Here is a 57,671-nt window from a genome sequence, read left to right on the forward strand (position 1 = left end):
TATAGGAAAAAATTTTCATGAGGATCCACAAATTTTACATTATGAAGCATATGATTATGGAATTTTATTAAAACCTGGGATGGTATTTACTATTGAACCTATGATAAATATAGGACATCATGATGTATATTTAGCTAACGATAATTGGACCGTTAGAACTAAAGATAAAACTAATTCAGCCCAATATGAGCATACTATACTTATTACTAATATAGGAAAAAAAATTTTAACTCTGCGTAAAGAAGAAAAAAGTATATTTAAAAATATATAAATTTGATATAGTTAAGTAATTATAAACTTATAGTTGCTTAACTATATCAAAATTTATTTTATTATTTTTTAATTATCTAAAAAACTTTTTAATATTTCGGATCGGCTAGGATGACGTAATTTTCTTAATGCTTTTGCTTCTATTTGTCTAATTCTTTCTCTAGTTACATCAAATTGTTTACCAACTTCTTCTAAAGTATGATCAGAATTCATATCAATCCCAAACCTCATTCTTAATACCTTAGCTTCTCTAGGTGTGAGACTAGATAAAATATTATATGTTGCTGTTTTTAAACTTTCTGAAGTTGCTGAATCTAATGGTAATTCTAAACTATTATCTTCAATAAAATCGCTTAAATGTGATTCATCATCATCACCTATAGGTGTTTCCATTGAAATTGGTTCTTTAGCTATTTTTAATACTTTTCTAATTTTATCTTCAGGAATAAGCATATATTCAGATAATTCTTCAGGAGTAGGTTCTCTTCCTAACTCTTGTAAAATTTTTCTAGAAACTCTATTAAGTTTATTTATAGTTTCAATCATGTGTACAGGAATTCTTATTGTTCTAGCTTGATCAGCAATAGATCTTGTTATAGCTTGTCTAATCCACCATGTGGCATATGTAGAAAATTTATACCCTCTTCTATATTCAAATTTATCAACTGCTTTCATTAAGCCTATATTACCTTCTTGAATTAAATCAAGAAATTGTAAACCTCTATTTGTATATTTTTTAGCAATAGAAATAACTAATCTTAAATTAGCTTCTATCATTTCTTTTTTTGCTCTTTGTGCTTTTAATTCTCCCCTAGAAATTTTTTTATTAATATCTCTAATTTCTCTAATTGTTAATCCTGTTTTTTTTTCAATATTAATTAATTTTATAATACTTTTATTTATTTTATTAAAAAAATTGGTTTCATTATGTAAATAAAATTGATTTTTTAATTTAAAATTTTTCAATTTTTTAAAAAAAAAATCTTTATTAGTTTCATTATTACGAAATATATGTACAAATTTTTTTTTTGATATATTATATTTTTTAAGGCATATTTTTATAATATTACATTCTTCTATACGTATATGAAACATTATAGAACGTATTTTAGATACTAAATAATTAAATTCTTTTGATACTAAACGAAATTTTTTAAAAATTTCTGCAAGATTTTTTAATTCAATTAATGATTGATGATGATTTCTACCTTTTTTTTTAATAAAAATTAATGTGATATAATATTGTTTTTCTAATTCTAAAAATTTTTCTTTAGCTAAATTAAAATCTATAATATTTTCATTATTTTCTGTTTGGATATTATTAGATAATTCTTGATGATTAGAAGAAGATATAATTTTTTCTTTAATATCATAATTAATAAAACCATGTATTATATCTGTTAAACGAATATCACCAGATTTAACTTTATTATATTTATTTAATAAATATTCAATCGTATAAGGATATCCTGCTATAGAATATTGTATTTGATTAATACCTTCTTCTATCCGTTTAGCTATATTTATTTCTCCTTCTCTTGTTAGGAGTTCAACAGTTCCCATTTCTCGCATATATATACGCACTGGATCTGTAGTTTTCCCCATTTCTGATTCTACATTAGATAATACTTGTACCGCATCTTCTGATGCTGTTAAATTATTTGTACTATTATTTAATATTAAATCATCATTATCAGGAGCTTCTTCCATTACCTGGATCCCCATGTCATTTATCATTTGAATAATATTTTTTATTTGATCAGAATTAATAATATTATCAGGTAAATGATCATTAACTTCAGAATAAGTTAAATAACCTTTTTCTTTCCCAAGTGTTATAAGAATTTTAAGCTGTGATTTTGAGTTATGATCCATAAATAGTTCCATACTTTTATTTACTAATATTTAAATAAATTTTATTAAATAAAATTAAAACAAATTATTTCATTAATAAATAAAATTTTATTTATTATTAATAATATTTTAATTATATTTTATTAAATTTTTCAAATTATTTTTTTTTAATTAATATTTGATTTAAAGACCATAATTCTTTTTTTTTTTTATAATTTAATCCCTTTCTTCTATCTAAAGATATTAAATAATCAATCCTATCTTCTAAAATATTTATTTTTAATTTGTTTATTAAATTTATAAAAAATTTTTCTATTTTATTATCAGGAATCATATGGTTCCATGTTACTAAAATTTCAAGAATTTTTTTTAATTTTGTTCCTCTATATTGTTCTAATATATTAACTGTTGTTATATCTTTGTTTTTATAAAAATTTACAAATTTTATTAAAAAAACTAATCCATTAATATTTGAACTTTTAAAAAATTTTAATTTTGGGACAAATTTAATTAATTTAGGATTCTGTATTAATACACTTAATAATATACGAATAGTAGTTTTTTTAAAATTATTATGTATAACTATTTTTTTTTTTAATTTTAATGAATTATATATGTCTACAAGATTTAAAATGCCTGTTTTTTCTCCTAATTTTTTAATTAAATTTATTTGAAAAAAATAATCAGGAATTAATTTAATAAATGATAAAGCTTTATAAATAAAATTTGTTTTTTCTTCACAAGAAGAAAATAAATTTTTTGAAAGTAATTGTTTAAAAAAAAATTTTGAAAATGATAAATTATTTTTAATTCTCTTCTCAAAGAGAATTTGTCCTTCTTTTCTAATTAAACTATCAGGATCTTCTCCATTAGGTAAAATTATAAATTTTATTTCTTTCCCATTAACTAAATGGGGTAAACTAATTTTTAAAGATTTCCATTGTGCTGCTATACCCGCTTTATCTCCATCAAAACAAAAAATAATTTTATTTGTTATACTAAATAATTTTTTTATATGAATATTAGTAATAGTAGTTCCTAATATAGCTACTGCATATTTTATATTAAATTGAAATAAACTGATAACATCAATATATCCTTCTACTATTAATATTTTTTTTATAATATTATTTTCTTTTTTAGTTTCATATAACCCATATAATTCTTTACTTTTATGAAAAATATTATTTTCTGAAGAATTTAAATATTTAGGATTAATATTATTAAAAACTCTCCCCCCAAATCCAATAATAAATCCTTTTATATTTTTAATTGGAAATATAATTCGATTATAAAAAATATCATAAAAATTATTACTTCTAGTATTTTTTTTTAAAATACCTAATTTTTCATATAAAATTTTTATAACTTTTTTATTATTTAAAATTTTTTTTTGCCAATGTAAAGGAGAAAATCCAATAGAAAAATATTTTATAATATATAAATTTAATCCTCTATTTAACAAATATGAATATGCTTCTTTACCTAATGAAGTTAATAAAGAATTATTATAAAAAATACTTAAATTATAAATTAATTTATAATAAATTCTATTTTTTTGAAATATTTTTTGTAAAATATTAGATTGATTATTATAAATAATAGGAATATTAAATGTGTTTGCTATTGATTCTATACTTTCAAGAAAAGATAAATTATCATATTTCATAACAAAATCAATAATATTACCATGCAAACCACATCCAAAACAATGATATAACTGTTTTATAGAATTAACTACAAATGAAGGATTTTTTTCTAAATGAAAAGGACAAATACCAAAAAAATTTTTTCCTTTTTTTTTTAATTTAATTTTATTTTTAATTAAATATACAATATCAACTTGATCTAATAAATTATTAATAAATAAACGAGGTATATATCTAACCATAAAATAATTTTTCGTAATTTATTATTTTTTATAAAAAATAACAATCCTAATATAAACGTACCCTTTTAGCATTTTCTCTAGATATTTTTTTTGCATGTCTTTTAATTGCAGAAGCTTTAGCTCTTTTTCTTTCAGTTGTTGGTTTTTCATAAAATTCTCTACGTCTTACTTCAGCTAAAATACCTGCTTTTTCACATGAACGTTTAAAACGTCTTAAAGCTAAATCAAATGGTTCATTATCACGTACTTTTATAATTGGCATATATGAAACCTTATTCTATATTTATTTATTTTTTATAATAATAAATCATTATAGTATATAATAAAAAATATATAAATAATTTTTTTATATTATTTAAATTTAAGAATAATTAATTAACTAATTAATAGAAGATTAAAAATGATTATAATGGGTATAGAAACCTCATGTGATGATACAGCAGTAGCAATTTATACTAAAAGTATAGGGATATTATGTAATAATATTTATACGCAAAAAATCCATTCTAAATATGGAGGTGTTGTACCTGAATTAGCGGCAAGAAATCATTTAAAAAAAATTATTCCTTTAATTAAAAAATCATTAATAAAAATAAAAAAAAAATTAAATGATATTAATGCAATTGCTTATACTTCAGGACCAGGACAAATAAATTCTTTAATAATAGGAGCAATTATTTCCCATACTTTAGCTTTTTCTTTAAATATTCCTGTTATTCCAGTAAATCATATGGAAGGACATCTATTTTCAATTATGTTACAAAAAAAAAAACCAATTTTACCTTTTATAGGGTTATTAATATCAGGTGGGCATACTCAATTAATTTATACATATAAATTTGGAAAATATAAAATATTAGGAACAAATATAGATGATGCAGTAGGAGAAACTTTAGATAAAATATCTAAATTATTAGGATTAGATTATCCTGGAGGTAAAAATTTGTTTAAATTATCAAAATATGGAACTAAAAAAAAATTTTTTTTTCCCAGACCTATGACGTTAAAAAAAAATAATTTAAATTTTAGTTTTTCTGGATTAAAAACTTTTGTAACAAATTTTATAAAAAAACAAAATTTAAATAATTTTAAAATTAAAGCAGATATTGCTTGCGGATTAGAAGATGCTGTCATAGAAACTCTTTATATTAAAAGTTTATGGGCTTTAAAAAAATATAATATTAATCAATTGGTAATTGCAGGTGGAGTTAGTTCAAATCAAAAATTAAGAAAATTTTTTTATAAAAATTTAAAAAAAAATAATATAAAATTATTTTATAGTAATAAAAAATTATGTACTGATAATGCAGCGATGATTGCTTATGTTGGAGCAAAAAAATTTTTTTCAAAAAAAAATAAATATGTACTAAATGATATTAGTATAAATTCTAAATTATCTTTAGAAGATAAAATTTAAGTTTTATAAAAAGATTTTATAAAAATATAATAATTAAAATATTTTTTTTTGATTTATTTGAGAATAATAATAATGTTATTAAATTATTTTTCTTGTATAATACTTAGTATTATACAAGGTTTAACAGAATTTCTACCGATATCTTCAAATGCTCATATTATTATTTTTTCTAAAATATTAAATATTATAGAAAATAATAATTTTAAATTTTTTAAAATTATTATCCAATTAGGATCTTCATTAGCAATATTAATATTTTTTTGGCATAAAATTATAAAAATTATATCTAATACAATAAAATATAATTTTTTTTTTAAAAAAAAAACAAATATTTTCCATATATTTATATCTATGTTACCAATAATATTTATTGGATTAATTTTTTATAAAAATATTAAAATGATAAATAATATTAATTATATTATTTATGGATTATTAATTGGTAGTATATTACTATATATTTCTGAAAAGTTTAAGCCAATAAAATATAAAATTAACAGTATTGATTATATATCATATATAAATAATTTTTTTATTGGATGTTTTCAATGTTTAGCTTTATTACCAGGAGTTTCAAGATTAGGAGCAACATTATCAATTAGTTTATTGCTTGGGATAAAACGTACTGTTGCAACTAAATTTTGTTTTATTATATCAATTCCTATTATTTTTGGAGCTAATTTATTAGAATTATATAAAAATTATACAATAATAAATTTTTATAATATAAAAATATTTTTTATTGGTTTTTTAATTTCATTTTTTATTAGTTTAATTATTATTAAAAAATTTATTTATATTATAAATAACATTGCTTTTAAATGGTTTATTTTATATCGTTTATTTTTAATAATAATATTATTATTATTTTTAAACTAATTATTTTTTATAAAAATATTTTTAATTTTCCATTTTTAGAAAATATTTTATTAATTTTATCCTTTCAGATTGAATTTTTTTATTTATATTATATCCTTTTAAATTATTATTATTTAATATATTTTTTATATTTAATTTAGAAATATATTTATACATATTAATAAAATATTTTCCTTGTTTATATTCAATAGACTCTAATGTTAATCTACCCCTTGCATCTGCTTCACTAATAAAAGCCATTTGTTGTACTCTTTCAGGTTTTCTCCAAGCATCAATTATATTATATATATTTAATATATCTTCAGGTTTTTGATTATATATATTATGAATAATATCATGTATTCTAGCAGCTAATATAGATATTTTTTTAAAATTACTAGGAATTTTTAATCTATCACATAATTTTTTAATTAGAGGTATTCCAGCTTCTCCATGTCCAGGATGTCTTGGCCATAATTTTTTAGGAGTTAATCCTTTTCCTATATCATGACATAATGTTGCAAATCTGGTTGATACATTATTTGTAAGTTTAGATATTATTTTTAATGTTAACATAGTATGTATACCTGTATCTATTTCTGGATGCCATTTTAATGGAGCTGGGATACCATATAATGCATTTATTTCTGGGAAAATAATAGATAACGCATTACATTTTTTTAAGACTTTAAAAAATACTTGAGGGTGTGTTGATTGTAAAGCATTATATGTTTCTTTCCAAATTCTTTCTGGTTTTAAATAAGATAATTCTCCTGAATGACTCATAATTTTCATTAATTTTAATGTATTATCATCAATACGAAAATTTAAATATTTTAATTTTGCAGCAAATCTAGCTACACGTAATACTCTTAATGGATCATCTTGAAAAGATGAGGAAACATGTTTTAATAAACGATTTTTAATATCTTGTAATCCATTATATGGATCATAAAAATTTCCTAATTCGTCTTTTGCAATAGCATTAATAGTAAGATCTCTACGTAGTAAATCTTCTTTAAGAGTAACTTTAGAAGATGCACAATATTTAAATCCTTTATACCCATGTCCAAATTTATATTCTGTTCTAGCCAATGCATATTCTTCATGAGTTTTTGGATGTAAAAAAACAGGAAAATCTTTACCAACTAACTTAAAACCTAATTTTAACATTAAATTAATATTTGATCCGACAACAACCCAGTCTTTATCAGTTACTTTTATATTTAAAAGATCATCACGTATAGCTCCACCTACTAAATAAATTTTCAATTTATTACTCCTTAAAATGATATTTTATTTTATTACCAATATAATAAATTATCGTACTACTATTATTATAGTATTTGTATTTTTTTAAAGAAAATTTATTTATTAAAAATAATATATAATACTATTAAATTACAAAAAAAAATATTATTTATGAATATACTTGATACAGAGTTTGGTAATTATAAAATACGTATTAAAAATGCTATTTCTTCTTTAAAAAAAGGATGTGGTATTTTAATTTTAGATGATAAAAAAAGAGAAAATGAAAGTGATATAGTATTTGCAGCAGAAAATATTTCTGTATCAAATATAGCTTTTTCTATTAGATATGGTAGTGGAATTATTTGTTTATGTATTACAGAAAATTTACGTAAAAAATTAAAATTACCTATGATGGTAAAAAAAAATACCAGTATTTATAAAACAGGATTTACAGTTTCAATTGAAGCAGCAAAAGGTATTTCTACTGGAGTATCGGCAAAGGATAGATATACAACTATTAAAACAGCTATTTCAAATAATGTTGTTCCTGAAGATTTAAATAAACCTGGGCATGTTTTTCCCCTAATGGCTGTGAATGGGGGATTATTAAACAGAGAGGGACATACTGAAGCTACAATAGATTTATTAAAGATTGCTAAAATGAAACCTACTGGAGTATTATGTGAATTAACAAATAGAGATGGATCTATGGCAAAAATATTTGATACCATATCTTTTGCAAAAAAAAATAAAATGATATTAATTACTATTAATGATATAAAAAAATATGTTATGAAAAATAATATTATTATTTAATTTCTAAATTATAAAAAAATATCGGCGAGAGAGGATTTGAACCTCCGACCCACTGGTCCCAAACCAGTTGCGCTACCAAGCTGCGCTACTCGCCGTATAAATATTTATTTTGGGTGGTTAATGGGAATCGAACCCATGACAACCGGAACCACAATCCAGTGCTCTACCAACTGAGCTATAACCACCATTAAAATTAATTTAAAATTGTAATAATAAATCCTATAATTTTGCACCCGACAGGAATTGAACCTGAGACCTCTGTTTTCGGAAAACAGTACTCTATCCTACTGAGCTACGGGTGCAGTATATTATTATACTAATAATACAAATTCATTTCTTTAATGTCTAGTTTTTTTATAAAAAATTTTTAATAATTTTTATATTTATAAATAATAACATATATTAATTAATTTAATTTAATATAATTTTTGATAAAAAATATAAATATAATAATATTAAGATCTTTTCATCATATCAAAAAAATCATTATTAGTTTTTGTCATTGATAATTTATTTATTAAAAATTCCATTGCATCTATTTCATTCATAGGATGAATTATTTTTCTTAAAATCCACATTCTTTGTAATTCTTCTTGAGAACTTAATAATTCCTCTTTTCTAGTTCCAGATCTATTATAATCTATAGCTGGGAAAACTCTTTTTTCTGCAATTTTACGTGATAAATGTAATTCCATATTTCCGGTTCCTTTAAATTCTTCATAAATAACATCGTCCATTTTTGATCCTGTATCAATTAATGCTGTAGCTATAATTGTTAAACTACCTCCTTCTTCAACATTTCTTGCCGCTCCAAAAAAACGTTTAGGACGATGTAATGCATTTGCATCAACCCCTCCAGTTAAAACTTTTCCAGATGCTGGAGCAACTGTATTATATGCTCTAGCTAAACGTGTCATAGAATCTAATAAAATAATAACATCTTTTTTATGTTCTACTAATCTTTTAGCCTTTTCAATAACCATTTCAGATACTTGAACGTGTCTAGATGGAGGTTCATCAAAAGTTGAAGCTATTACTTCTCCTTTAACTAATCTTTGCATTTCAGTAACTTCTTCCGGGCGTTCATCAATGAGTAAAACTATTAATACACAATCAGGATGATTATATGCTATACTTTGGGCTATATTTTGTAATAACATAGTTTTTCCTGCTTTAGGGGGAGCTACTATTAAACCTCTCTGCCCTCTACCTATGGGTGAAGCTAAATCTAAAACACGTGCTGTTAAATCTTCAGTTGAACCATTACCTCTTTCCATGCTTAATCTAGAATTTGCATGTAATGGGGTTAAATTTTCAAAAAGAATTTTACTCCTAGCATTTTCTGGTTTATCAAAATTTACTTGATTTACCTTTAATAATGCAAAATACCTTTCTCCTTCTTTAGGAGGACGTATTTTACCAGAAATAGTATCACCTGTACGTAAATTAAAACGTCTAATTTGACTTGGAGATACATAAATATCATCAGGACCTGCTAAGTAAGAACTATCAGAAGAACGTAAAAATCCAAATCCATCTTGTAATATTTCTAATACTCCATCACCAAAAATATCTTCTCCACTTTTGGAATGTTGTTTTAATATAGTAAAAATAATATCTTGTTTCCGCATTCTAGCTAAATTTTCTAGATAAATATTTTCACCTAAATCTATTAATTCAGATATTGGTTTATTTTTTAATTCGGTAAGATTCATAATGGTGAGGTCTTAAACTTTGAATAATTCTTAAATATTTATATAAAATTTAAAAAATATAATAATTTTATTATTTATTAATAAAATACGAATAATTATATCTTTTTTCTTTTTTTAAAAAGGTAAATATATAAATACATTTATTTTAAATGTTTATTTAAAAAATTTTCTAATTGTGTTAGATTTATGGATCCAATTATTTTATCAATAACTTCCCCGTTTTTAAATAATAAAACTGTTGGTATACTACGAATATTATATTGTTCTGCAATATTCTTATATTTTTCAATATTTAATTTAGTAAAAATTATATTTTCATATTTATAACATACTTTTTCTAAAACTTCAGAAAATATTTTACATGGATTACACCATTCTGCCCAAAAATCAACCAAAACTAATTTTTTTTTTTTTATTTCAGATTGAAAATTTTTATCATTTAAATGTATTAAAACATTAGTCTTATGTTGCATGAATTTAATATTCCTGTATGGATATTATATTTAATTATTTTTTTATAAAATAATTAAAATATTTTGATTGTATAATAGGTTAATTTTAATTAAATTAAAATTTTATTTTATTATATATTAATAATAATTATATTACAAGATTATAAATAATATATATTAAAAATATAAAAAATTAGTATAAATATATATAATATTATTATAAAATATTATTATTTATGTATTAATAATAAATTTTAAAAAAAAATTTATATTTTTTTTAATAATTAAAATTTTAATTTTTTCTTATCTAAAAAATATTTTTTATTTAATAAATAATTGGAGAATATATGAAAAAAAGTAATAATTTTTTATCATCTTTAAATATTTTATCTCTTGCAGGAGTATCACCATATCAATTAAAACCTAATGAAAAATATATGAATAAAAAACAATTATCACATTTTAAAAAGATTTTAGAATCATGGAAAAATAAAATAAATGATAAATTTAATAATACAGTATCCTATATAAAAGATGAAACATCTAATTTTCCAGATCCCATAGATAGAGCTTCTCAAGAAGAGGAATTTAGTTTAGAACTACGAAATAGAGATAGAGAAAGAAAATTAATCAAAAAAATAGAAATAACATTAAAAAAATTTAATACCAAAAATTTTGGTTATTGTGATTGTTGTGAAATTGAAATTGGATTAAAAAGATTAGAAGCACATCCAACTGCTAATTTATGTATTGATTGTAAAACATTAGCAGAAATACGTGCTAAACAAATAGCTGAATAAAATTTTTATATTAAAAATACTTAAATATAAAATCTTTATTTTTTAATTATGTAATTCACATCTTTTTTTAGTTAAAAAAAATAAATATAAAATAATAATAAAAAATAAAATATTTATAGTCAAAATTAATAATATTATTTTTATAATTAAAAAATTACAACAAAATTATTAAATAATATAATATATTAGATATATTATAAATATTTTTAGTTTTAATATAAATAAAATTAAAGATTTATAAAATATGTAACATAAGTATGTTAAAGACGTTAATATATATATGATTAAAATTAATATCATAAAAATTTTTAATAAAAATAACACTTAATACTTAACTAAAAAAAAATAAAATATATGTTAAAACTATAATGATTATAAAAAATATTATTTAATTTTTTATTATCTAATATAAAAATTTTGCTTTTTATATATAAAAAGTTATCAAATAATTGTAATTTTTTATCAATATCTAAATTTTTACTTTTAAAAAAAATATATATATGTAAAAATCTTATTTAAAGTTAACACCTAAGATAATTAATAATTATTTATGTAAATTTTAAATAAATTTTTAATTTCTAATCTAGAAAATATAATATTTTTAATTTAATAACAGATATTTAATTATATAAATTTTAAAAAAATTTATTTTTTTTTAAAAATGATGTATTTTATAGAAAAATAAAATACATCATAAATAATTATTTATCTAATAATAATTGTGTAATTTTATCCCAATTTAAAACATTCCAAAAAGCTTTAAGATATAAATTTTTTTGATTTTGATATTTTAAATAATATGCATGTTCCCATAAATCTAATCCTATAATAGGTATATCTATGGAAATATCATTATTATTCATTAATGGATTATCTTGATTTATTGTTGTAATTATTTTTAATATATTTTTTTTTTTAACTAACCAAATCCATCCAGATCCAAAAAAATTTAAGGCTTTTTTTTCGAACCTTTTTTTAAAATTTTCTAAATTACTAAATTCTTTTTTTAAAATATTTAAAATAATATTATTTGGTTGAGTATTTTTTTTTAATATTTTCCAAAAAAAACTATGATTAGCATGACCTCCAGCATTATTACGTAAAAAATTTTTTTGTGAAGAAGGAATTGATAATTTATCTAAATTAGCTATTAATTTATTAATTTTAATATCTTTTATATTATTTTTATTAAGTATTAAATTTGTATTATTAATATAATTTTGATGATGTTTTTGATGATGTATTTCCATTGTTTTTGTATCAAAAAATGGTTCTAAATCAGAATATTCATACAATAAACTAGGTAATTTATAAGACATTCAAAATCCTTTAATATAAAATATATTTATTAAATATATTTTTTATATTTTTTAATTATTATTTTAGTATTTGGCATAATACCATGCCATAAATAAAAAGAATATGCTGCTTGTTCAATTAACATCCCAATACCGTCTGATATCTTTTTTGCTCCATGAATAAGACACCATTTTAAAAATGGTGTCTTATTAAAATTATAAAAAAGATCATAACAAAAAATATCAGGATTGATAATTGAAGAAGGAATATTCGGAATATTTCCTTTCATACTGCTAGATGTAGCATTAATAATTAAATGATATTTAAATTTATTATGGAATAAAAATAAATCTTCTAATTTAAAAGAATTAATCTTTTTTACATTTTTAAAAAATTTAATAATTTTTTTAGTATTTTCGTAAGTACGATTAATAATTGTGATATTACAACCAAATTTAATTAATGGATATATAATTCCTTGAGCTGCTCCTCCAGCACCTATTAATAAAATATTACTTTTAGGATTAATAAATTTTAAATTTTGTAAATCTTTTAATAAACCAATACCATCAGTATTATCACCTAAAATTGTTTTTGAATTAATAATTTTTACTGTATTTATAACACCAGAATATTTAGCTCTTTCTGTTAAAATATCACATAATTTATATGCCTTTTTTTTAAAAGGGATTGTAATATTTGCTCCTATTCCTCCATTTTTAAAAAAAGAAAAAAAAATTTTATAAAAACCATTTATTGGTACACAAATTTTTTTATAATTTTGTAATACTCCTGTTTGTTTTGCAAATAATTGATGAATAATTGGAGATTTACTATGTTTTATCGGGTTACCAAATACTGCAAATATTTTCATATTTATCCTTTACGTATAACTAAATTTGTAAAACTATCTCTAATTTCTGATGGTTTTAAATAACCTCCTGTTTTTCCATTTAAAATTAAAATATGTTCTTTAATATCATAAAAATGATATAATACATCTTGATATGTTAAACAAGGTTTTTTACCTGTAATATTAGCACTAGTAGAAACAATAGGTTTTCCAAAAGCATTACATAATTGACTTGTTAAATAATGATTAGTTACACGAACTGCTATAGAATTAAAATTTCCAGTTAACCAATAAGGAGTATTTGTTGTAATAGGCATAATCCAGGTAATAATACCAGGCCAGGTAGATAAAATTTTTTTTTTTTGATTTTTAAGAATTTTTTTTTCATTTATATATTTTAACAATTGATTATACTGTGATGCAATTAAAATTAATCCCTTTTTGATACTACGTTTTTTTATTTTTAATAATTTATTTACTGCTTTTTCATTATCTGGATCACATCCTAAACCAAAAACAGATTCAGTTGGATAAGCTATTATTTTACCCATTTTTAATGCATTAATAAAAATTTTTATATTCATAATTTTTTTATAAATTATTTGATAAAGTTGTAAATGAATTATATATTAATAATATAAATATATTAAAAATTAAAAATTCTATTAGTTTATAAAAATTATTTTTAAAAAAAGATATAAAATATGTCTATACTTAAATTATTATATTTTCCTAATAAAAAATTAAGAAATATAGCTGAATCAATTAAAAATATTAATAATGATATTAAATTATTAGGCAATAGTATGCTTAAAACTATGTATTATTATAACGGTATTGGTTTAGCAGCTACACAAATAGGAATAAATAAAAGAATTATAGTAATTGATATAACTAAAAAAAAAAATAATCCTATTATTCTTATTAATCCTAAAATAATAGAATTTAATAAATCAAAAATTCATAGTAAAGAAGGATGTTTATCTATACCTATAAAACAAAAATATTTTGTTTTAAGATCTAAAACAATAAAAGTTCAAGCTAAAAATTTAATGAATGAAATTATTGAAATAGAAGCAAGTAATTTATTATCTTTTTGTATACAACATGAAATTGATCATTTAAATGGAATTTTATTTATTGATTATTTATCAAATTTAAAATATCAAAGAATTTATGATAAAATTATTAAAATTAATCATAAAATAATGTTTTTAAAAAAACAGAATTATATAAAATGAAAAAAAAAATAAAAATTATTTTTATAGGTACTTCAAAATTTGCTGCTTATCATTTAAAAGGTTTAATAAATAATATTTATACAATATCTTGTGTTATTACTAAACCAGATACTTATGCTAATAGAGGATATAAATTAACTTTTAATTCTGTAAAAAAATTAGCAATAAAATATAAAATTAATATATTACAACCAGAATCTTTAAATTCTTTAAAATTAATTAAAAATCTTATTAATTATGATTGTGATATTATAATAGTGGTAGATTATGGTTTATTAATACCTAATAAAATACTAGATATACCTAAATTATTTTGTATGAATATACATGCTTCATTATTACCTAGATGGAGAGGCGCAGCTCCTATACAAAGGGCATTATTAGCTAACGATTTAAAAACAGGTATAAGTATTATAAAAATAAATAATTTTTTAGATGAAGGTGATATTATCTATCAAATAGAATATAATATTTTGCTTTATGATACATACGGATCATTATATAAAAAACTAGCTGTATTAGGATTACAAGGTTTATTATTTATTTTAAAAAAAATTTCAAAAGGAGAACAAATAAAATTTAAATCTCAAAACATAAATATGATAAAACCTACATATGCAAAAAAAATATCTAAAATAGAATGTAAATTAAATTGGAATTTACCTGCTAAAAAATTAGAATGTATGGTTCGTGCTTTTAATCCTAAACCAGGTACTTTTTTTATGATAAAAAATCAAAGATTTAAAGTATGGCAAGCAGAAGTTATTAATAGTTTTAATAGTAATTATGCAACTAAAGTACCTGGTACAATATTATTAATTAATAGATATGGTATACAAATAAATACTATAAATGGAATTTTAAATATTCAAATTATTCAACCTAACGGGAAAAAACAAATGAATATTCAAAATTTTTTAAATCTTAATCAGTATAAAAATCTTTTTAAAAGAGATACTATTATTATTTAATATTTTTATTTTTTAGAATTATTTTTCTTTCTATTAATTCTATATATGCCATAGGTGCTTTATCTCCATTACGAAAACCACATTTTATTATACGTGTATATCCACCTAATCTATTTTTAAATTTAGGAGCAATAATATTAAAAAGTTTAATAATATTAATTTTATTACTTATTTTAGATCTTATTAATCTTTTATTAGAAATGGTATTTTTTTTAGCAATGGTAATCATAGGTTCTATTATTTTTCTAAGTTCTTTAGCTTTCATTAAAGTAGTTTTAATAATTTCATTATTAATTAATGAATTAACCATATTAAATAACATTGCACTACGGTGTGAGCTATTTTTATTAAAATAACGGCCTGTTTTACGATGACGCATTTTTTTTCCTTAATTAAAAAATTAATTATTTATGATTGTTCTTGTTTATTATTTTTTATAATTGGAGGCCAATTATCTAATCTCATGCCTAACGATAAACCTCTAGATGCTAAAATATCTTTTATTTCTGTTAAAGATTTTTTTCCTAGATTTGGAGTTTTTAATAATTCTACTTCAGTTCGTTGTACTAAATCACCAATCAAATGAATTGATTCAGTTTTTAAACAATTTGCAGAACGAACAGTTAATTCTAAATCATCGACAGAATGTAATAAAATAGGATCAAATTCTGGTTTTTCCTCTTTAATTTCTGTTTCTTGTTGAATATCTTTTAAATTTACAAATGATTCTAATTGTTCTACTAAAATAGTTGCTGCTTTCCGAATAGCTTGTTCCGGATCAATTGTTCCATTAGTTTCCATTTCTATTATTAATTTATCTAAATCTGTTCTTTGGTCTACTCTAGCTGATTCTACATTATATATTATTTTTTTTATAGGACTATAAGATGCATCTAGTAATAACCTTCCTATTTTATGATCTTTTTGAAAATTATTATTATTAATTTTTGTATGTGCTGCTACATATCCCCGACCTAATTCTATCTTTATTTTCATATCAATTGATGTATTTATATTAGTAATGTGACAAATAATATGTTCCTTATTTACAATTTCTATATCATTTCCATGAATAATATCAGAAGCTTTTACAATTCCAATTCCTGTTTTTTTTAAAATTAAAATAACCTCTTTTTTATTATTTTCTATTTTTATAGCTAATTCTTTTAAATTTAAAAGTATTTCAATAATATCCTCTTTAATTCCTTCTTTAGTACTATACTCATGTAATATTCCTTCTATTTCTACCTCTGTTACTGCGTAACCAGGAATTGAAGATAATAAAATACGTCTTAATGAATTTCCTAAAGTATGACCAAAACCACGTTCTAAAGGTTCTAAAGTTACTTTTATAGTATTATTACTAATATGTTCTATATCTACTAATTTAGGTTTTAAAAATTCTGTAACAGAATTTTGATCCATTTATATGCTCTCTTATAAAAAATTATTTTGAATATAATTCAATAATTAAATGTTCATTAATATCTGCAGGTAAATCAGAACGTTCAGGAAGCCTTTTAAAAATACCCTCCATTTTTTTATTATTTACTTCTAACCAGTTAGGTTTCTCTCTTTGAGAATATAAATCTATTGAAGCATTAATTCTTAGTTGTTTTTTAGATTTTTCACATACAGAAATTTTATCATTTAAAGATACTTGATAAGAAGCTATGTTAACAATATAGTTATTAACTTTTATAGATTTATGAGAAATTAATTGTCTGGCTTCTGCTCTTGTAACTCCAAAACCCATTCTATAAACAATATTATCCAATCTTTTTTCTAATAAACATAATAAATTAAATCCAGTATTTCCTTTTATATGTGAGGCTTTTTTATAATAATTATGAAATTGTCGTTCTAATATACCATATAATCTACGTATTTTTTGTTTTTCTCTCAATTGAATACCATAATCAGATAATCTAGATTTTTTTATACCATGTTGCCCTGGAGCTTGTTCTAATTTACATTTAGTATCAATAGCACGTACATTAGATTTTAAAAATAAATCAGTGCCCTCTCTTCGAGATAATTTTAATTTTGGGCCTAAATATCTTGCCATTATATTTTTCCTAAAATATTTTAATTAATTATAAATAATTATTTATACTCTTCTTTTTTTTGGTGGTCTACATCCATTATGAGGAATAGGAGTAATATCAGTAATATTAGTTATTTTAAAACCAGAATTATTTAATGCTCTAATAGTAGACTCTCTTCCAGGTCCTGGTCCTTTTACCATAATCTCTAAATTTTTAATACCATAATGTTTCACAATTTCAGCACATTTTTCTGCAGCTACTTGTGCTGCAAACGGAGTTGATTTTCTTGATCCTCTAAAACCAGAACCTCCTGCTGTTGCACATCCTAGAGAATTACCTTGTCTATCTGTAATAGTAACAATGGTATTGTTAAAAGAAGCATGTATATGTGCAATACCATCTATAATTTGTTTTTTAATTTTTTTTTTTGAATTTAAAGATTTTTTTTTCATTATATATACTCATTATAATATTATTTTTTAAAATATTTATATAGTTTTTTTATAGTATGTGCATTAGTTTTAGTACGTTGTCCTCTAACTGGTAATCCTTTTTTATGACGTAACCCTCTATAACAATTAAGATCAACTAATCTTTTAATATGTAAATTAATACTTCTTCTTAAATCTCCTTCTACTTTAAATTTTAATATAATATTTCTTAATAAATCTATTTTTTTTTCGGTAAGTTGATTAATTTTAATATTTTGAGAAATATTAGTTATTTTACATATACGAGCTGCATGAGATTTTCCTATACCATAAATATATTTTAATGCTATTATTGTACGTTTATTATCAGGAATATTTACTCCAGCTATACGAACCATTTTAAATCCTTTATTTAATTTTTATAATTTTTTTTTTTAAAATAGAAAATAATTATCCTTGACGTTGTTTATGCTTAGGATCTGTTTTACAGACTACATATATTACCCTATTTCTACGAATAATTTTACAATTACGACATATTTTTTTTATTGAAGCTCGAACTTTCATTATATTATATCTCCAAAAATATATAATAAATATTATCCTTTTAAATTAATTTTTTTAAGTATAGACTCATATTGAGTAGACATAATTAATGTTTGAATTTGTGTAATAAAATCAATAATCACAACTATTACTATAAGTAATGAAGTACCACTTAAATAGAATGGGACATTAATTATATTTCTTAAAAATTCTGGTATAAGACAAATAAAAGTAATATATAAACTACCAGTTAATGTAAGTCTCATAATTATTTTTTTTATATATTTAGCTGTTTGTTCTCCTGGTCTAATACCAGAAATATATGCACCAGATTTTTTTAAGTTGTCGGCTGTTTCCTGAGGATTAAAGACTAAAATAGTATAAAAAAAACAAAAAAATATAATTGCTAAAATATATAAACCAATATATATTGGTTGTCTAGGTTGTAAAGATATAGCAATATTTTTAATTAAATTACAATTAGTGATATTACTAAACCATGAAAACATAGTAGAAATAAATAAAATAATACTAGAAGAAAATATTGCAGGGATAACTCCAGACATATTAATTTTTAATGGTAAATGAGTACTTTGTTGTGTATTATAAATTTGTTTCCCAAAATATCTTCTAGCATATTGTACATTAATTTTTCTTTGTCCTTTTTCAATAAAAACAATAAATAAAATTATTAAAAATAATAAAATTAATAAGATAAAAATAACAAAAAAATTTAAATTACCATATCTTATTTGTTCCATAATTTGTTTTATATTTAATGGTAAAGTAGTAATTATACCAATTACTATAATAATAGAAACTCCATTTCCAATTCCTCTTTTTGTTATTTGTCTTCCTAACCACATTAAAAATATGGTACCTGTAATTAAACTTAAGTTAGAAATTATAAAAAAATTAATACCAGGATTAATAACTAAATTATTCATCCCAGGTAATTTTGGTAATCCAGTTGTTATTCCTATAGCTTGAATAAAAGCTAAAATTAATGTAGTATATTTCGTATATTTATTAATTTTTTTTTTACCTTCTTCTCCTTCTTTTTTTAAAATAATAAAATATGGATGAACTACTGTTAAAAGTTGCATAATAATAGATGAAGATATATAAGGCATAACTCCTAAAGCAAAAATTGAGGCTCTGCTAAGAGCACCTCCAGAGAACATATTAAACATATCAATAATAGTACCATGTTGCTTAATAATTAAAGAATGTAAAATACTAATATTAATACCTGGAATCGGTATAAATGAACCTATACGAAAAATAATTATAGATATTATTAAAAATATAAATCTTTCTTTTAATTCAATAAAACCCTTTTTAGTACTTTGAAAATTTAATTTTTTAAATGATTTAATCATTTATTATCTATTCCTCAATTATACCACCTAATTTTTTTATAATTATTTTAACACTTTTTGTACAATTTAATTTAATAATTTTTTTTGGAGATTTAATACCTCCTTTATTAATAATTTTTACATATTTAATTTTTTTACTAATTATTTTAGTAGATTTTAAAATATCTAAATTAATATAATTACTATGGATTTTTTCTAAATCTCCTAATCTAATTTCTTTAAAAAAAATATTCTTTTTTGATTTAAATCCAAATTTGGGTAATCTTCTATGTAAAGGACTTTGTCCACCTTCAAATATTTTATTAATATTATAACCAGATCTAGCTTTTTGTCCTTTATGACCTCTACCACTTGTTTTACCTTTTCCTGATCCAATACCTCTTCCTAATCTTTTTTTATTATCTTTAATTTTAGAAAATAAACTATTTAAATTCATATTAATATAAAACCTTTAGCATATAAGATATTTTTTTAATCATGCCTAAAATACTAGGTGTATTTTTTTTTATAACAGTATGTCCAATATGTTTTAATCCTAAACTAATTAAAATTGCTCTATGTTTAGGTAATCTACCTATAGAACTTTTAATTTGTGTAATTTTAATATTTTTTAACACTATTCATATTCCTTTTTATTTCTTCTATAGTTTTATTTCTTTTCGCAGCAATCATTTTTAATGAATGTATATTTAATAAACCCTTAATAGTTGCTTTAACTATATTAATTGGATTAGTAGAACCGTAAGCTTTAGCTAAAACATTATATATTCCTACAACTTCTAATACAGCTCTCATAGCTCCACCTGCAATAATACCTGTACCTTCATAAGCTGGTTGTATAAATACAAAAGATCCAGTATGATGACCTTTAACAGGATATTGAATTGTATTATTATTAAGAATAATGTTAATCATTTTTTTTCTAGCTTTTTCCATTGCTTTTTGTATGGCATTAGGAACTTCTTTTGCTTTTCCATATCCAAACCCAATTCTTCCTTTTCCATTACCGACTACAGTTAAAGCTGTAAAAGAGAAAATTCTTCCACCTTTAACCGTTTTAGATACTCTATTAACCGAAATTAATTTTTCTTTTAGCTCATGATGTTGATTTTTATTATCATAAATATTCATATTTTCTTCTTTTAAAAGAATGTTAAAATTTTAAACCTGTTTGACGTGCTGCATTTGCTAATGCTTTAATACGCCCATGATATTTAAATCCTGAACGATCAAATGATAAATTTAAAATACCGTGTTTAATGGCTCTAGTAGCTATTTTTTCTCCTATAAAAATAGCAGATTTTATATTTCCAGTATATATTAATTTTTTTTTTATTTTTTTTTCTAAAGTTGAAGCAGTAATTAAAATTTTATTATTTACAGAAATTATTTGTGCATATATATGACGAGAGGTACGATGTATTGATAATCGTATCATTTTTAATTTTTGTAAATTTTTACGTAATTTAGTAGCTCGACGTATACGAGCAATTTTTTTAATATTCATAATGTTAAACTTTTTTTGCATTTATTTTATTTTTTTTTTGTTTCTTTAATTTTGATGATTTCGTTATTATAACGAATACCTTTACCTTTATAAGGTTCTGGAGTACGATAAGATCTTATATTTGCAGCTACTTGGCCTAAAAGCTGTTTATCAGCACCTGTTAAAAGTATTTCATTTTGGTTTAAACATTTTCCAATAATACCTTTGGGTAAGGTAAAATTTATTGGATGAGAAAAACCTAAAATTAAGTTAAGTATATTATTTTTAATTGAAAATTTATAACCAACACCAAATAATATCAATTTTTTTGAAAAACCTATTGTAACTCCAATAATCATAGAATTCATAAGAGAACTAGCAGTTCCAGCTTGTGCCCAACCTTTTTTACATTTTTTTTTAGGTTTAAATAATAATTTATTTTTGTTTAAAATTATTTTAATTGTTTTATGAAAAGTATTTTCTAATATTCCATTATTACCTTGAATATTGATATGTTGTCCATTAATAGTAATTTTAATGTTATTTGGGATAATAATCAATTTTTTAGCGATTCTAGACATTATTCATATACCTTTTTTAGGATACATAACATATAATTTCTCCACCTATTCCATGATAACGTGCAGTATAATCTGTCATTATTCCCTTAGATGTAGAAATAATAGCGATACCTAATCCTGCCATAACTTTAGGTAAAAACTTTTTTTTTTTATAAATTCTTAATCCAGGACGACTAATACAATGTATTTTTTCTATAACACCTTTTCCTTTAAAATATTTTAAAGTAATTTCTAATAAAAAATTTTTTTCTTTAATAATATTAAAATTTTTAATATATCCTTCATTTTTTAAAATTTGCGTAATAGATTTTTTTAATTTTGAATATTGCATAACAATTTTAGATTTATTTGATAATTGTCCATTACGTATACGTGTTAACATATCTGCAATGGGATTTTGTATACTCATATTTAAACGATCCTATATTAATTTATAATAAAATTACCAACTAGATTTTTTTAATCCAGGTATATCTCCTTTCATTGCAGCTTCTCTTAATTTAATTCGACTTAATCCAAATTTTCTTAAAAATGCATGTGGACGCCCAGTTATTTTACATCTATTTCTTTGTCTTGATAAACTAGAATCTCTTGGTAAAGATTGTAATTTAAATATAGCATCCCAACGATCTTTATCATTAGTATTTATACTTGAAATAATTTTTTTTAATTTTTTTCTTTTTAAAAAAAATTTTTTCCCTAAATTTATTCTTTTTAGTTCACGTGCTTTAATAGATTCTTTAGCCATTATATAAACCTTTTTTATGATCTAAATGGAAATTTAAATTCTTTAAATAAAGAATAACTTTCTTTTATTGAAATATTATTAGTTGTTATCGTTATATTTAATCCACGAATGTGATCTATTTTATCAAAATTAATTTCTGGAAAAATTATTTGTTCTTTTATCCCGATACTATAATTACCATTATGATCAAAAGATTTTTTTGATAAACCTCTAAAATCTCTCATTCTAGGTATTACTACCCATAATAAACGTTCAAAAAAATTCCACATTCTTTTTTTTCTTAAAGTAACTTTACATCCTATTGGATATCCTTTTCTTATTTTAAAAGCTGCGATTGATTTATGTGATTTAGTTGTTAGTGGTTTTTGTCCACTAATAATAGTTAAATCATTTATAGCATTATCTAAATATTTTTTATCAGATATTACTTTTCCTACTCCCATATTTAAAGTAATTTTTTTTATACAAGGAACTTGCATAATAGATTTATATTGAAATTTTAACATTAATTTTTTTATTACTTTATGTTTATAATAATTATATAATTTTGACATTAAATATTATCTCTAATTTATTTTATATTTTTATCATTAGATTTAAAAAATCTTTTTTTAATTCCTTTATTATTTTTAATTTTAACACGGTCAGCTTTACCTGTATCTTTATTAAAAAGAGCAACATTAGAAATATGAATTCCTGCTTCTTTCTCTAAAATACCTCCTGTATGTGATACTGTAGGGTTAGGTTTACTGTGTTTTTTAACAATATTAATTCCTTTAATGATTACCAATTTTTTTTTTATAAAATATTTAATTTTTCCTTTCTTTCCTTTATCTTTTCCTGTTAAAATTATTACTTCATCATTACAACGTAATTTATGTATCATAATTTCCTATCTCTTTATTGAATTAAATAACTTCAGGAGCTAATGAAATAATTTTCATAAATTTTTCATGCCTTAATTCTCTAGTAATAGGACCAAAAATTCTTGTTCCTATTAATTGTTCATTACTATCGTTTAATAATACACATGAATTATGGTCAAATCTTATTATAGATCCATCGGAACGTCTTATCCCTTTTTTAGTTCTAACAATTACTGCTTTTAATACATCCCCTTTTTTAACTTTTCCTCTAGGAATAGCATCCTTTACAGTAACTTTAATTATATCTCCAATATTGGCATAACGACGTCGTGATCCTCCTAGGACTTTTATACACATAACACTTCTAGCACCAGAATTATCTGCTATATTTAGCATAGTATGTTCTTGTATCATATATTAATATCTCTATTTTTTAAAAAAATTAAAATTTTAAATTTTATTTATATTAATAAATATAGATTTTTTATTAAATTATTGATTTTTTTATTATATTAACTAGAATCCAAGATTTAGTTTTGGATAATGGGCGACATTCTTTAATTTCAACAAAATCACCAATATTACATATATTTTTTTCATCATGAACATGTAATTTTGTTGTACGATTAACATATTTCCCATATATAGGATGTTTTATTAATCTATTAATATTTACAATTATTGATTTTTGCATTTTATTACTTATTACTTTTCCTTTTAAAATTTTTATTTTTTTTTGCATAATTTTATAATCTTTCTTTTTCTTTGTGATAAAATTGTTTTTATTTTTGCAATATTTCTTCTAGATTTTTTAAGTAAATGAGTCTGTTTTAAATTACCTGATGTTAATTGTATTTTTAAATTAAATTGTTCTCTAGATAAACTTAATAATTCATTGTGTAAATCTTTATTATTTTTTTTTATAATATCATGTATTTTCATATAAGATTTATTTTACTTTATTAGAAAAATAGTTTTAATTGGTAATTTTGCGGCACCTAATTTAAGTGCTTTACGTGCTATTATTTCAGAAACTCCATCTATTTCATATAAAATTCTACCAGGTTGTATTAAAGCAACCCAATATTCTACATTTCCTTTTCCTTTTCCCATTCTAACTTCTAAGGGTTTTTCTGTTATAGGTTTATCTGGAAAAATTCTAATCCATATCTTTCCTTGTCTTTTCATCGAATGACTAATAGCTCTTCTTGCTGATTCTATTTGTTTAGAAGTAATTCTCCCTCTATTTATTGCTTTAATAGCATAGATTCCAAAATTAATATTCATTCCTACAATAATACCCCGATTTCTCCCTTTATGCATTTTTTTAAATTTTGTACGTTTTGGTTGTAACATTATTTCAAACCCCTTTTTTATTTACGTCCTTTATTACGTTGCAATCTATAAGATTGAGGATGATGTGTAATAGGTTTTGTAAAGATTAATTTTTTTTTAAAATTATTTTTTAATATTTCTCCTTTAAAAATCCAAACTTTTACTCCTATTATCCCATAAGTAGTATTTGCTTCTGATAAACTAAAATCAATATCTGCTCTTAAAGTATGTAACGGGACTCTACCTTCTCTATACCATTCTTTTCGTGCAATTTCTGCTCCACCTAAACGACCACTTACTTCTACCTTAACTCCTTTAGCACCTAATCTCATAGCATTTTGTACTGCTCTTTTCATAGCTCTTCTAAACATTATTCTTTTTTCTAATTGTGATGCTATTATATCAGCTACTAATTTTGCTTCTAATTCTGGTTTTCTAACTTCTGTTATATTTACTTGAGCAGGAACACCTGTAATTTTAGAAATTATTTTTCTAAGTTTTTCAACATCTTCTCCTTTTTTACCAATTACAATACCAGGACGTGCAGTATGTATATTAACCCTAATACTTTTTGATGGTCTTTCAATAGTTATCTTGGATACAGAAGCTTTTATCAATTTTTTATTTAAAAATTTTCTTACTTGTAAATCACTATATAAATAATTTGCATAATTTTTAGTATTTGCAAACCAAATAGAATTCCATATTTTTGTAATTCCTAATCTTAATCCATTTGGATGTGTTTTTTGGCCCATTAATTTTTTTCTCCAATTATATTATCTGATAATATAATAGTAATATGACTCGTATATTTTAAAATACGATCTGAACGTCCTTTTGCACGAGGCATAATACGTTTTATATTTGTGCCTAAATCTATAAAAATTTTAAATACAAATAGACTATCAATATCTAATCCATAATTATGTTCAGCATTAGCTATTGCTGAATTTAATACTTTTTTAATTAAAAAAGCTGATTTTTTATTAGAAAAATTTAAAATATCTAAAGCTTTAGAAATTTTATTACCCCTAATAATATTAGCTACTAATCTTAATTTTTGTGCAGATGAAGGGGCATATTTATGTTTTGCAATAATTTCCATTTTTTCCCTTAAGTAAATATATGTAATATATACATATTGTATTTATTTTTTTAAAGTTTTTTTAATTTTTTTATCTGCTGTATGCCCTCTATATGTACGTGTTGGTGCAAATTCTCCTAATTTATGTCCAACCATTTCATCTAATATATATATTGGAATATGTTGTCTTCCATTATGTACAGCAATAGTTAATCCAATCATATTAGGGAAAATTGTTGAACGTCTAGACCAAGTACGTAATGGTTTTTTATCTTTATTTTTTATTGATTTTTCAACTTTTTTTAATAAATGTTGATCAATAAAAGGACCTTTTTTTAAAGACCGTGGCATATTTTTTTTACCTTTTATTAATATTATTTATTACGATGTTTAATAATATATTTTTCTGTTCTTTTATTCTTTCTTGTTTTTTTACCCTTAGTTTGTACTCCCCATGGAGTCACAGGATGTTTACCAAAATTCTTGCCTTCTCCTCCACCATGAGGATGGTCTATAGGATTCATTGCTGTTCCTCTAACTGTAGGTCTGATTCCTTTCCATCTTTTGGCTCCTGCTTTACCAAAAGATTTTAACATATGTTCATTATTTCCAATTTCTCCTAATGTAGCTTTACAATTAGATAAAATTTTACGAATTTCTCCTGATTTTAATCTTAAAGTTATATATGAACCTTCTTTTGCAATTAATTGTACATATGTACCAGCTGCTCTAGCTATTTGTCCACCTTTACCTGGTTTCATTTCAACATTATGTAAAATAGTTCCAACAGGGATATTACTTAAAGGTAACGTATTTCCGATTTTAATATTAACATTTTTTCCTGATTCTACAATATCACCAATTTTAAGATTTTTAGGAGATAAAATATATTTTTTTACTCCATCTTTATATTTAACTAATGCAATATTAGCAGAACGATTTGGATCATATTCAATACGCTCTACTATAGCAGGAATATTATCTTTATTTCTTTTAAAATCTATAATACGATATAATTTTTTATGCCCCCCACCAATATGACGAGTTGTAATACGACCGTTATTATTTCTCCCTCCTGATTTATTTTTTTTTTCTATTTTAGAAGGAAGAGGTTTTCCTTTATATAAAGAATGATTAATAACTTTAATCATATGACGTCTACCAGGAGAAGTCGGTTTATATTTTTTTATTGTCATATTTTATAAATTTAATCCTTATAAATTTTTATTTACATTAAAATCAATTTTTTGATTTTTGTCTAAAATTATATATGCTTTTTTCCAATTATTACGTTGATAATTATATTTTTTATTTTTTTTTTTTTTACCTTTCACAATTAAAGTATTAACACTTTTAACTTTTATATTAAAAATTTTTTTTATTGCTTTTTTAATATCTATTTTTGTTGCTTTTTTTAAAACTTTTATAATTAAAGTATTTGTTTTTTCTGCAACAAAGGAAGATTTTTCAGAAATATGTGGTCCTTTTATGATTTGAAAATCATATTCTTTAAAAATCATTTTAATATCTCTTCTATATGTTTAATAGCATTAACAGTTATAATGGTCTTATTAGCATTTATTAAATAAATAGGATTTATATTAATAGAATTTTTAATTTTTACATTATATAAATTCCGGGATGCTAAAAATAAATTTTGATCAATAAATGTTGTAATAATCATTATTTTGGTTGATAAATATTTTTTTAATTTTTCAATTAATATTTTAGTTTTTGGTTTACTTATAGTAAATTCTTTTACTAAAATTAATCTTTTTTCTTTAATTAATTTTGAAAAAATACTTTTTAATGCATTACGAAACATTTTTTTATTAATTTTTTTATTATATATTTTATTTTTTGCAGCAAAGGTAATACCTCCAGAACGCCAAATAGGGCTTTTAAAAGACCCTGCTCTAGCTTTTCCTGTACCTTTTTGTTTCCATGGTTTTTTACCCGATCCTTTTACTTCTCCTCTTGTTTTTTGAGCTTTAGTCCCCTGTCTACCTATTGTTCTATAGGATTCTATTAATTGATGTATTAATGATTTGTTATAATTCCTATTAAAAATAATATCTGAAACTATAACTATATCTTTAGTATCTTCTGTTATAATTTCCATTATGAATTGCCTAATTAATATATTTGTTTTATTAAATTAAATTTTTTATTGCTGGTTTAACAATAACATTACTTCCAGTATATCCAGGAACCGCTCCTTTTATAAGTAGTAAATTTTTTATAGTATCTAATTTTATAATATCTAAATTTTGAATAGTAATTTTTTTATTACCTAATTGTCCAGCCATTTTTTTTCCTTTAAATACTTTTCCAGGAGTTTGATTTTGTCCAATAGAACCTGGAACCCTATGTGAAAGTGAGTTCCCATGACTAGCATCTTGAGTTTTAAAATTCCATCTTTTTACAGTTCCTGAAAATCCTTTTCCTTTAGATATGCCTGTAATATCTACTTTTATTATTTGTTTGAAAATATTAATATCTATTTTTTGTCCTACATAAAATTTTTTAGGATTATGTTGTTTAAAACGATATTCCCATAAAATATATCCTGCTTTTGTTTTTGCTTTTGCAAAATGTCCTATTTCAGCTTTATTCATACGACTTGTTTTTTTAAATCCTGTAGTCATTTGAATTGCATTATATCCATCATTTAAAATTGTTTTAATTTGTGTAATACGAATTGTTTCAAAATGTATAACAGTTATTGGTATGGATAAACCTTCTTCAGTAAAAAATCTAGTCATACCCATTTTTTTACCTATTAATCCAATCATATATTATATATACTCTATTTATATGTTAAAAAATTATAATAAATTTTATTAACCTAAACTTATTTGTACATCAACTCCTGCTGCTAAATCTAATCTCATTAATGCATCTACAGTTTTTTCTGTAGGTTCTATAATATCAACTAAACGTTTATGAGTTCTAATTTCATATTGATCTCTTGCATCTTTATCAACATGAGGTGAAATTAAGATTGTAAACTTTTCTTTGCGAGTCGGTAAAGGTATTGGGCCACGAACTTGAGCTCCAGTACGTTTAGCTGTTTCAACAATTTCAGCTGTTGATTGATCAATCAAGCGATGATCAAAAGCTTTTAGACGAATACGGATTCTTTGGTTCTTCTGCATTAGACCAGCGCCTCTTATTTAAAAATTAAAATAACTCTCTATAAAATATATCTTGAGAGACCTATTTGATTTTATAAAAAATAAAAATCATATTATTATGACTTATAAAGTATAAATAAATCAATATATTTCATTTATAAAATTTAAAAAACTATATAATATTAATTATTAACTATAATTTAGAATATTTATACTTAATATGAATAAAAAACATAATAATATAACATTATTAGCTTTTGATTATGGAATTAAAAATATAGGAGTTGCTGTTGGACATAGTTTAATTAGGATAGCACATAAATTACAAGTTATTAAAAATAAAAAAATAGGAAATATTAATTGGATTAAATTTGATTATTTAATTAATCAATGGAAACCTAAAAAAATTATAGTTGGGTTACCATTAAAAATGGATGGTAGTCAACAATATATTACTATTTTAGCTAAAAATTTTGCTTTTAACATAAAAAAAAAATTTAACATAGAAATAATTTTTCATGATGAAAGATTAAGTACAGTTGAAGCTAAATATATTTTATTTTCAAAAGGAGGTTGGAAAAAATTACAAAAAAGTGATATTAATTCCTTATCAGCATGTATTATCTTACAAAGTTGGTTTGATAATAATCAATTAAAATGATTTTAATAAAAAATATTTTATATAATTTGAGGTTATTATGATAACAATCATATGTCTTTATAAACATCTAACAGAAATTATTATTTCTATATTTTTATTAAGATTATGGATATATTATTCCATTAATAATTATTATAATTTTTTTGTAAAATATATTATTTTATTAACAAATTTTATTTTAAAATATTTGAAAAAGTTTTTTTTTCAAAAAAATAAAGATGAATTTTTATCATTTATGATAATTATATTATTAATATTTTTAAAATATCCAATATTAATTTTAATACAAGATAAAAATTTATTTTTTTATAATTTAAATACATATTTATTTGTTAGTATTTTAACTTTATTAAAATTTTTAGGATATTTATTTTTTTGGTTAATTACAATATATTTAATTTCTAATATTTTTAATATAAGACATAATGATTTTAATGATCTTTTAGAAATATTTATAAATCAAATTTATAATATTAAAAAAAATTATTTTTTGAACATTTATAATATAAATATAATTTTATTAATTACTAATATAATTTTATATTTTTTAAATAATTTATTAATGGATTTATTTCCCCAATTTTGGTTTTTAATATAAATATAATATTATGATTAATTTTAATAAGTATTACAGTTTATATATTCATATTCCTTGGTGTCTAAAAAAATGTCCATATTGTGATTTTTATTCAACTATTTTTATAAAAAAAAATACAAAAATACAAGAACAATATATAAATAGTTTATTACTAGATTTAGAAAAAACTTTATTTTTTATAAAAAAAAAAATTTATATTAAAAGTATTTTTTTAGGAGGAGGTACTCCAAGTTTATTAAATGAAAAATTAATATTATTACTTTTAAATAAAATAAAAAAAAAAATACATGTTTTAAAATCAGTAGAAATTACAATTGAAATAAATCCATCTTCTATTTCTGAAAAAAAAATTCAAAGTTATATTAATAGTGGTATTAATCGTTTTTCAATTGGGATTCAGAGCTTTAATAATCAAAGTTTGAAAATTTTAGGAAGATTACATAATAATGAAGATGCTATTAATGCTATTAATATTTTAATTAAAAATAATATATCAAATTTTAATTTAGATATAATTTATGGGATACCTGGTCAATCATTAAAAAATTCTTATGATGATTTATATCAAGCAATTTCATTTAACCCTAGTCATATTTCATGGTATCAGTTGACTTTTGAAAAAAATACAATTTTTGATAAATTTAAACCTAAAAATATATTAAATGATGATTTATTATGGAAAATGTTTTTACAAGGTAAAAAAACACTTTTTAAACATAAATATCTACAATATGAAATTTCTTCTTTTGTAAAAAAAAAAAAATTTATATGTAAACATAATTTAAATTATTGGTACTTTGGAAATTATTTAGGTATTGGTTGTAATTCTCATAGTAAAATTACTTTATTAGATAATAAAATTATCAGAATTATTAAAAATAAAAATATTAGACAATATATAAATGGTGATTTTTTTTATTCTATAAAAACAATTACACATAAAGAAATAATATTTGAATTTTTTTTAAATCGTTTAAGATTATATAAAAAAATTAGTAAAAAAGAATTTATAAAAATTACTGGGATAAATACAATAAGTATTATATTTTTAATAAAAAAAGCATTAAAATTAGATTATTTAAAAGAAAATAATGATTATTGGTTTATAACTAATAAAGGACATTTATATTTAAATAATTTACTAGAAATTTTTATTTAAGAAATAAAATTTTTTTATATTCTAAATAATAAATATTTCTTTTTTTTTTTTTTGCTTTATTAAAAAACTTAGTTTTTAATAAAAAAAAATTTAAATTTTTATAAATATTCTTATGTTGATTAGATTTTAAAATAATAAATTTTTTATTATTAAAATTAATATTTTTTATATTTGAATTAATATCATCTCTATAATCTAAACAATCAGTTATTATATATAATAACCCATTATTTTTTAATTTTAAAAAAATAATTTTTAAAAAATCTATTTTTAATAATCTTCTTTTTTTATGTTTTATTTTTGGCCAAGGATCAGGAAAATATAATTGAATTAATTTAATTGAATCATCTGGGATCATGTTTTTAAAGACAAAAAAAGCATCATAATAAATTAATTTTAAATTTTTAATTTTATTTTTTTTTATTTTTTGGATGCAATTTATAATTCCTGGTAAATAAACTTCTATTCCAATAAAATTATAATGTATATGATGTCTAGCAAAATTAATAATATTATTATCTATACCAAAACCAATATCAATTATAATTGGTAATTTATTATTAAAAATATTTATAAAATTTAATTTTTTTTTTTTATAAGAAATATTAAAAAGATGAAAATATTTATTAAAAATTATTTGTTTCGATTTTTTTAATTTTCTATAACGACAAACAAAACTTTTTATATTATTCATATTTTTTAAAATAAGTGATTATTTTGAAAAAAATAAATTATATATTATATTAATATAATAATAAAATATAGAAGAAAATTTATGTCAAAAAAAATTTTTTGTGTATATTTTCAATGTAAAATGAAAAAATTAAATTATAAAGTATATCCAGGTAATATAGGAAAAATAATTTATAATCATATTTCTAAAAATGCTTGGAGTAAATGGTTATTATATCAAACTAAATTAATTAATGAAAAAAAATTAAATATGACAAAAGAAAAAGATATTTCTTTTTTAGAAAAAGAAATGATAAATTTTTTATTCAAAAATAATAAAACTTAATTATATTAAAAATAATGGAGCTAAGCGGGATCGAACCGCTGACCCTCTGCGTGCAAAGCAGATGCTCTACCAAACTGAGCTATAGCCCCAATCTTTTGTAGGCTTGAGTGGATTTGAACCACCGACCTCACCCTTATCAGGGGTGTGCTCTAACCATCTGAGCTACAAGCCTATTTATAGTAAATATATTTTAATTAATTCATATTTCTAAATAAATGTCAACTATAATATAGCTATTATTTTAAATAAAAAACTTTATTTTTTAAAGAATAAAAATAATAATAATATTTTTTATATAAGGTTATAAATTTAATGTTTTTTTACAAAAATTTTATTTATTTTTTTATACATTTTTTATTAATTACTATTATATTTTTTTATTTAAAAAAAAAAAAACAAATTTCTAAAAATTATTTGATAAAAAAAATAAAAGAAAATAAAAAATTGGAAATTGAATTAATTAAAAAAACAGAAAAAATAGAGTTTTTACAAAAAATAAAAATAGAAAATAAATCTTTAAATAATCTAATTTCTAATCAGATTGAAATTATTTTAAATTTAAAAATAAAAGTTAAAGAACTTCAAACAAAATTAGATGACACTATCTTTTTTTTTAATAAAAAAGAAAAATTAATTATTAATAATAATCATTATTTAAATATAGAATTACAAAATTTAGCTAATAAAATTTTAAAAAAAAGTGAAAAAAGAATTGATGAATATAGTACTAAAAATATAAAAAATATTATTTATCCTTTAAATATAAAATTAGAATCTTTAACAGACCAATTACAAAAAAATTTAAATCAAGAATCATTAGAAAGAAACATATTAACTAATGAAATTAAAAATTTAAAAAAATTAAATATACATATCTCTCAAGAAGCGATTAATCTTACTAATGCTTTAAAAGGAAATAATAAAATTCAAGGTATTTGGGGCGAATTAGTATTAAATAAAATTTTAGAATCTTCTGGATTAAGAAATGGATATGAATATGAAACACAAAAAAAAATAAAATTAGAAAATAAAGAAATTATACAACCAGATGTAATTATAAATTTACCTTATAATAAAAAGGTAATTATAGATTCAAAAATGACTTTAATAGCATATGAACGTTATTTCAATACTAATGATAAAAATAAACAAAAAAAAGCATTAAATGAACATATATTAGCTATTCGTAATCATTTACACTTACTAAGTAATAAAAAATATCAATGTTTATTAAAACTAAAACTATTAGATTATATAATAATGTTTATTCCAATAGAATCTGCATTTTCATTAGCAATTAATTATAAACCTAATTTATTATACGAAGCTTTAAAATTAAATATTATGTTAGTTAGTCCTACAACTTTAATGATTTCTTTAAGAACAATAGAAAATTTATGGCGTTTTGATAAACAAAATAAAAATTCTTTAGTTATTGCAAGTAAAGCTACAAAATTATATGATAAAATCAGATTATTTGTAGATGATATACTTATTTTGGAAAGAAGTATTAATAAATTACAAATAAATTATAATTTAGCTACTAAAAAATTATTTAAAGGAAAAGGAAATATAGTTTCCAAAGCGGAAAATTTTCGTAATTTAGGGATAAAGGTAATAAATAAAATTAATAAAAACTTTATAGAAAAAAAATGAAATAATTTTTAAAAAATATATAAAGAGTATATTTATGTTTGATATCAGTGTTAATTTAACAAATAAACAATTTGAAAAAGATATAGATGGTATTATAAATAGAGCTATTCAAAACAAAGTAAATGGTATGCTAATCATAGGATGTGATCTAAAAGATAGTTTAAATGCTTATAATATTACTAAAAAATATCAAAATTATTGTTGGTCTACAGTAGGGATACATCCTCATTATGCTAATTTATGGGAAAACAATATTATTAATAAAATAGAAAAATTTTTAAAATATAAAAATATTGTAGCAATAGGAGAATGTGGATTAGATTTTTATAGAAATTATTCATCTAAAAAAGAACAATTATTAACTTTTAATACTCAACTTGAATTAGCTGCATCTTATGCGATGCCTATATATTTACATTGTCGTAATGCTTTTAATCTTTTTTTTCATGTATTAAAATTTTGGATCCATAAAATTTCTAAAATTATAATACATTGTTTTTCTGGTAATAAATATGAATTAGAAAAATGTTTAGATATGAATATGTCAATAGGATTAAGTGAATCATTTTTTAATAAAAAATATAGAATAGGTTCTATAAAAGATGTTAAGTTAATTCCTAAAGAAAAGTTATTAATTGGAACTGATTCTCCATTTTTATTATTTAAAAGTATGTATGATAAAATATATAAAAAATTAAAAGGTAGAAATGAACCTTCATTATTACCTAATCTTTTAAAGAAAATTGTCTTTTTAAGAAAAGAAAAATATTCGATTTTAGATATTCAAACAGAAAAAAATGCATTTAATATTTTAAATTTAAGTACAAATAATTGAAATTATAATTTTCATAAACTTAAATTTATTTAATAATAAAAATAATATTAATCTTTAAATTTAAAAAACTAATTAAGAGAAAATAATAATGTATTTAATTTCTAGTATATCTCAATTAATAACTGGAAAAATAAAAATTAATAGTAAAATATTTATAGGAGGTTGGGTCCGTAATAGAAGACATTCTAAATTAGGTATTTCTTTTATTAATTTATATGACGGATCATGTATCCATGATATACAAATTATTGCTAATAATAAATTAAAGAATTATGAAAAAGAAATTTTAAATATTACTAGTGGATGTTCTTTAAAAGTAAAAGGTATTTTAAAATATTCTCCTAAAAATTTACAAAAATATGAAGTACATGCATTACAAATAGAAATTTTAGGATGGGTACATAATCCTGGAAAATATCCTATTTCTCCTAAAAAACATAGTTTAAAATATTTAAGAGAAGTATCTCATTTAAGATCTCGAACCAAAATAATTAGTTGTATTACAAGAATAAAACATAGTATAGCTTTATATATACATAATTTTTTAAATAAAGAAAATTTTTTTTGGGTTAATACTCCCTTAATTACTACTTTAGATACTGAAGGATCAGGCAAAATGTTTAGAGTATCTACTCTAGATTTATCAAATATAAAATATAGAAAAAATAAAAATATTTTTAAAAAAGATTTTTTTGGTAAAGAAGCATTTTTAACTGTTTCAGGACAATTAAATTTAGAAACATATGCCTGTTCTATGTCTAAAGTTTATACATTTGGTCCTACCTTTAGAGCTGAAAACTCAAATACTAAACGTCATCTAGCAGAATTTTGGATGCTAGAAATAGAAATAGCATTTTCTAATTTAGAATATATTATTAATTTTATAGAAAAAATGTTAAAAAATATTTTCAAGTATTTTTTAACTTTTCATGAAAATGAAATTTCTTTTTTATCTCAAAGAGATAATAATAATTTGTTTAATAAAATAAATAAAATTTTATTAAATAAATTTAATGTTATTGAATATAATGAAGCTATAAATATTTTAACAAATTGTAAAAAAAATTTTTCTCATTTAATTACTTGGGGTGAAGATCTTTTAATAGAACATGAAAAATATTTAACAAATAAATATTTTAATAATATAGTAATAATATATAATTATCCTAAAAATATTAAAGCATTTTATATGTATTTAAATAATGATAAAAAAACTGTAGCATCTATAGATGTTTTATTCCCTGATATTGGAGAAATTATAGGAGGTTCTCAACGAGAAAGTAGAATAGATATTCTAGATCAAAGATTAAAAGAATTAAAACTTAATAAAAATAATTATTGGTGGTATCGAGATTTAAGAAAATATGGTACCATTCCTCATTCTGGATTTGGTTTAGGTTTTGAAAGATTAATATCATATATTACTGGGATATATAATGTTAAAGATATAATACCATTTCCAAGAACTCCTTATAATGCAAGATTTTAAAAAAAATTTATAAATATAAAAAAATTTTTTTTTTATAAATTTTATTTTAAATTTAATATAAATTATTATTATTAATAAGGATAAAGGTTATGAAATATAATATATTAAAATTTTTAATAACTTTTTTATTAACAATTAGTAGTATTACTACTGTTAGTGCTAGTGAAATTTATAATAAAAATGGACAAAAAATAGATTTATATGGATTTTTAGATATTAAAAAAGCTTATTCTAATAAAGACCCAGAAGATATACCAAAAAAATATGAAAATACTATATCAAATATGATTTTTGGTTTTAAAAGTAATACAAATATTTTTAATAATATTTCTGGTTATTCTCAGTTTGAATATAGTTTACCAATAAATCAATCTGAAATAGATAAAAGTGTTTTTCCTTCAATTCGTTTAGGATTTATAGGTTTAAATTTTAATAATGGGAGCAGTTCTATAGATTTTGGAAGAAATTATGGAATTTTATATGACACAACTTCCCTTATTAAAAAGAAATCTTTTTTTATAGATGATTTAATGTATAATTATAATGATAAATTTATGTTTGGAAGAACAAATAATCTTATAACATATAGAAATAAAAATTTTTTTGGTTTAATTAAAGGATTAGATATTGCTTTACAATATAAGAGTCCTCATTTTTATACTGAAAATGATGTTTTTTATAATGGAAGTAACAATAAAGATCATGATATTTTTATAGAAAAAGAAAAAAATAAAAAAGGATGGGGAGCTTCAATTAAATATAAAATAGGAAATTCAGGAGTAAGTATAACAGGATCTTATTTTAATTCTTCTAAAATTATTGACAAAAATGATGAATTAAAAAAAATTTTTTTTATAAAAAATCATAATGATAAAAATAATGATATAAATGCTTTTTCAATCGGAGCAAAATACGAAAAAAATAACATTTATTTAGCTACTGTTTTTAGTAAAACAAAAAATTCATTAACATATTTAGATCGAAATAATTTTTATTTTGCTAATAAAATTAAAAATTTAGAAATTATTGGACAATATAAATTTAATAATAATTTAAAAGCTACTATTTCTTATGTTCAATCAGAAGGTAATAATATCCCAGCAGGATATCATTATGCTAGTGGAAATATAAGTTTTTTAAAATATGTAACAATTAATACAATTTATAAATTTAATAAAAATTTATCTGCTTATCTTGATTATCGGATTAATTTATTAAATAAAAATGATAGATATATAAAATCAAATCATATTTTTACAGATAATCTTTTTGGAATAGGTATTGTTTATAACTTTTAAAATATTTAAATAAAACATTTATCAAATTACTAGCTATTTCTTAAATTTAAGAATTTTATAAAAAATAAATTTTAGAAGTAGTTAGTTTTATAATTTATTAACCAAGGATTATTCATTAATTCATAATAAATATTAGTTTTTTTACCATGACCGGGTAACACTGATGTATTCATTCCTAATAAAATGATTTTTTTTTTTATAGAATTCATCAAAATATTAAAATTACTTTTTGGTAAATCTGTTCTACCTATACTGTTCCTGAATATAATATCTCCAGATATTAAAATACTATTTAATTTATTAAAAAAAATAACATGGCCTGGAGTATGACCAGGACAATGATATGTTTTTAAAATAATTTTTCCTATATAAATATTTTGATTATTTTTTAACCATATATTTTTTTTAAAAATACAACGTGGTATTTGAAAAAGGGTACTTTGTAATTTTATATTTTTTATCCAAAAAATATCTTTTTTATGTGGACCTAATATAGGAACATTTAAAATCTTTGATAAAATATAAGCTGCACCAATATGGTCTAAATGACAATGAGTTATTAAAATTTTGACTATATTTAACTTATATTTATTTAAAATTTTTAGAATTTTTAAATATTCACCTCCTGGATCAATAAGAGCAGCATTCAATGTTTTTTTACACCATATTACATAACAATTCTGATTCAACTTTGTAACGGGGATCACTATATAATTCATAATTATTAATATTAATTATTCATATTTTTTTGCAGCTTTAAAAGCTTCTGTCATTACATTAGAAAAATCATTTTTTTTATTTTTTTTCATAATTTTATTTTCTATATTTTTTAAATTAATAATTATATTAACAATTCTAGTTTTACGATCAATATTATTTATTTTACCTTCTATATTTTGTCCTACTTTAAAATATTTTAAAATATTTTCAATTTTATTATTTTTATAATCGGATAATTTAATATTACCTAATATGCCATCATGAAATTTTAATTTAATGTTTTTATTATCTATATTAGATATAATACCTATTACTGTATTATTTTGTTTTTGTTCTATTAAATATTTATTTAAAGGATCTTCTTTTAATTGCTTAATTCCTAAAGAAATTCTTTCTCTTTCTGGATCTACTTGTAACACTATAGTGGTAATATCATTACCCTTTTTATACTTATGTACTTCATCCTCACCGTTATTTATCCATGATAAATCAGATAAATGGACTAATCCGTCTATACCTCCATTTAAACCAATAAAAATACCAAAATCTGTTATTGATTTTATTTTACCTTTAACATGATCACCTTTTTTATAATTTTTGGAAAATTCTAACCAAGGATTAATTGTACATTGTTTAATTCCTAAAGAAATTCTTCTTCTTTCTTCATCAATATCTAATACCATAACTTTAACTTTATCATTAACATTTACTATTTTAGTAGGATGTATATTTTTATTAGTCCAATCCATTTCTGATATATGAACTAATCCTTCTACCCCCTCTTCAATTTCCACAAAACAGCCATAATCTGTTAAATTTGTAACTCTTCCTAATAATTTACTATTTTCAGGATAACGTTTAGAAATAGATTTCCATGGATCTTCTCCTAATTGTTTTAATCCTAATGAAACACGAGTTTTATCTTTATCAAATTTTAATATTTTAATTTTAATTTCTTCTCCAATATTTACAATTTCACTTGGATGTTTTACCCTTTTCCATGCCATATCCGTAATATGTAATAATCCATCAACACCTCCTAAATCAACAAATGCTCCATAATCGGTAAGATTTTTTACTAAACCTTTAATTTCCATACCTTCATAAATAGTATTTAATAAATAATTTCTTTCTGCACTATTTTCTAATTCTATAACTGCTTTTCTAGATACAACCACATTATTTCTTTTTTGATCTAATTTAATAACTTTAAAATCTAATTCTTTACCTTCTAAATGAGAAGTATCTCTAATTGGTCTAATATCTACTAAAGAACCAGGTAAAAATGCTCTGATACTGTTAATCTCAACAGTAAAACCTCCTTTTACTTTCCCAGTAATTATACCTTTTATATTATTATTATCTATATTAGCTTTTTCTAAAACTAACCAAGATTCATGTCTTTTAGCTTTCTCTCTAGATAAAATAGTTTCACCAAATCCATCCTCTATTGAATCTAATGATACATCTACAATATCTCCTATTTTAATTTCAAGCTCCCCTTGAGAATTTTGAAATTGTGCAATAGGAATACAGGATTCAGATTTTAATCCAGCATCTACTAAAACAATATCTTTTTCGATAGAAATAATAGTTCCAGAAATTATTGATCCTAAATTAATGATTTTATTTTTTAATGATTTTTCAAATAATTCTTCGAAACATTCATTCATATTCGTAACTTTTAAATGTTTGTGATAAATATACACTTAAATCATATTAAGTTTTATTTTTGAAAAAACTCATATATTCCTTTTATGAGAGGTATTTAAATATAATTTAATATTATAAATATATTTATATATATAAATAATATTTTTTATATATTTATATAACGTTAACATTAAAATTTTTTTTCTGCAACTATATATATTTATAATAAAGATACTATTATTAATGTTTTAAAATATTAATTAAATTAATATTTATAATTTAATTAATTAATGTTTTAAAATATTAATTAATTAAATTAATATTTATAATTTAATTATAAAAACTTATTTTTTTAAATTCTTTAAAAAAATTTGGATATGTTTTACTAGTACAACTAGGATTAATAATACTTACTGAATTATTAGATAATGCTAATAATGAAAAGCACATAGCTATACGATGATCATTATATGTTTCAATTATAACTTTATTTATAAATTTAGGAGGAGTAATAATAATATAATCATTACCTGTAATAATTTTTGCACCAGTTTTTTTTAATTCATTAGACATTGCTTGTAACCGATCAGTTTCTTTAACTCGCCAATTATATATGTTTTTTATAGTTGTAACTCCCCGAGCAAATAAACTAGTAACAGCTAAAGTCATAGCTACATCTGGAATATCATTTAAATCCATATTTATGGATTTTAGCGTATTTTTTGTGCAACTAATATAGTTTTTACCATAATTTATAGTTGCTCCCATACTCTGTAATATATTAATATATTTAATATCTCCTTGAATACTATGTTTATTGATATTTTCTAATTTTACTGTACCGCCTTTAATAGCTGCAGCAGATAAAAAATATGAAGCAGAAGAAGCATCTCCTTCTATAATATATTCTCCTGGAGAGATATAACTCTGTTGTCCATAAATTTTAAATTGTTTATAATTATTATTTTCTACATATATACCAAAAATTTTCATTAATTTAATAGTTATATCAATATATGGTTTAGATACTAAATTATGATTAATATTAATAATAGTATTACCTTTTATTAAAGGACTAATAATTAATAATGATGTTAAGAACTGACTAGAAATAGAACCATTAATTTTAATAACTTTATTACCCTTAAAGCCACCTTGTATCTGTATAGGGGGAAAATTTTTTTTTTCTAAATATTTAATAATGGCCCCCCCATTTTTTAAAGAATCGACAAGATGTTTTATAGGTCTTTCTTTCATTCTGGGTTCTCCAGTTAAAATAACATCACATTTATCATTCAATGATAATAAAGCTGTTAATGGTCTAATCACAGTTCCTGCATTTCCAAGAAATAATTTCAATTTTTTTTTAGGACTAAAAATACCATTATTTCCCATAATTAGACATTCTTTTTTATTTTTAGATAAAATAAAATTAATGCCTAATTTTTTTAATGCATTTAACATATGATTAATATCATCACTATTAAGTAAATTTATTAATTTAGTAGTACCTTTAGCTAATGCTGATAATAATAGAACTCTATTAGAAATACTTTTAGAACCAGGCAAAAATATAGAACCTTGAATTTTATTAATAGGTTGGAGTGTTAAAATATTTTTCATATTATATAATACTTTAAATTAAATTTAAAATAATCATATCATTTATATATATTTTTTTTCAAAATCATTCATAAAATTTATTAATTTTTTAATTCCTTCTATAGGCATAGCATTATATATTGAAGCTCTTATTCCTCCTATTTTTTTATGTCCTTTAAGATAATATAATCCATTTTCTTGTGATTTTTGTAAAAATAAATTTTCTTTTTTAGGATTTTTTAAATGAAAAACAATATTTGTTATTGATCTATTACGATTTTTAATTTTATTTATATAAAATTTACTTTTATCTATAGTAGAATATAGTAATTCTGCTTTTTTTTTATTTATTTTACTAATATATTTTATACCTCCCTTTTTTTTTAACCATTTTAAAACTAAACCTGATAAATATAAAGAAAAAGTAGCAGGTGTATTAAACATTGAATTATATTTAGATATAATTTTATAATCTAATACTGAAGGTAATTCTTTTCTTTTTTTATTATTATTTAAAATTAATTTTTTTTTTATAATTAAAATAGTTAACCCAGCAGGACCAATATTTTTTTGTGCACTTGCATATATCATACCATAATGTTTAATATTAATTTCTTTCGCAAGAATAGCAGATGATAAATCTGCTATAATAGTTTTGTTTTGTAATTTAGGTTCTTCATTAATTGCAATACCTTCTATTGTTTCATTAGGACAATAATGTATATATTTTGAATTATTATTCATATTCCAATATTTCATTTTTTCAATATAATATAATCCATTTTTTTTTTTTAATGGATTAATAATATTTGGATTACAATATTTTGTAGCTTCTTTTATTGCTTCATTTGACCAATGTCCAATGTTTGCGTAATCAGCTGTTTCATTATAATCTAATAAATTCATTGGTATAGCTGCAAATTGTGTTCTAGCACCTCCTTGACAAAATAATATTTCATATTCTAATGGAATATTCATTAGTTCTCTTAAATCTTTTCTTATTTCTTTAATTAAATTCATAAAATCATCAGTACGATGACTAATTTCCATAACAGAAACATGTAAATTATTCCAATTTATTAATTCATTCTGTGCTTTTTTTAAAACTTCATAAGGCAATGAAGCCGGTCCCGGACTAAAATTAAATATTTTTTGCATGATAATAATCCTATTAAATATATTATAAATAAAATGATATATAATATTTTTTTTTAAAATTAAAATATTAAATAATACTATTGTGCGTATACATAGACATTATAATGCCAAAATTAGCCATAATCACAACAAGAGATGTACCTCCATAACTTATTAATGGTAAAGGAATCCCTACAATAGGTAATAAACCACTTACCATACTTATATTAATAAATATACATAAAAAAAATATTAATATTATTCCACTAATTATGATTTTATTAAAAATATCTCGACATTGAAATGATAAAAATAAACTTCTTCCTATTAATAATAAATATAAAGTGATTAATAATAATACTCCGATAAAACCAAATTCTTCTGCAAATACAGAAAATGCAAAATCAGTATGTTTTTCTGGTAAAAAATCTAATTGTGATTGTGTTCCATGTTTCCAACCTTTTCCAAATAATCCTCCAGAACTAATGGCAATTTTAGATTGAAAAATATGATATCCTTTACCTAATAAATCATAATGTGTTTTTAATAACATTAATATTCTTTCTCTTTGATAATCATGTAATAAAAATACCCATGCAAAAGGGAGAAATATTATAAATAAAATAATACTATTGAAAATCCTTTTCCAAGATAATCCAGCTAAAAATAATATAATAGCCCCAGATAAACCAATTAATATAGCAGTACCTAAATCTGGTTGTTTAGCAACTAATATAGTAGGTATTAATATTAAAATTATTGTTCTGAAAAATATTTTTTTATTAATATAATAATTATTTTTATTAATAATATAAGATACAATTAAAGGTACTGATATTTTAGCTATTTCAGATGGTTGGAATGTAATAAAATTAATATGTAACCATCTTTGTGCACCTTTTATTGTACAACCAACAAATTTTACTGCAATTAATAAACATATAGTAAAACAATAAAATAAAAAAGAATATTTTTTATAAACATTTGGAGGTATTTGAGCTGCTACTAACATAGTAATAAAACCTATACAAATTTGTATTATTTTATGTTTTAAAAAAATATAATTTTGAGTACCTGTTGAACTCCATGTTATAAATAAACTAATTATTAAAATTATTATAATTAATAATAGTAATATTACATCTATATGTAATACAGAATGTATAAATTTATTAAAGTTTTTTTTTTTCATAATAAAATCACATAATTAAATTTTTTATATTAAAATTTTTTTTTTGTTTTCAAAAATATAATCTAAAATTTTTCTAGCAATATCACCAATAAATATATTTTTATTACTATTTTCTATAATAATAGTCATAGCTATTTTAGGATGGTTAAAAGGAGCAAAAGCTATTATAAGTTTATGATCTCTTAATTTTTCTTCTATTGTATTAATATTATATTTTTTTTTATTTTTTAAATTAAAAACTTGTGCCGTTCCTGTTTTTGCGGCTATATTATAATTTTTTACATTAAAAAAATATTTATATAAAGTGCCATTTTTTTTATTTACTACATTAAACATTCCTTTTTTAATTATATTCCAATAGTATATAGAAAAATTTACTACTTTTTTATATTTTTTATGAGTATAATAAGTAAAAATATTATTTAATTTTTCTTTTTTATAAAGATGAAGAGGTTTACTAATACCATTATTAACTAAAATAGTTAATGCATTATGTATTTGGATCGGAGTCGCATTCCAATAACTTTGTCCTATACCTACAGAGATAGTATCTCCAATATACCAAGGTGTATCTATATTTTGTAATTTCCATTGTTTTGTTGGCATATTACCTAATTTTTCATTAAAAAGATCAATATTTGTTAATTTCCCATAACCAAATTTATTCATCCATTTATAGATTTTATTAATACCGATATTATAGGCTAATCTATAAAAAAAAGAATCAGATGATTCTTGTATTGCTTTATTAATATTTAAATAACCATGACCATTTTTTTTCCAATCTTTATATATTTTATTAAATTTAGGAATTCTCCACCATCCTGGGTCAAATAATATTGTATATTCATTTATTAAATTCAAATTTAATGCTAATAAAGCAATATATGGTTTAATAGTAGAAGCAGGAGGATAAATACCTTGAATAGCACGATTAACTAAAGGATTATTAGTAATAATATTATTTTTTAATAAAAAATGTAAATTAGTTTTTTCTTTATTATTATTAAGAAATAGATTTGGATCAAAACTAGGAGTAGACACCATAGCTAAAATTTCACCATTTCTTGTATCACTAATAATTACAGCACCTTTTTTATCTTTCATTAAAGAATAAATATATTTTTGTAAATTATAATCAACAGTTAAATAAATATCACTCCCTGTATATGCATCTTTTTTACATATTTTATATTTATAAAGACCTATATTATTTACAGCAATTTTTTGATAACCATTAGTTCCATATATTTTCTTTTGGTAATATTTTTCAATACCATTTATTCCTACTGAAGAGTTATCAGTATAATTTTTTATTGTTTTTTTTTTCTTAAAAATAATTTTTTTTTTATTATTACTAGAATGTATATAACCTATTATATGTGCAAATAATTTTTTTTCTGGATAAAAACGTTTTTGATAAATTTTAATAGACATTCTAGGAAATTGATATTTATTTACTAAAAATTTTGATACTTGAGTATTATTTAGATTTATTTTTAAAATTATTTCTTTTGATGGATTTTTTTTTATTTTTGATTTTATTAAATTTATAATATTAAATTTATTAATTTTTAATTTTAAAAATTTTTGTAAAAAAATAACATTTTGGAAAAAATTATTAGTATTATCAGGTTTTATTTTAATGTGGTAAAAACTTTTATTTTTAGCTAGAATTATACCATTTCTATCATAAATTAAACCTCTATTTGGTTTTAAAAAAAAAAAACCAACGTAATTTTGTTCAGATTGTAATTTATATTTTTTAAAAGATTTAATTTGTAAATAATACAAATTATATATTAAAATACTTAATAAAATTAAAAATATTTTAATTAATAATTTTGTTCTTTGTAAAAAGTTTTTTGATTTTATTTTATAATTTTGTAAAAAAGTATATTTACTATACATTATTATTTTATACCTATAAAATTTAATATATTTTATGAAACAAATAAAATTAATCTTTCTATATCAATCCAAAAATATTTTTCTGTATAATTATTTATTATAAAACTTTTAAGATTTATTTCAATTTCTAATAATAGTTTAATAATTAAATATATTTTTTTATTATTAATTTTTTTTAAAATTTTTATAAAAAAATTTTGTTTATCTGGTAGTATTAAAAATTTTTTAAAAATTATATTTAAAGGATATTTTTTTAAATTTCTATATATTTTAAAGATTAAAAAAATATTTTTTTGTAATTTATTAAAAATAATAAAAATATTTTGTTTATTTTTTTTCATTTGGTTAATTAGTATTAAACTATCTTTAATAGTACCTTCTAAAATAGAATTATTTAAATTATTATTTTTTTTAAAAAAAAGATTATTTAAATAATTATGATTTTTTTTTTGTATATAAATATTTTCTAGAACTTGATTTAATAACATTAAATTTTTTGAATAAAAATTATGTAATAAAATACAAATATTTTTATTTATAAATAAATTTAATTGTTTAAAACGAAAATAAATCCAATTAAGAAGTTGTAAATTATTTAATTTATTAAATTTATAAATTATTATATTTTTATTATTTATAATATTATTGAAATTTTTTTCAATATATAAATTTATATAATCATGAATTTCTAAAATTAGAATATTATTAATGCCTATATATTTAATTAAAGTATTAATATTTTTTTTAGATTTTAGAAAATTTTTTTTGTTTAAAAAAATTAAATGTATAATTTGTTTTTTACAAAAAAAATCTATAATTATAAATTTAGAAAAAATACTTTCCCAAAGAGTATTATCATCTATAATTATTATATTATTTTTAATAAAATTTAATTTTACTAATTTTTTTAATAATAAAGTTATATTTTTTTTAATAAAAAATAACTCACTTCCCATTATAATATAACAATAATATTTTTTATTATATATATCTGCATAAATTTTTTTTAAAAATATCTTATTCATTTTATTATTAAAACTTATATTATTAATTAGTATTTAATTTTATAAAAAATATTATTTTTTTTTTGTTACTATATTTAATATTTTTTGTGGAATATATATGATTTTTATAATTTTAATATTAATTAAAAATTTAGATATATTATTATGTGATAATACATATTTTTTAACATTATTTTCTTTATTTTTAAATTGGTCTGGAATTGAAAGTTTATATTTTTTTTTTCCATTTATTTGAATTATCAAATTAAATGTATTTTTTATTTTTTTAGTATTAATTTTTATAATTACAGGCCATGATGTATGATCAATATCATTTTTATTACCCATATATTTCCATAATATAAAACAAAAATGAGGGGTAAAAGGATAGAGCATTTTTAATGTAATTAATAAACTATTAAAAATAATAGTATAATCAATATTATTATATATTTTATATTTTTTAATTTTATTAAATAAAATCATAATTGAAGAAATTATTGTATTAAAAGATTGATTTTTTTCAAAATTATTTGTTATATTAATAATAGTTTTATTTATATAATCTTGGATTATTAGTTGTTCTTTATTATATAAAGAATCTAATTTATCTTTTTCTATTTCTTCATAACTAAAAGTTAATTTTTTATATTCATAAATAAATTTCCATATTTTTTTTAAAAATTTATACATCCCTTTAATACCAGTCTCTTGCCATTCTAAATCCATATCAGGAGGAGCAGCAAACATAATAAAAAGACGTAAAGAATCTGCTCCATATTTTTCAATAATATTTTGAGGATCAACCCCATTATTTTTAGATTTAGACATTTTAATCATACCATGATTAATTATTCTTCTTCCTTTATTATCTAAATAAATATTATTTTTTTTATCAAAAAAAACATTTTTTTCTTTTATCCAATGATATTTTTTTTCCTTATCAAGATAATAATAAGAATTTGCTAATACCATACCTTGACATAATAATTTTTTTACTGGTTCATCAGTATTTAATAATCCAATATCTCTCATTAATTTATGAAAAAAACGAAAGTAGATTAAATGCATTGTGGCATGTTCTATCCCTCCAATATATTGATCTACAGGTAACCAATAATTAGCATTTTTTTTATTTATCATACTTTTGTTTTCATTAATAGAAGTATATCTTGCATAATACCATGAAGATTCAATAAAAGTATCAAATGTATCAGTTTCTAATTGTCCTGTTATTCCATTATTGTTATATTTAAACCAATCTAAATTATTTTTAATTTTTTTACTATAATTTTCTTTTATATTTGTACTAAAAATTTTTTTTGGAAAAATAAAAGGTAATTCATTTTCTTTTAAAGGTATAAATTTCTTATTTTTTTTTATAATTATTGGAATTGGTGTTCCCCATATTCGTTGTCTTGAAATACTCCAATCTTTTAAATGGTAATATTTTTTATTAAATGCTTTTTTTTTTAAAATTAACTTTTTAATAAGTAAAATATTATCATTTTTAATATTTTTATCTAAATTAAATATTTTATTTTGTGCGATAAATGATGTTTTTTGTTTTTGTATAAAAATAAAATCTTTTTTATCATATTGAGGTATCCCAATAGTTGCATTAATTTCATTATAATTAGATAAATAATTTACAATTATTATTTGTATTTTTTTTTTTAAAATAATATTATTTTGTGCAAATAATTCACTATTAATATAATTTATTTTATTAGATAAAGACTTATTTCTTTTTAATGAAGATAATGATGAATATTTTTTAATAAAATTCTTAATTTTTTTATTTTTTATAAATTTTTTACATATTGGATGATTATATAAAATTTTAATAAAAGTAATATTTTTAAGAATACAAAAATATTTTTTTTCAATAAAAACATTAAATTTATAATTAGTATTATAAATTTTGAAAATAATTTCTATTCCTTCTATTTTACCAATCCAATTTTTTTGCATATTTTTTACTTTTTGAGGCCAATCATCTAATTTATTTAAATTATTAAGTAATTCTTCGGCATAACTAGTAATTTTTAAAAACCATTGATTTACTAATTTTTTTTTTACAAGACTATTACATCTCCAACAACATTGATTAATTACTTGTTCGTTAGCTAAAATAGTTTTATCTATAGGACACCAATTAACTATATCTTTTTTTTTATATGCTAACCCTAAATTATATAATTTTAAAAAAAACCATTGTTCCCAACGATAATAATTAGGATTACATGTTGTTATCTCTCTATCCCAATCAAAACTAAATCCTAATAATTTTAATTGTTTTTTCATATATTTAATATTATTTTTAGTCCATATATTAGGAGTAATATTATGATTATAAGCTGCAATTTCTGCAGGCAAACCAAAAGCATCCCATCCAATTGGATGTAAAACATTTTTACCTAACATTCGTTGATATCTTGCAATAACATCTCCTATAGTATAGTTACGTACATGACCCATATGTAATTTACCTGATGGATAAGGTAACATTGAAAGACAGTAAAATTTTTCTTTATTATTATTTTCAATAACTTTAAAAGTTTTTTTAGACTCCCATTCTTTTTGTACATAAAATTCTATTTCTTTAGGAAAGTATTCTTTTTTCATATAAAAATAATTCCTGAATATATTATTCAAATTTATTAATTTAATATTAATAAATTATTTTATAAAAATAATTTTGTATATATTATTTATATAATATAAATTTTATTTAAAATATGGATTTTTATATCCAAGTAAATTAAGTATTTTTATCTCTTTTAATTGCATTATACATGTTTCTTTAATATTTTTATGGTTATATTTTAATAAATGTAAACATGAATGTATAATAAGATGTGCCCAATGAGATTTTAAAAGTTTTTTTTGTATAAAAGCTTCATGTTCAATAATCTCTTTACATAAAATCAGATCACCTAATAATGTTTTTTTTAAAAAATTTCTTTCTAATAAGAAAGATAAAACATTAGTCGGTTTAGCAATTTTTAAATATTTTTTATTAAGTTTTAAAATAGAATGTTTTTCTACTATAGAAATATTAAGTTCAATTTTTTTTATATTTTTTTTTGAAAAAATTTTATATAACCAATATAAAATATCACCTTTTAAAGGAAGGCTATGATTATTTTTACAAAAATTGTAATAATTTAAAATAATATTTAATTCCATATAATCCTGAAATAAAAATTAATTTTTATAAACAGATATAAATTTACCATATAAAGAATATATATAAGTATCAAGAATTTTTACATAAATAAATTGCCCAATATAATTTTTTTCACTTATAAAAAAAACTATTCTATTGTTTTCAGTTTTACCAAAATATTTATGATTTTGAATAGATATACCTTCTACTAAAATAATTTGTATTGTATTTAACATTTTCAAACTAAACTTTTTAGCTTGTTCTTTAACATAATATTGTAATAGATATAATCTTTTTTTTTTTTCTAATATACTTATATTATCTTTCATTTTACTTGCTGGAGTTCCTGGTCTAGGAGAATAAATAAAACTAAAACTCATATCTAAATCTAGATCTAAAATTAAAGAGATAGTCTTATTAAAATCTTTTTTAGTCTCTCCCGGAAATCCAACTATAAAATCTGAACTAATTTGAATATTAGGCCTAATATTTCTAATTTTATTAATAATTTTAATATATTCAGATATATTATATCTTCTTTTCATTAAAGATAAAATCTTATCAGAACCACTTTGTACTGGTAAGTGTAAAAAATTTACTAATTTAGGAAGATTACTATATGTATTAATTAATTCAGTAGAAAAATTTTTAGGATGGCTTGTAGTAAATCTAATTCTTTTTATATCTTCTATTTTTGAAATTAGTACTAATAATTTTGGAAAAGTACAATATTTTTTACTTTGATAATCAAAATAGTTATAAGCATTAACATTTTGACCTAGTAAATGTATTTCTTTTACTCCCTGATTAGATAAATTTTTAATTTCTAAAAGAATATCTTTATAAGGTCTACTTATTTCTTTTCCGCGAGTATGAGGAACTATACAATAAGTACAATATTTATTACAACCCTCTATAATGGAAACAAAAGCACTTGCCTTTTTTGTTTTTGTTATCGGGAAAAATTTAAATTTTTCAATTTTAGGGAAACTAATATCAATTAAATATTTTTTGAATCTACGTACTTTATATATCATTTGGGGTAATCTATGAAAAGTTTGAGGGCCAAAAATAATATCAACATAAAATGCTCTATTTAATATTTTTTCTCCTTCTTGTGAAGCAACACAACCTCCTACTCCTATAATAATTTCAGGATTTTGTTTTTTTAAAATTTGCCATCTTCCTAGTTGATGAAATAATTTTTCTTGTGCTTTTTCTCTAACAGAACAGGTATTTAATATTAAAATATTGGCATCTTTAACGGATTTAGTAATTTGACAATTTAACTTATTTTCCATAATATCTGCTATCTTAGAAGAATCATATTCATTCATTTGACAGCCCCAAGTTTTAATATATAATTTATCATTTGGCATAATTAATATTAAAGATTTATTTTTTATTAAATTTTATAAAAAAATGAATAAATCTGGGGTACCTGGATTTGAACCAGGGATGCCGGTATCAAAAACCGGTGCCTTAACCACTTGGCTATACCCCAAAAATGTTTACTATTCTTATTTGCGGGAGACGAGAATTGAACTCGTATTATTTTAAAATAAATAACCAGAACCTAAATCTGGTGCGTCTACCAAATTCCGCCACTCCCGCGAATTATTTTTTATTTAGCTACGATGGGAATTGAACCCATGACCTCAGCGTTATGAATGCTGTGCTCTGACCAACTGAGCTACGTAGCCAATAATTATTTTATATTATGTAAATAATAAATTATAACGTCAACTAATTTATTTATTTAAACTTATATTTACATTAAATTTGTGAAAAGAGTAAAAAAATATGTATAAATATAACAATTTCTATAAAAAAAATTTTATTTTTAAAATTATTGAAAATGATATAAAAAATAAAAAATATAATTTAATATGTACTAGATTTCCACCTGAACCTAATGGTTATTTGCATATAGGACATATAAAATCTATTTGTTTAAATTTTTCAATAGCTAAATTTTATAAAGGTAAATTTTTTTTAAGAATTGATGATACTAATCCTACAACTGAAAATATAAAATATATTAAATCTATAAAAAAAGATTTAATATGGTTAGGATTTAAATGGGATAAAAATGTTAAATATACATCAGATTATTTTGATTTGATGTATAAATATGCTATAGAATTAATTAAAAATAATTTAGCCTATGTTGATGAATTAGATATAAAAGAAATTAAAAAATATAGAGGGACATTATTAGTACCTGGTAAAAATAGTCCATATAGAAATCGTTTAATAAAAGATAATTTAAAATTATTTGAAAAAATGCGTTTAGGTAAATTTCCTGAAGGTAGTTTATCTTTACGTGCTAAGATAGATATGACATCTAAAATTATTGTTATGAGAGATCCTGTATTATACAGAATTAAATTTCAATATCATCATCAAACTAATAAAAAATGGTGTATCTATCCTACTTATGATTTTAGTCATTGTATATCTGATGCAATTGAAGGAATTACTCATTCTTTATGTACATTAGAATTTCAAGATAATAAAATATTATATAATTGGATACTTAATAATATTAGTATAAAAAATCATCCTAAACAATATGAATTTTCAAAATTAAATATAGAATATGGAATAACTTCAAAAAGAAATATTAGTATTTTAATAAAAAATAAAATAGTTAGTGGCTGGGATGATCCTCGTTTATTAACTATTTCTGGATTACGTAGAAAAGGATATACATCATCATCTTTAAAAAATTTTTGTTATAATATAGGGGTAACTAAACAAAATAATATTATAGAAATGTCTTTTTTAGAATCTTGTATAAAATCAGAATTAAATCAATTAGTTCCTAGAACTATGGCAATAATAAGACCTTTAAAAATTATTATTGATAATTTTCCTTTAAAAAAAAAGATAAAATTATTAATTCCTAATCATCCTAATAATAAAGATATGGGATATAAAAATATTTATTTTACTAAAGAAATATATATAGATGTTTTAGATTTTTCTGAAATAGATCAAAAAAATTATAAAAGACTTATTTTAGGATCTAAAGTAAAGTTAAGATATGCTTTTGTTATTAAAGCAAAAAAAATTATAAAAGATAAAAATAATAATATTGTTTGTATTCATTGTATATATTATCAAGATTCTTTAGGAAAAAAGATAAATAAAAAAAAAATAAAAGGTATAATCCATTGGATATCTTGTTTATATTCTAAACCAGCTAAATTTTACTTATATGATAATTTATTTACAAAAAAAGATATTAATAATAATGACAATATTTTAAAATTTTTAAATAAAAAATCATTATTAATATATAATGGTTTTATAGAAAAAAATTTATTAAAAAATAGTAAAAATAAACGTTTTCAATTTGAAAGAGAAGGTTATTTTTATTTTGATAAATATTATTCAAATACAAATGAAATAATTTTTAATAGAATTTTATCATTAAAAAAAAATGATAAATAAAATTTATAAAATCAATTATATTTGTTGTTAATATAATTGATTTTATAATTATTAAATTTTTAATTCCTTAGATATTTGTTGTACCCATGTTTGAATTCGTAAATTTGTTAGTTCTGATTGTCGATCTTCGTCTATAGTTAATCCTAAAAAATAATCTTTATTTTTTAAACTTTTAGTATCATTAAAATGATATCCTTTAGTAGGCCAATAACCAATAATTTTAGCTTTATTTTTCTTTACTATATCATAAATAATTTTTATAGCATCACAAAAATATTCTCCATAATCTTCTTGATCACCGCAACCAAATAAGCCTATGTGTTTATCTTTAAAATTTATTTTTTGTAAAGTGGGTAAAAAATCTTCCCAATCACATTGAACTTCTCCGTAATACCATGTAGGAATTCCTAATAAAAGAGTATTATATTTTTTAATATCTTCTTGATTTATTTTAGAAATATTAAATACTGAAGAGTTTTTTTTATTTAATTGTTTTTGTATTTTAAAAGCAACATTTTCAGTATTACCAGTATCACTACCGTAAAAAATACCAATTTTAGACATTTTATATTATTTTTTTCTTTGAAAATATTATTTATAACATAATTTTAATATTAAATTAAATACTAATTTTGTATTTTCAATATGTAATAAATGACCAGCATTAGGAATATTATATATTTTAGCGTTAGGAAATTGAAAAAAGATATTTTTATAATAAATTTTATTTATATAATTTGATTGTTCCCCTTTTAAAAAAAAAACTTTACCATGCCATTTAGGAATTATATTCCAATCTAATATTTTTTCATATTGGTTTTTTAAAATTGGATAATTAAATTCCCATTTACCATTTATAAATGTTTTTAATAATGTATTTATTACATATTGATCATTAATATATAATTTCATTATATTAAATACATCTTTCCTAATTAAAATTTTTTTTTTATATACTTGTTCTAATGCAAAAAATATAATATTATTAGTATACTGATACTTTACAGGAGCTATATCTAAAATAATAATAGTTTTAATATCATCTAATGACATAAATTGGCTAGTCTTCATTGCTATTTTTCCACCCATAGAATGTCCAATAATAATAATATTTTTTTTTATATTTAAAAAATTTAATGTATCTAATATATCTTTAGATAAAGATATATAGTCCATTTTTTTATTAGAGGGAGATAAGCCGTGATTTCTAATATCTATTAATATAATTTTATATTTTAAATTTTCATTTAAAAATTTACCCATTATATATAAACTTTTTTTATTACCAAATAATCCATGTAATAGTACAATTGTATATTTTTTTTTAACAAAAAAATTATTATTTGGAATAATTAAATAACTAAGAATCATATAAAAAATATATTTATTTAAAAATAGTATTTTATCATATTAAAATAAAAAATTGAATTTTTAATAAATTTAAAAGTTATGATATAATTTACTTAATTATAAACAATATTTTTGTAAACATTTTTTAAAAATATAAAATATATAATAACATTATATGAAAAATATTAATCCTACAAAAACTTCTTCTTGGAAATATTTAAAAAAACATTTTCAAGAAATAAAAAAATTAAATATTAATACTCTCTTTATAAAAAATCCAAATAGATTTAAACAATTTTCTATTAATTTTGATAATAGAATTCTTTTCGATTATTCAAAAAATATTATTAATCAAACAACTTTAAATTATTTAATAAATTTAGCAAAAGAAACTAAATGTTTTGATGCTATTTATTCAATGTTTTATGGTAAAAAAATTAATTTTACTGAACAAAGATCTGTTTTACATACAGCATTAAGATATAATAATAATAATTTATTTTTAAATCATAAAGAAATATATAATAATATAGATAAAATTTTAAAAAAAATTAAAGATATTTCTAATAACATAATTTTAGAAAAATGGAAGGGTTATACAAATAAAAAAATAAAAAATATAATAAATATAGGAATAGGTGGGTCTCAATTAGGTCCTCTGATGGTAACAGAAACATTAAAAGAATATAAAAATAAACTAAATTTATTTTTTTTATCTAATATTGATTCTAATCAAATTATAAATATAATTAATAAAATTAAACCAGAAGAAAGTATTTTTATTATTGCTTCAAAAACTTTTAACACACAAGAAACAATAACTAATGCTTTAAGCATAAAAGAATGGTTTATTAAAAAAATAAATATAGATTTAAATAAAGATATTTTTTCTAAACATTTTATTGCAGTTACAAATAATATAAATGCAGCAATAAAGTTTGGAATAGATGAAAGAAATATTTTGCCATTATTATCTGAAATAGGGGGGCGTTTTTCCTTATGGTCTTCTATTGGATTAGTAATATCTTTATCTATTGGTTTTAATAATTTTAAAAAATTATTACAAGGAGCAAATAAAATGGATTATCATTTTTTTTCTACCCCATTAGATAGAAATATCCCTGTTATTATGGCTTTAATTAGTATTTGGTATAATAATTTTTGGAATTCCGAAACAGAAGCCATAATCCCCTATTGTGATAATATGCGTTTTTTACCATCATACTTACAGCAATTAAATATGGAATCTAATGGGAAATCAATAGATAGAAATGGGGATAAAATATCCTATCAAACTAGTTCTATTATATGGGGTGATGTAGGTACAAATAGTCAACATTCTTTTTTTCAAATGTTACATCAAGGTACTAAATTAATTCCATGTGATTTTATTGCGGCAGCTATTCCTTATAATAATAAATATAAAGATCATCATACTAAACTTATTGCAAATTATATTGCTCAAACAAAAGCACTAGCTTTTGGTAATATTAATAATATATATAAAAAAGATAAAGATAAGATATATAAATATTGTTTGGGAAATAAACCTAGTAATTCTATTTTTTTAAAAAAAATTACTCCTTATAATTTAGGTTTATTAATTTCATATTATGAACATAAAGTTTTTATACAAGGTGTAATTTTAAATATATTTTCGTTTGATCAATGGGGGGTTGAACTAGGGAAAAAAATAACTAATTTTTTAGTTGAAAATATAGATGAAAATATCCAAGAAAAAATAACCAAATATGATTGTTCTTCTAAAGGGATAATTGATTTTTATAAAAATTTTAATTAAAATTTATTTAAAAATATTATTAATAATTAAAATATTTTATTTTTTAATATATTTTTTTTTAAATTTTGAACGTAATCTTTTTTTGTAAAATTTTTTTACAATTAATAATTCAAAACTAATATTTTTATTTAAAATTTTAATATTTTGAGAATATTTTAAAATATTTTTTTTAATTATAGGAGTTAATTCAATAGTAGAATAATTATTAAATAATTTTATATTACCTAAATCATTACTATTTATTTTTAACTCATTAATAATTGCTCCTACAATATGACGTACTTCTACTTTATCTTTTTTACCTATATTAATACGATATATATCCATATATTTTTTTATTCTTTTATTTTTATTAAAGTTTGATTTTCTATTAAATACCTTATTATAAGGGATCGGTTCAGGAGGTAAAATTAAAGGTCTTTTACTTTGAGATAATTTTAATAAAATTGTAATTAATATTTCTTTATTTATATTATTTTCAACAATTAAAGTTGATATAATTTCTTTATATTTAATTAAATCTACATTATTTATATACTTTGATTCTTCTTTTATTTTTTTTATTAGATTTTCTATTCTCTTTTGATATAAAATTGTATTATTAGGTAATAATATTTCATT

At 20.3% G+C, this 57,671-nt stretch carries 68 protein-coding genes and 8 tRNA genes (1 of these 76 running past the window's edge); 17 read left to right on the forward strand and 59 right to left on the reverse strand.

Going from position 1 to position 57,671, the window contains the following annotated elements:
* Positions 1–271 (forward strand): M24 family metallopeptidase (locus GJU04_RS01155; protein WP_168893076.1); only part of this gene is annotated, 271 nt, incomplete at its 5' end.
* Between the two features lie 68 nt (positions 272–339).
* Here the strand turns inward: GJU04_RS01155 and rpoD are convergent.
* From rpoD to rpsU, 3 genes are all read right to left on the reverse strand, one after another.
* On the reverse strand, positions 340–2,145 hold the full coding sequence (rpoD, locus tag GJU04_RS01160) for an RNA polymerase sigma factor RpoD (RefSeq protein ID WP_168893279.1): 1,806 nt from the start codon (positions 2,143–2,145) through the stop codon (positions 340–342).
* A gap of 136 nt (positions 2,146–2,281) precedes the next feature.
* A complete protein-coding gene (gene dnaG, locus GJU04_RS01165; RefSeq protein ID WP_168893077.1) occupies positions 2,282–4,015 on the reverse strand; it encodes a DNA primase in 1,734 nt (577 codons plus the stop codon).
* Between the two features lie 46 nt (positions 4,016–4,061).
* Positions 4,062–4,277 carry a 30S ribosomal protein S21 gene (gene rpsU, locus GJU04_RS01170; RefSeq protein WP_168893078.1) on the reverse strand — a complete coding sequence of 72 codons (216 nt, stop codon included), beginning with the start codon at positions 4,275–4,277 and terminating at the stop codon, positions 4,062–4,064.
* Positions 4,278–4,415: 138 nt separating this feature from the next.
* Here rpsU and tsaD point away from each other — a divergent pair, with 138 nt between their 5' ends.
* Together tsaD and GJU04_RS01180 are read left to right on the forward strand one after the other, a co-directional pair.
* Complete coding sequence (gene tsaD, locus GJU04_RS01175; RefSeq protein WP_168893079.1) at positions 4,416–5,432, forward strand: tRNA (adenosine(37)-N6)-threonylcarbamoyltransferase complex transferase subunit TsaD; 1,017 nt, start codon at positions 4,416–4,418, stop codon at positions 5,430–5,432.
* 72 nt (positions 5,433–5,504) lie between these two features.
* On the forward strand, positions 5,505–6,311 hold the full coding sequence (locus GJU04_RS01180; RefSeq protein ID WP_168893080.1) for an undecaprenyl-diphosphate phosphatase: 807 nt from the start codon (positions 5,505–5,507) through the stop codon (positions 6,309–6,311).
* Between the two features lie 21 nt (positions 6,312–6,332).
* On the opposite strand, the gene GJU04_RS01185 is transcribed toward GJU04_RS01180, so the two are convergent.
* The gene (locus GJU04_RS01185) at positions 6,333–7,562 is read right to left on the reverse strand and encodes a multifunctional CCA addition/repair protein (RefSeq protein ID WP_168893081.1); all 1,230 of its coding nucleotides are present in this window, start codon (positions 7,560–7,562) and stop codon (positions 6,333–6,335) included.
* A gap of 150 nt (positions 7,563–7,712) precedes the next feature.
* Between GJU04_RS01185 and ribB the strand changes: the two genes are divergently transcribed.
* Positions 7,713–8,360, forward strand: coding sequence for a 3,4-dihydroxy-2-butanone-4-phosphate synthase (gene ribB / locus GJU04_RS01190; protein WP_168893082.1), 648 nt, complete (start codon positions 7,713–7,715; stop codon positions 8,358–8,360).
* Between the two features lie 21 nt (positions 8,361–8,381).
* Here ribB and GJU04_RS01195 read toward each other — a convergent pair.
* The 5 genes from GJU04_RS01195 to trxA all read right to left on the reverse strand — a co-directional run bounded on the left by GJU04_RS01195 (position 8,382) and on the right by trxA (position 10,548).
* Positions 8,382–8,455: transfer RNA gene (locus tag GJU04_RS01195), tRNA-Pro, on the reverse strand.
* A 17-nt stretch (positions 8,456–8,472) separates the two neighbouring features.
* A tRNA-His gene (locus GJU04_RS01200) sits at positions 8,473–8,545 on the reverse strand.
* Between the two features lie 43 nt (positions 8,546–8,588).
* Positions 8,589–8,662: transfer RNA gene (locus GJU04_RS01205), tRNA-Arg, on the reverse strand.
* 153 nt (positions 8,663–8,815) lie between these two features.
* Positions 8,816–10,075: a transcription termination factor Rho gene (rho, locus tag GJU04_RS01210; RefSeq protein ID WP_168893083.1), complete on the reverse strand. Its 1,260-nt coding sequence runs from the start codon at positions 10,073–10,075 to the stop codon at positions 8,816–8,818.
* A gap of 140 nt (positions 10,076–10,215) precedes the next feature.
* A complete protein-coding gene (gene trxA, locus GJU04_RS01215; protein ID WP_168893084.1) occupies positions 10,216–10,548 on the reverse strand; it encodes a thioredoxin in 333 nt (110 codons plus the stop codon).
* 326 nt (positions 10,549–10,874) lie between these two features.
* On the opposite strand from trxA, the gene dksA reads away from it, so the two are divergent.
* Positions 10,875–11,327 (forward strand): RNA polymerase-binding protein DksA, encoded by a 453-nt coding sequence (dksA, locus tag GJU04_RS01220; protein WP_168893085.1) that lies wholly within the window; start codon positions 10,875–10,877, stop codon positions 11,325–11,327.
* A gap of 701 nt (positions 11,328–12,028) precedes the next feature.
* Here dksA and GJU04_RS01225 read toward each other — a convergent pair.
* Genes GJU04_RS01225 through tsaC form a run of 3 tightly spaced genes read right to left on the reverse strand, consistent with a single transcriptional unit; the run spans position 12,029 to position 14,063 of the window.
* Positions 12,029–12,646: a Fe-Mn family superoxide dismutase gene (locus GJU04_RS01225; protein WP_168893086.1), complete on the reverse strand. Its 618-nt coding sequence runs from the start codon at positions 12,644–12,646 to the stop codon at positions 12,029–12,031.
* Between the two features lie 29 nt (positions 12,647–12,675).
* Positions 12,676–13,500, reverse strand: a complete 825-nt coding sequence (aroE, locus tag GJU04_RS01230; protein WP_168893087.1) for a shikimate dehydrogenase — start codon at positions 13,498–13,500, stop codon at positions 12,676–12,678.
* A 2-nt stretch (positions 13,501–13,502) separates the two neighbouring features.
* On the reverse strand, positions 13,503–14,063 hold the full coding sequence (gene tsaC, locus GJU04_RS01235; protein ID WP_168893088.1) for an L-threonylcarbamoyladenylate synthase type 1 TsaC: 561 nt from the start codon (positions 14,061–14,063) through the stop codon (positions 13,503–13,505).
* A gap of 120 nt (positions 14,064–14,183) precedes the next feature.
* Here tsaC and def point away from each other — a divergent pair, with 120 nt between their 5' ends.
* Both def and fmt read left to right on the forward strand, forming a co-directional pair.
* Positions 14,184–14,720: a peptide deformylase gene (gene def, locus GJU04_RS01240; RefSeq protein ID WP_168893089.1), complete on the forward strand. Its 537-nt coding sequence runs from the start codon at positions 14,184–14,186 to the stop codon at positions 14,718–14,720.
* Positions 14,717–15,691: a methionyl-tRNA formyltransferase gene (fmt, locus tag GJU04_RS01245; protein ID WP_168893090.1), complete on the forward strand. Its 975-nt coding sequence runs from the start codon at positions 14,717–14,719 to the stop codon at positions 15,689–15,691. Before def ends, fmt begins: the two co-directional genes overlap by 4 nt.
* Here the strand turns inward: fmt and rplQ are convergent.
* From rplQ to rpsJ, 28 genes are all read right to left on the reverse strand, one after another.
* Positions 15,684–16,070, reverse strand: coding sequence for a 50S ribosomal protein L17 (gene rplQ, locus GJU04_RS01250; RefSeq protein WP_168893091.1), 387 nt, complete (start codon positions 16,068–16,070; stop codon positions 15,684–15,686). The genes fmt and rplQ overlap by 8 nt on opposite strands.
* A gap of 29 nt (positions 16,071–16,099) precedes the next feature.
* Positions 16,100–17,116, reverse strand: coding sequence for a DNA-directed RNA polymerase subunit alpha (locus GJU04_RS01255; protein ID WP_168893092.1), 1,017 nt, complete (start codon positions 17,114–17,116; stop codon positions 16,100–16,102).
* A gap of 22 nt (positions 17,117–17,138) precedes the next feature.
* Positions 17,139–17,759, reverse strand: a complete 621-nt coding sequence (gene rpsD, locus GJU04_RS01260) for a 30S ribosomal protein S4 (protein WP_168893093.1) — start codon at positions 17,757–17,759, stop codon at positions 17,139–17,141.
* A gap of 42 nt (positions 17,760–17,801) precedes the next feature.
* Positions 17,802–18,191 (reverse strand): 30S ribosomal protein S11, encoded by a 390-nt coding sequence (rpsK, locus tag GJU04_RS01265; protein WP_168893094.1) that lies wholly within the window; start codon positions 18,189–18,191, stop codon positions 17,802–17,804.
* Between the two features lie 20 nt (positions 18,192–18,211).
* Positions 18,212–18,568 carry a 30S ribosomal protein S13 gene (gene rpsM, locus GJU04_RS01270; protein WP_168893095.1) on the reverse strand — a complete coding sequence of 119 codons (357 nt, stop codon included), beginning with the start codon at positions 18,566–18,568 and terminating at the stop codon, positions 18,212–18,214.
* Positions 18,569–18,620: 52 nt separating this feature from the next.
* Entirely contained in the window at positions 18,621–18,737 is a 117-nt protein-coding gene (rpmJ, locus tag GJU04_RS01275; RefSeq protein WP_168893096.1) for a 50S ribosomal protein L36, read from the reverse strand.
* Positions 18,738–18,769: 32 nt separating this feature from the next.
* Positions 18,770–20,098 (reverse strand): preprotein translocase subunit SecY, encoded by a 1,329-nt coding sequence (gene secY, locus GJU04_RS01280; RefSeq protein ID WP_168893097.1) that lies wholly within the window; start codon positions 20,096–20,098, stop codon positions 18,770–18,772.
* Positions 20,099–20,105: 7 nt separating this feature from the next.
* Positions 20,106–20,534: a 50S ribosomal protein L15 gene (gene rplO, locus GJU04_RS01285; protein WP_168893098.1), complete on the reverse strand. Its 429-nt coding sequence runs from the start codon at positions 20,532–20,534 to the stop codon at positions 20,106–20,108.
* Between the two features lies 1 nt (position 20,535).
* A complete protein-coding gene (gene rpmD / locus GJU04_RS01290) occupies positions 20,536–20,715 on the reverse strand; it encodes a 50S ribosomal protein L30 (RefSeq protein WP_168893099.1) in 180 nt (59 codons plus the stop codon).
* Positions 20,699–21,229 carry a 30S ribosomal protein S5 gene (gene rpsE, locus GJU04_RS01295; protein WP_168893100.1) on the reverse strand — a complete coding sequence of 177 codons (531 nt, stop codon included), beginning with the start codon at positions 21,227–21,229 and terminating at the stop codon, positions 20,699–20,701. The genes rpmD and rpsE overlap by 17 nt, the downstream gene beginning before the upstream one ends.
* Before the next feature lie 22 nt (positions 21,230–21,251).
* Entirely contained in the window at positions 21,252–21,605 is a 354-nt protein-coding gene (rplR, locus tag GJU04_RS01300) for a 50S ribosomal protein L18 (RefSeq protein WP_168893101.1), read from the reverse strand.
* A gap of 26 nt (positions 21,606–21,631) precedes the next feature.
* On the reverse strand, positions 21,632–22,165 hold the full coding sequence (rplF, locus tag GJU04_RS01305) for a 50S ribosomal protein L6 (RefSeq protein WP_168893102.1): 534 nt from the start codon (positions 22,163–22,165) through the stop codon (positions 21,632–21,634).
* A 16-nt stretch (positions 22,166–22,181) separates the two neighbouring features.
* Positions 22,182–22,574, reverse strand: a complete 393-nt coding sequence (gene rpsH / locus GJU04_RS01310) for a 30S ribosomal protein S8 (protein ID WP_168893103.1) — start codon at positions 22,572–22,574, stop codon at positions 22,182–22,184.
* Between the two features lie 33 nt (positions 22,575–22,607).
* On the reverse strand, positions 22,608–22,913 hold the full coding sequence (gene rpsN, locus GJU04_RS01315) for a 30S ribosomal protein S14 (protein WP_168893104.1): 306 nt from the start codon (positions 22,911–22,913) through the stop codon (positions 22,608–22,610).
* 14 nt (positions 22,914–22,927) lie between these two features.
* Positions 22,928–23,467 carry a 50S ribosomal protein L5 gene (gene rplE, locus GJU04_RS01320; protein ID WP_168893105.1) on the reverse strand — a complete coding sequence of 180 codons (540 nt, stop codon included), beginning with the start codon at positions 23,465–23,467 and terminating at the stop codon, positions 22,928–22,930.
* A 17-nt stretch (positions 23,468–23,484) separates the two neighbouring features.
* The gene (rplX, locus tag GJU04_RS01325; protein ID WP_168893106.1) at positions 23,485–23,799 is read right to left on the reverse strand and encodes a 50S ribosomal protein L24; all 315 of its coding nucleotides are present in this window, start codon (positions 23,797–23,799) and stop codon (positions 23,485–23,487) included.
* 22 nt (positions 23,800–23,821) lie between these two features.
* On the reverse strand, positions 23,822–24,193 hold the full coding sequence (rplN, locus tag GJU04_RS01330) for a 50S ribosomal protein L14 (RefSeq protein WP_168893107.1): 372 nt from the start codon (positions 24,191–24,193) through the stop codon (positions 23,822–23,824).
* 73 nt (positions 24,194–24,266) lie between these two features.
* Positions 24,267–24,521 (reverse strand): 30S ribosomal protein S17, encoded by a 255-nt coding sequence (rpsQ, locus tag GJU04_RS01335; protein ID WP_168893108.1) that lies wholly within the window; start codon positions 24,519–24,521, stop codon positions 24,267–24,269.
* A complete protein-coding gene (gene rpmC, locus GJU04_RS01340; protein WP_168893109.1) occupies positions 24,506–24,721 on the reverse strand; it encodes a 50S ribosomal protein L29 in 216 nt (71 codons plus the stop codon). The genes rpsQ and rpmC overlap by 16 nt, the downstream gene beginning before the upstream one ends.
* A 12-nt stretch (positions 24,722–24,733) precedes the next feature.
* A complete protein-coding gene (gene rplP, locus GJU04_RS01345) occupies positions 24,734–25,135 on the reverse strand; it encodes a 50S ribosomal protein L16 (RefSeq protein ID WP_168893110.1) in 402 nt (133 codons plus the stop codon).
* Between the two features lie 17 nt (positions 25,136–25,152).
* Positions 25,153–25,869, reverse strand: a complete 717-nt coding sequence (rpsC, locus tag GJU04_RS01350) for a 30S ribosomal protein S3 (RefSeq protein WP_168893111.1) — start codon at positions 25,867–25,869, stop codon at positions 25,153–25,155.
* Positions 25,869–26,219 (reverse strand): 50S ribosomal protein L22, encoded by a 351-nt coding sequence (gene rplV / locus GJU04_RS01355; RefSeq protein ID WP_168893112.1) that lies wholly within the window; start codon positions 26,217–26,219, stop codon positions 25,869–25,871. The genes rpsC and rplV overlap by 1 nt, the downstream gene beginning before the upstream one ends.
* Positions 26,220–26,261: 42 nt before the next feature.
* Entirely contained in the window at positions 26,262–26,549 is a 288-nt protein-coding gene (gene rpsS / locus GJU04_RS01360) for a 30S ribosomal protein S19 (protein WP_168893113.1), read from the reverse strand.
* Between the two features lie 23 nt (positions 26,550–26,572).
* Positions 26,573–27,394: a 50S ribosomal protein L2 gene (gene rplB, locus GJU04_RS01365; protein WP_168893114.1), complete on the reverse strand. Its 822-nt coding sequence runs from the start codon at positions 27,392–27,394 to the stop codon at positions 26,573–26,575.
* Between the two features lie 18 nt (positions 27,395–27,412).
* Positions 27,413–27,718, reverse strand: a complete 306-nt coding sequence (gene rplW, locus GJU04_RS01370) for a 50S ribosomal protein L23 (RefSeq protein WP_168893115.1) — start codon at positions 27,716–27,718, stop codon at positions 27,413–27,415.
* A complete protein-coding gene (gene rplD, locus GJU04_RS01375) occupies positions 27,715–28,320 on the reverse strand; it encodes a 50S ribosomal protein L4 (RefSeq protein WP_168893116.1) in 606 nt (201 codons plus the stop codon). The genes rplW and rplD overlap by 4 nt, the downstream gene beginning before the upstream one ends.
* Positions 28,321–28,351: 31 nt before the next feature.
* Positions 28,352–28,993, reverse strand: coding sequence for a 50S ribosomal protein L3 (rplC, locus tag GJU04_RS01380; RefSeq protein WP_168893117.1), 642 nt, complete (start codon positions 28,991–28,993; stop codon positions 28,352–28,354).
* Between the two features lie 48 nt (positions 28,994–29,041).
* Complete coding sequence (rpsJ, locus tag GJU04_RS01385) at positions 29,042–29,356, reverse strand: 30S ribosomal protein S10 (RefSeq protein WP_168893118.1); 315 nt, start codon at positions 29,354–29,356, stop codon at positions 29,042–29,044.
* Positions 29,357–29,555: 199 nt separating this feature from the next.
* Between rpsJ and ruvX the strand changes: the two genes are divergently transcribed.
* From ruvX to hemW, 3 genes are read left to right on the forward strand one after another with little or no spacing between them, the layout of a single operon-like run.
* Positions 29,556–29,996 (forward strand): Holliday junction resolvase RuvX, encoded by a 441-nt coding sequence (gene ruvX, locus GJU04_RS01390; RefSeq protein WP_168893119.1) that lies wholly within the window; start codon positions 29,556–29,558, stop codon positions 29,994–29,996.
* Positions 29,997–30,033: 37 nt separating this feature from the next.
* Positions 30,034–30,594: a hypothetical protein gene (locus GJU04_RS01395; RefSeq protein WP_168893120.1), complete on the forward strand. Its 561-nt coding sequence runs from the start codon at positions 30,034–30,036 to the stop codon at positions 30,592–30,594.
* Between the two features lie 10 nt (positions 30,595–30,604).
* Positions 30,605–31,753 carry a radical SAM family heme chaperone HemW gene (gene hemW / locus GJU04_RS01400; protein ID WP_168893121.1) on the forward strand — a complete coding sequence of 383 codons (1,149 nt, stop codon included), beginning with the start codon at positions 30,605–30,607 and terminating at the stop codon, positions 31,751–31,753.
* Here the strand turns inward: hemW and trmB are convergent.
* Positions 31,746–32,447 carry a tRNA (guanosine(46)-N7)-methyltransferase TrmB gene (trmB, locus tag GJU04_RS01405; protein ID WP_168893122.1) on the reverse strand — a complete coding sequence of 234 codons (702 nt, stop codon included), beginning with the start codon at positions 32,445–32,447 and terminating at the stop codon, positions 31,746–31,748. The two genes, hemW and trmB, sit on opposite strands and share 8 nt — an antisense overlap.
* 81 nt (positions 32,448–32,528) lie before the next feature.
* Here trmB and GJU04_RS01410 point away from each other — a divergent pair, with 81 nt between their 5' ends.
* Positions 32,529–32,771: an oxidative damage protection protein gene (locus tag GJU04_RS01410; protein ID WP_168893123.1), complete on the forward strand. Its 243-nt coding sequence runs from the start codon at positions 32,529–32,531 to the stop codon at positions 32,769–32,771.
* A 15-nt stretch (positions 32,772–32,786) separates the two neighbouring features.
* Here GJU04_RS01410 and GJU04_RS01415 read toward each other — a convergent pair.
* Positions 32,787–32,860: transfer RNA gene (locus tag GJU04_RS01415), tRNA-Ala, on the reverse strand.
* 9 nt (positions 32,861–32,869) lie between these two features.
* A tRNA-Ile gene (locus tag GJU04_RS01420) sits at positions 32,870–32,943 on the reverse strand.
* A 140-nt stretch (positions 32,944–33,083) separates the two neighbouring features.
* Between GJU04_RS01420 and rmuC the strand changes: the two genes are divergently transcribed.
* The 4 genes from rmuC (at position 33,084) to GJU04_RS01440 (ending at position 38,049) form a co-directional block, all read left to right on the forward strand.
* The gene (rmuC, locus tag GJU04_RS01425; protein ID WP_168893124.1) at positions 33,084–34,427 is read left to right on the forward strand and encodes a DNA recombination protein RmuC; all 1,344 of its coding nucleotides are present in this window, start codon (positions 33,084–33,086) and stop codon (positions 34,425–34,427) included.
* A gap of 34 nt (positions 34,428–34,461) precedes the next feature.
* A complete protein-coding gene (locus GJU04_RS01430) occupies positions 34,462–35,262 on the forward strand; it encodes a TatD family hydrolase (protein ID WP_168893125.1) in 801 nt (266 codons plus the stop codon).
* A gap of 88 nt (positions 35,263–35,350) precedes the next feature.
* A complete protein-coding gene (gene asnS, locus GJU04_RS01435) occupies positions 35,351–36,751 on the forward strand; it encodes an asparagine--tRNA ligase (RefSeq protein ID WP_168893126.1) in 1,401 nt (466 codons plus the stop codon).
* 89 nt (positions 36,752–36,840) lie between these two features.
* Positions 36,841–38,049, forward strand: coding sequence for a porin (locus tag GJU04_RS01440; protein WP_168893127.1), 1,209 nt, complete (start codon positions 36,841–36,843; stop codon positions 38,047–38,049).
* A 71-nt stretch (positions 38,050–38,120) separates the two neighbouring features.
* Here GJU04_RS01440 and GJU04_RS01445 read toward each other — a convergent pair whose 3' ends face one another.
* The 13 genes from GJU04_RS01445 to GJU04_RS01505 all read right to left on the reverse strand — a co-directional run bounded on the left by GJU04_RS01445 (position 38,121) and on the right by GJU04_RS01505 (position 52,143).
* The gene (locus GJU04_RS01445; RefSeq protein ID WP_281351265.1) at positions 38,121–38,768 is read right to left on the reverse strand and encodes an MBL fold metallo-hydrolase; all 648 of its coding nucleotides are present in this window, start codon (positions 38,766–38,768) and stop codon (positions 38,121–38,123) included.
* 15 nt (positions 38,769–38,783) lie between these two features.
* Positions 38,784–40,442: a 30S ribosomal protein S1 gene (gene rpsA, locus GJU04_RS01450; RefSeq protein WP_168893129.1), complete on the reverse strand. Its 1,659-nt coding sequence runs from the start codon at positions 40,440–40,442 to the stop codon at positions 38,784–38,786.
* A gap of 310 nt (positions 40,443–40,752) precedes the next feature.
* The gene (gene aroA / locus GJU04_RS01455; RefSeq protein ID WP_168893130.1) at positions 40,753–42,045 is read right to left on the reverse strand and encodes a 3-phosphoshikimate 1-carboxyvinyltransferase; all 1,293 of its coding nucleotides are present in this window, start codon (positions 42,043–42,045) and stop codon (positions 40,753–40,755) included.
* Between the two features lie 42 nt (positions 42,046–42,087).
* Positions 42,088–43,182: a 3-phosphoserine/phosphohydroxythreonine transaminase gene (serC, locus tag GJU04_RS01460; protein ID WP_168893131.1), complete on the reverse strand. Its 1,095-nt coding sequence runs from the start codon at positions 43,180–43,182 to the stop codon at positions 42,088–42,090.
* 67 nt (positions 43,183–43,249) lie between these two features.
* Positions 43,250–44,353: a rod shape-determining protein RodA gene (rodA, locus tag GJU04_RS01465; RefSeq protein WP_168893132.1), complete on the reverse strand. Its 1,104-nt coding sequence runs from the start codon at positions 44,351–44,353 to the stop codon at positions 43,250–43,252.
* A gap of 24 nt (positions 44,354–44,377) precedes the next feature.
* Positions 44,378–46,264, reverse strand: coding sequence for a penicillin-binding protein 2 (mrdA, locus tag GJU04_RS01470; RefSeq protein ID WP_168893133.1), 1,887 nt, complete (start codon positions 46,262–46,264; stop codon positions 44,378–44,380).
* A gap of 32 nt (positions 46,265–46,296) precedes the next feature.
* On the reverse strand, positions 46,297–47,289 hold the full coding sequence (gene holA, locus GJU04_RS01475; RefSeq protein ID WP_168893134.1) for a DNA polymerase III subunit delta: 993 nt from the start codon (positions 47,287–47,289) through the stop codon (positions 46,297–46,299).
* 51 nt (positions 47,290–47,340) lie between these two features.
* Positions 47,341–49,896 carry a leucine--tRNA ligase gene (gene leuS, locus GJU04_RS01480; protein ID WP_168893135.1) on the reverse strand — a complete coding sequence of 852 codons (2,556 nt, stop codon included), beginning with the start codon at positions 49,894–49,896 and terminating at the stop codon, positions 47,341–47,343.
* A 102-nt stretch (positions 49,897–49,998) separates the two neighbouring features.
* Positions 49,999–50,460: an rRNA maturation RNase YbeY gene (gene ybeY, locus GJU04_RS01485; protein WP_168893136.1), complete on the reverse strand. Its 462-nt coding sequence runs from the start codon at positions 50,458–50,460 to the stop codon at positions 49,999–50,001.
* Positions 50,461–50,478: 18 nt separating this feature from the next.
* Positions 50,479–51,819 (reverse strand): tRNA (N6-isopentenyl adenosine(37)-C2)-methylthiotransferase MiaB, encoded by a 1,341-nt coding sequence (gene miaB / locus GJU04_RS01490; protein WP_168893137.1) that lies wholly within the window; start codon positions 51,817–51,819, stop codon positions 50,479–50,481.
* A 53-nt stretch (positions 51,820–51,872) separates the two neighbouring features.
* Positions 51,873–51,944, reverse strand: a tRNA-Gln gene (locus GJU04_RS01495).
* Between the two features lie 21 nt (positions 51,945–51,965).
* Positions 51,966–52,054, reverse strand: a tRNA-Leu gene (locus GJU04_RS01500).
* 15 nt (positions 52,055–52,069) lie between these two features.
* Positions 52,070–52,143, reverse strand: a tRNA-Met gene (locus GJU04_RS01505).
* A 100-nt stretch (positions 52,144–52,243) separates the two neighbouring features.
* On the opposite strand from GJU04_RS01505, the gene glnS reads away from it, so the two are divergent.
* Positions 52,244–53,899: a glutamine--tRNA ligase gene (gene glnS / locus GJU04_RS01510; RefSeq protein ID WP_168893138.1), complete on the forward strand. Its 1,656-nt coding sequence runs from the start codon at positions 52,244–52,246 to the stop codon at positions 53,897–53,899.
* A gap of 51 nt (positions 53,900–53,950) precedes the next feature.
* On the opposite strand, the gene fldA is transcribed toward glnS, so the two are convergent.
* Together fldA and GJU04_RS01520 are read right to left on the reverse strand one after the other, a co-directional pair.
* A complete protein-coding gene (gene fldA / locus GJU04_RS01515) occupies positions 53,951–54,463 on the reverse strand; it encodes a flavodoxin FldA (RefSeq protein ID WP_168893139.1) in 513 nt (170 codons plus the stop codon).
* Between the two features lie 27 nt (positions 54,464–54,490).
* A complete protein-coding gene (locus GJU04_RS01520) occupies positions 54,491–55,270 on the reverse strand; it encodes an alpha/beta fold hydrolase (protein ID WP_168893140.1) in 780 nt (259 codons plus the stop codon).
* A 154-nt stretch (positions 55,271–55,424) separates the two neighbouring features.
* Between GJU04_RS01520 and pgi the strand changes: the two genes are divergently transcribed.
* Entirely contained in the window at positions 55,425–57,050 is a 1,626-nt protein-coding gene (gene pgi, locus GJU04_RS01525; protein WP_168893141.1) for a glucose-6-phosphate isomerase, read from the forward strand.
* A 36-nt stretch (positions 57,051–57,086) separates the two neighbouring features.
* On the opposite strand, the gene GJU04_RS01530 is transcribed toward pgi, so the two are convergent.
* Positions 57,087–57,671, reverse strand: the 3' portion of a protein-coding gene (locus GJU04_RS01530; RefSeq protein WP_168893142.1) for a DEAD/DEAH box helicase. The gene runs 1,098 nt beyond the window's last position; only the last 585 of its 1,683 coding nucleotides appear in the window; its start codon lies off the right edge, out of view; its stop codon occupies positions 57,087–57,089.

It is taken from the genome of Enterobacteriaceae endosymbiont of Donacia marginata, assembly GCF_012567685.1.
GTDB lineage: Bacteria > Pseudomonadota > Gammaproteobacteria > Enterobacterales > Enterobacteriaceae.

Coding starts and splice junctions, on each gene's coding strand:
- rpoD (WP_168893279.1), bottom strand. CDS start 2,145: ATGGATCATAACTCAAAATCACAGCTTAAAATTCTTATAACACTTGGG.
- dnaG (WP_168893077.1), bottom strand. CDS start 4,015: ATGGTTAGATATATACCTCGTTTATTTATTAATAATTTATTAGATCAA.
- rpsU (WP_168893078.1), bottom strand. CDS start 4,277: ATGCCAATTATAAAAGTACGTGATAATGAACCATTTGATTTAGCTTTA.
- tsaD (WP_168893079.1), top strand. CDS start 4,416: ATGATTATAATGGGTATAGAAACCTCATGTGATGATACAGCAGTAGCA.
- GJU04_RS01180 (WP_168893080.1), top strand. CDS start 5,505: ATGTTATTAAATTATTTTTCTTGTATAATACTTAGTATTATACAAGGT.
- ribB (WP_168893082.1), top strand. CDS start 7,713: ATGAATATACTTGATACAGAGTTTGGTAATTATAAAATACGTATTAAA.
- rho (WP_168893083.1), bottom strand. CDS start 10,075: ATGAATCTTACCGAATTAAAAAATAAACCAATATCTGAATTAATAGAT.
- trxA (WP_168893084.1), bottom strand. CDS start 10,548: ATGCAACATAAGACTAATGTTTTAATACATTTAAATGATAAAAATTTT.
- dksA (WP_168893085.1), top strand. CDS start 10,875: ATGAAAAAAAGTAATAATTTTTTATCATCTTTAAATATTTTATCTCTT.
- GJU04_RS01225 (WP_168893086.1), bottom strand. CDS start 12,646: ATGTCTTATAAATTACCTAGTTTATTGTATGAATATTCTGATTTAGAA.
- aroE (WP_168893087.1), bottom strand. CDS start 13,500: ATGAAAATATTTGCAGTATTTGGTAACCCGATAAAACATAGTAAATCT.
- tsaC (WP_168893088.1), bottom strand. CDS start 14,063: ATGAATATAAAAATTTTTATTAATGCATTAAAAATGGGTAAAATAATA.
- def (WP_168893089.1), top strand. CDS start 14,184: ATGTCTATACTTAAATTATTATATTTTCCTAATAAAAAATTAAGAAAT.
- fmt (WP_168893090.1), top strand. CDS start 14,717: ATGAAAAAAAAAATAAAAATTATTTTTATAGGTACTTCAAAATTTGCT.
- rplQ (WP_168893091.1), bottom strand. CDS start 16,070: ATGCGTCATCGTAAAACAGGCCGTTATTTTAATAAAAATAGCTCACAC.
- GJU04_RS01255 (WP_168893092.1), bottom strand. CDS start 17,116: ATGGATCAAAATTCTGTTACAGAATTTTTAAAACCTAAATTAGTAGAT.
- rpsD (WP_168893093.1), bottom strand. CDS start 17,759: ATGGCAAGATATTTAGGCCCAAAATTAAAATTATCTCGAAGAGAGGGC.
- rpsK (WP_168893094.1), bottom strand. CDS start 18,191: ATGAAAAAAAAATCTTTAAATTCAAAAAAAAAAATTAAAAAACAAATT.
- rpsM (WP_168893095.1), bottom strand. CDS start 18,568: ATGGTTCGTATAGCTGGAGTAAATATTCCTGATAATAAACGTACAATA.
- rpmJ (WP_168893096.1), bottom strand. CDS start 18,737: ATGAAAGTTCGAGCTTCAATAAAAAAAATATGTCGTAATTGTAAAATT.
- secY (WP_168893097.1), bottom strand. CDS start 20,098: ATGATTAAATCATTTAAAAAATTAAATTTTCAAAGTACTAAAAAGGGT.
- rplO (WP_168893098.1), bottom strand. CDS start 20,534: ATGAATTTAAATAGTTTATTTTCTAAAATTAAAGATAATAAAAAAAGA.
- rpsE (WP_168893100.1), bottom strand. CDS start 21,229: ATGAATATTTATGATAATAAAAATCAACATCATGAGCTAAAAGAAAAA.
- rplR (WP_168893101.1), bottom strand. CDS start 21,605: ATGAATATTAAAAAAATTGCTCGTATACGTCGAGCTACTAAATTACGT.
- rplF (WP_168893102.1), bottom strand. CDS start 22,165: ATGTCTAGAATCGCTAAAAAATTGATTATTATCCCAAATAACATTAAA.
- rpsH (WP_168893103.1), bottom strand. CDS start 22,574: ATGAGTATACAAAATCCCATTGCAGATATGTTAACACGTATACGTAAT.
- rpsN (WP_168893104.1), bottom strand. CDS start 22,913: ATGGCTAAAGAATCTATTAAAGCACGTGAACTAAAAAGAATAAATTTA.
- rplE (WP_168893105.1), bottom strand. CDS start 23,467: ATGTCAAAATTATATAATTATTATAAACATAAAGTAATAAAAAAATTA.
- rplX (WP_168893106.1), bottom strand. CDS start 23,799: ATGATACATAAATTACGTTGTAATGATGAAGTAATAATTTTAACAGGA.
- rplN (WP_168893107.1), bottom strand. CDS start 24,193: ATGATACAAGAACATACTATGCTAAATATAGCAGATAATTCTGGTGCT.
- rpsQ (WP_168893108.1), bottom strand. CDS start 24,521: ATGCAAAAAAAAATAAAAATTTTAAAAGGAAAAGTAATAAGTAATAAA.
- rpmC (WP_168893109.1), bottom strand. CDS start 24,721: ATGAAAATACATGATATTATAAAAAAAAATAATAAAGATTTACACAAT.
- rplP (WP_168893110.1), bottom strand. CDS start 25,135: ATGTTACAACCAAAACGTACAAAATTTAAAAAAATGCATAAAGGGAGA.
- rpsC (WP_168893111.1), bottom strand. CDS start 25,869: ATGGGCCAAAAAACACATCCAAATGGATTAAGATTAGGAATTACAAAA.
- rplV (WP_168893112.1), bottom strand. CDS start 26,219: ATGGAAATTATTGCAAAACATAAATATGCCCCTTCATCTGCACAAAAA.
- rpsS (WP_168893113.1), bottom strand. CDS start 26,549: ATGCCACGGTCTTTAAAAAAAGGTCCTTTTATTGATCAACATTTATTA.
- rplB (WP_168893114.1), bottom strand. CDS start 27,394: ATGACAATAAAAAAATATAAACCGACTTCTCCTGGTAGACGTCATATG.
- rplW (WP_168893115.1), bottom strand. CDS start 27,718: ATGATTTTTAAAGAATATGATTTTCAAATCATAAAAGGACCACATATT.
- rplD (WP_168893116.1), bottom strand. CDS start 28,320: ATGGAAATTATAACAGAAGATACTAAAGATATAGTTATAGTTTCAGAT.
- rplC (WP_168893117.1), bottom strand. CDS start 28,993: ATGATTGGATTAATAGGTAAAAAAATGGGTATGACTAGATTTTTTACT.
- rpsJ (WP_168893118.1), bottom strand. CDS start 29,356: ATGCAGAAGAACCAAAGAATCCGTATTCGTCTAAAAGCTTTTGATCAT.
- ruvX (WP_168893119.1), top strand. CDS start 29,556: ATGAATAAAAAACATAATAATATAACATTATTAGCTTTTGATTATGGA.
- GJU04_RS01395 (WP_168893120.1), top strand. CDS start 30,034: ATGATAACAATCATATGTCTTTATAAACATCTAACAGAAATTATTATT.
- hemW (WP_168893121.1), top strand. CDS start 30,605: ATGATTAATTTTAATAAGTATTACAGTTTATATATTCATATTCCTTGG.
- trmB (WP_168893122.1), bottom strand. CDS start 32,447: ATGAATAATATAAAAAGTTTTGTTTGTCGTTATAGAAAATTAAAAAAA.
- GJU04_RS01410 (WP_168893123.1), top strand. CDS start 32,529: ATGTCAAAAAAAATTTTTTGTGTATATTTTCAATGTAAAATGAAAAAA.
- rmuC (WP_168893124.1), top strand. CDS start 33,084: ATGTTTTTTTACAAAAATTTTATTTATTTTTTTATACATTTTTTATTA.
- GJU04_RS01430 (WP_168893125.1), top strand. CDS start 34,462: ATGTTTGATATCAGTGTTAATTTAACAAATAAACAATTTGAAAAAGAT.
- asnS (WP_168893126.1), top strand. CDS start 35,351: ATGTATTTAATTTCTAGTATATCTCAATTAATAACTGGAAAAATAAAA.
- GJU04_RS01440 (WP_168893127.1), top strand. CDS start 36,841: ATGAAATATAATATATTAAAATTTTTAATAACTTTTTTATTAACAATT.
- GJU04_RS01445 (WP_281351265.1), bottom strand. CDS start 38,768: ATGAATTATATAGTGATCCCCGTTACAAAGTTGAATCAGAATTGTTAT.
- rpsA (WP_168893129.1), bottom strand. CDS start 40,442: ATGAATGAATGTTTCGAAGAATTATTTGAAAAATCATTAAAAAATAAA.
- aroA (WP_168893130.1), bottom strand. CDS start 42,045: ATGAAAAATATTTTAACACTCCAACCTATTAATAAAATTCAAGGTTCT.
- serC (WP_168893131.1), bottom strand. CDS start 43,182: ATGCAAAAAATATTTAATTTTAGTCCGGGACCGGCTTCATTGCCTTAT.
- rodA (WP_168893132.1), bottom strand. CDS start 44,353: ATGAAAAAAAAAAACTTTAATAAATTTATACATTCTGTATTACATATA.
- mrdA (WP_168893133.1), bottom strand. CDS start 46,264: ATGTATAGTAAATATACTTTTTTACAAAATTATAAAATAAAATCAAAA.
- holA (WP_168893134.1), bottom strand. CDS start 47,289: ATGAATAAGATATTTTTAAAAAAAATTTATGCAGATATATATAATAAA.
- leuS (WP_168893135.1), bottom strand. CDS start 49,896: ATGAAAAAAGAATACTTTCCTAAAGAAATAGAATTTTATGTACAAAAA.
- ybeY (WP_168893136.1), bottom strand. CDS start 50,460: ATGGAATTAAATATTATTTTAAATTATTACAATTTTTGTAAAAATAAT.
- miaB (WP_168893137.1), bottom strand. CDS start 51,819: ATGCCAAATGATAAATTATATATTAAAACTTGGGGCTGTCAAATGAAT.
- glnS (WP_168893138.1), top strand. CDS start 52,244: ATGTATAAATATAACAATTTCTATAAAAAAAATTTTATTTTTAAAATT.
- fldA (WP_168893139.1), bottom strand. CDS start 54,463: ATGTCTAAAATTGGTATTTTTTACGGTAGTGATACTGGTAATACTGAA.
- GJU04_RS01520 (WP_168893140.1), bottom strand. CDS start 55,270: ATGATTCTTAGTTATTTAATTATTCCAAATAATAATTTTTTTGTTAAA.
- pgi (WP_168893141.1), top strand. CDS start 55,425: ATGAAAAATATTAATCCTACAAAAACTTCTTCTTGGAAATATTTAAAA.